The organism is Bradyrhizobium icense (genome assembly GCF_001693385.1).
Classification (GTDB): Bacteria; Pseudomonadota; Alphaproteobacteria; order Rhizobiales; family Xanthobacteraceae; genus Bradyrhizobium; species Bradyrhizobium icense.
In genome coordinates, this window is the sequence record NZ_CP016428.1 from 7,713,118 (window position 1) to 7,770,788 (window position 57,671).

At 63.2% G+C, this 57,671-nt stretch carries 45 protein-coding genes (2 of these 45 only partly in view); 17 read left to right on the forward strand and 28 right to left on the reverse strand.

Annotated elements, in window-relative coordinates; all coding sequences use genetic code 11:
• The 7 genes from LMTR13_RS35790 to LMTR13_RS35820 form a co-directional block, all read right to left on the reverse strand.
• Nucleotides 1-77, reverse strand: the beginning of a protein-coding gene (locus LMTR13_RS35790) for an ABC transporter ATP-binding protein (RefSeq protein WP_065731850.1). Its footprint begins 907 nt before the window's first position; only the first 77 of its 984 coding nucleotides appear in the window; it begins with the start codon at nt 75-77; its stop codon lies off the left edge, out of view.
• Between the two features lie 10 nt (nt 78-87).
• Entirely contained in the window at nt 88-1,500 is a 1,413-nt protein-coding gene (locus tag LMTR13_RS35795) for an Asp-tRNA(Asn)/Glu-tRNA(Gln) amidotransferase GatCAB subunit A (RefSeq protein WP_065733246.1), read from the reverse strand.
• 41 nt (nt 1,501-1,541) lie between these two features.
• A complete protein-coding gene (locus LMTR13_RS35800) occupies nt 1,542-1,739 on the reverse strand; it encodes a hypothetical protein (RefSeq protein WP_065731851.1) in 198 nt (65 codons plus the stop codon).
• Nucleotides 1,736-2,815: an ABC transporter ATP-binding protein gene (locus LMTR13_RS35805; RefSeq protein ID WP_065731852.1), complete on the reverse strand. Its 1,080-nt coding sequence runs from the start codon at nt 2,813-2,815 to the stop codon at nt 1,736-1,738. The genes LMTR13_RS35800 and LMTR13_RS35805 overlap by 4 nt, the downstream gene beginning before the upstream one ends.
• Nucleotides 2,816-2,819: 4 nt before the next feature.
• On the reverse strand, nt 2,820-3,698 hold the full coding sequence (locus tag LMTR13_RS35810; protein WP_418219821.1) for an ABC transporter permease: 879 nt from the start codon (nt 3,696-3,698) through the stop codon (nt 2,820-2,822).
• Between the two features lie 12 nt (nt 3,699-3,710).
• On the reverse strand, nt 3,711-4,664 hold the full coding sequence (locus LMTR13_RS35815) for an ABC transporter permease (protein ID WP_065731854.1): 954 nt from the start codon (nt 4,662-4,664) through the stop codon (nt 3,711-3,713).
• Nucleotides 4,665-4,882: 218 nt separating this feature from the next.
• Nucleotides 4,883-6,541 carry an ABC transporter substrate-binding protein gene (locus tag LMTR13_RS35820; RefSeq protein WP_083219362.1) on the reverse strand — a complete coding sequence of 553 codons (1,659 nt, stop codon included), beginning with the start codon at nt 6,539-6,541 and terminating at the stop codon, nt 4,883-4,885.
• Between the two features lie 204 nt (nt 6,542-6,745).
• Here LMTR13_RS35820 and LMTR13_RS35825 point away from each other — a divergent pair, with 204 nt between their 5' ends.
• Together LMTR13_RS35825 and LMTR13_RS35830 are read left to right on the forward strand one after the other, a co-directional pair.
• Nucleotides 6,746-8,359, forward strand: a complete 1,614-nt coding sequence (locus LMTR13_RS35825) for an ABC transporter substrate-binding protein (RefSeq protein ID WP_418219741.1) — start codon at nt 6,746-6,748, stop codon at nt 8,357-8,359.
• Between the two features lie 97 nt (nt 8,360-8,456).
• Nucleotides 8,457-9,758 (forward strand): IS1182 family transposase, encoded by a 1,302-nt coding sequence (locus LMTR13_RS35830; protein WP_065729675.1) that lies wholly within the window; start codon nt 8,457-8,459, stop codon nt 9,756-9,758.
• Between the two features lie 213 nt (nt 9,759-9,971).
• Here LMTR13_RS35830 and LMTR13_RS35835 read toward each other — a convergent pair whose 3' ends face one another.
• Together LMTR13_RS35835 and LMTR13_RS35840 are read right to left on the reverse strand one after the other, a co-directional pair.
• Nucleotides 9,972-12,200, reverse strand: coding sequence for a CHASE2 domain-containing protein (locus LMTR13_RS35835; RefSeq protein WP_065731856.1), 2,229 nt, complete (start codon nt 12,198-12,200; stop codon nt 9,972-9,974).
• A 91-nt stretch (nt 12,201-12,291) separates the two neighbouring features.
• A complete protein-coding gene (locus LMTR13_RS35840) occupies nt 12,292-17,160 on the reverse strand; it encodes a VCBS domain-containing protein (protein ID WP_065731857.1) in 4,869 nt (1,622 codons plus the stop codon).
• 679 nt (nt 17,161-17,839) lie between these two features.
• On the opposite strand from LMTR13_RS35840, the gene LMTR13_RS35845 reads away from it, so the two are divergent.
• Both LMTR13_RS35845 and LMTR13_RS35850 read left to right on the forward strand, forming a co-directional pair.
• Entirely contained in the window at nt 17,840-18,643 is an 804-nt protein-coding gene (locus LMTR13_RS35845) for a transglutaminase-like cysteine peptidase (RefSeq protein ID WP_065731858.1), read from the forward strand.
• 248 nt (nt 18,644-18,891) lie between these two features.
• Nucleotides 18,892-21,072, forward strand: a complete 2,181-nt coding sequence (locus LMTR13_RS35850) for a PQQ-dependent dehydrogenase, methanol/ethanol family (protein ID WP_065731859.1) — start codon at nt 18,892-18,894, stop codon at nt 21,070-21,072.
• Nucleotides 21,073-21,320: 248 nt separating this feature from the next.
• Here LMTR13_RS35850 and LMTR13_RS35855 read toward each other — a convergent pair whose 3' ends face one another.
• The 6 genes from LMTR13_RS35855 to LMTR13_RS35880 all read right to left on the reverse strand — a co-directional run bounded on the left by LMTR13_RS35855 (nt 21,321) and on the right by LMTR13_RS35880 (nt 28,179).
• Entirely contained in the window at nt 21,321-22,520 is a 1,200-nt protein-coding gene (locus LMTR13_RS35855) for an ABC transporter substrate-binding protein (protein WP_065731860.1), read from the reverse strand.
• 94 nt (nt 22,521-22,614) lie between these two features.
• Complete coding sequence (locus tag LMTR13_RS35860; RefSeq protein WP_065731861.1) at nt 22,615-24,453, reverse strand: AMP-dependent synthetase/ligase; 1,839 nt, start codon at nt 24,451-24,453, stop codon at nt 22,615-22,617.
• 154 nt (nt 24,454-24,607) lie between these two features.
• The gene (locus LMTR13_RS35865; RefSeq protein WP_065731862.1) at nt 24,608-25,387 is read right to left on the reverse strand and encodes an ABC transporter ATP-binding protein; all 780 of its coding nucleotides are present in this window, start codon (nt 25,385-25,387) and stop codon (nt 24,608-24,610) included.
• A 10-nt stretch (nt 25,388-25,397) separates the two neighbouring features.
• A complete protein-coding gene (locus LMTR13_RS35870) occupies nt 25,398-26,156 on the reverse strand; it encodes an ABC transporter ATP-binding protein (protein ID WP_065731863.1) in 759 nt (252 codons plus the stop codon).
• Nucleotides 26,153-27,304, reverse strand: a complete 1,152-nt coding sequence (locus LMTR13_RS35875; protein ID WP_065731864.1) for a branched-chain amino acid ABC transporter permease — start codon at nt 27,302-27,304, stop codon at nt 26,153-26,155. The genes LMTR13_RS35870 and LMTR13_RS35875 overlap by 4 nt, the downstream gene beginning before the upstream one ends.
• Nucleotides 27,304-28,179, reverse strand: a complete 876-nt coding sequence (locus tag LMTR13_RS35880; protein WP_065733248.1) for a branched-chain amino acid ABC transporter permease — start codon at nt 28,177-28,179, stop codon at nt 27,304-27,306. The genes LMTR13_RS35875 and LMTR13_RS35880 overlap by 1 nt, the downstream gene beginning before the upstream one ends.
• Nucleotides 28,180-28,467: 288 nt before the next feature.
• On the opposite strand from LMTR13_RS35880, the gene LMTR13_RS35885 reads away from it, so the two are divergent.
• Together LMTR13_RS35885 and LMTR13_RS35890 are read left to right on the forward strand one after the other, a co-directional pair.
• Complete coding sequence (locus LMTR13_RS35885) at nt 28,468-29,220, forward strand: ABC transporter ATP-binding protein (RefSeq protein WP_065733249.1); 753 nt, start codon at nt 28,468-28,470, stop codon at nt 29,218-29,220.
• Nucleotides 29,217-30,740, forward strand: coding sequence for a permease (locus tag LMTR13_RS35890; protein WP_065731865.1), 1,524 nt, complete (start codon nt 29,217-29,219; stop codon nt 30,738-30,740). Before LMTR13_RS35885 ends, LMTR13_RS35890 begins: the two co-directional genes overlap by 4 nt.
• 481 nt (nt 30,741-31,221) lie before the next feature.
• Here the strand turns inward: LMTR13_RS35890 and LMTR13_RS35900 are convergent, their stop codons facing one another.
• Complete coding sequence (locus LMTR13_RS35900; RefSeq protein ID WP_197521191.1) at nt 31,222-32,106, reverse strand: alpha/beta fold hydrolase; 885 nt, start codon at nt 32,104-32,106, stop codon at nt 31,222-31,224.
• Between the two features lie 212 nt (nt 32,107-32,318).
• Between LMTR13_RS35900 and LMTR13_RS35905 the strand changes: the two genes are divergently transcribed.
• Together LMTR13_RS35905 and LMTR13_RS35910 are read left to right on the forward strand one after the other, a co-directional pair.
• The gene (locus tag LMTR13_RS35905; protein WP_065733250.1) at nt 32,319-33,134 is read left to right on the forward strand and encodes an MBL fold metallo-hydrolase; all 816 of its coding nucleotides are present in this window, start codon (nt 32,319-32,321) and stop codon (nt 33,132-33,134) included.
• 83 nt (nt 33,135-33,217) lie between these two features.
• A complete protein-coding gene (locus tag LMTR13_RS35910) occupies nt 33,218-34,282 on the forward strand; it encodes an amidohydrolase family protein (RefSeq protein ID WP_065731867.1) in 1,065 nt (354 codons plus the stop codon).
• Between the two features lie 8 nt (nt 34,283-34,290).
• Here LMTR13_RS35910 and LMTR13_RS35915 read toward each other — a convergent pair whose 3' ends face one another.
• Nucleotides 34,291-35,547 (reverse strand): aminopeptidase, encoded by a 1,257-nt coding sequence (locus tag LMTR13_RS35915; protein WP_065731868.1) that lies wholly within the window; start codon nt 35,545-35,547, stop codon nt 34,291-34,293.
• A gap of 206 nt (nt 35,548-35,753) precedes the next feature.
• Here LMTR13_RS35915 and LMTR13_RS35920 point away from each other — a divergent pair, with 206 nt between their 5' ends.
• A complete protein-coding gene (locus tag LMTR13_RS35920; protein WP_065731869.1) occupies nt 35,754-36,101 on the forward strand; it encodes a hypothetical protein in 348 nt (115 codons plus the stop codon).
• Nucleotides 36,102-36,310: 209 nt separating this feature from the next.
• Here LMTR13_RS35920 and LMTR13_RS35925 read toward each other — a convergent pair whose 3' ends face one another.
• Entirely contained in the window at nt 36,311-38,182 is a 1,872-nt protein-coding gene (locus tag LMTR13_RS35925) for a DEAD/DEAH box helicase (protein ID WP_083219363.1), read from the reverse strand.
• A 311-nt stretch (nt 38,183-38,493) separates the two neighbouring features.
• Between LMTR13_RS35925 and LMTR13_RS35930 the strand changes: the two genes are divergently transcribed.
• The gene (locus tag LMTR13_RS35930) at nt 38,494-39,210 is read left to right on the forward strand and encodes a DNA-3-methyladenine glycosylase I (protein ID WP_065731871.1); all 717 of its coding nucleotides are present in this window, start codon (nt 38,494-38,496) and stop codon (nt 39,208-39,210) included.
• 50 nt (nt 39,211-39,260) lie between these two features.
• On the opposite strand, the gene LMTR13_RS35935 is transcribed toward LMTR13_RS35930, so the two are convergent.
• Nucleotides 39,261-40,493: a rhodanese-like domain-containing protein gene (locus LMTR13_RS35935; protein ID WP_065731872.1), complete on the reverse strand. Its 1,233-nt coding sequence runs from the start codon at nt 40,491-40,493 to the stop codon at nt 39,261-39,263.
• A gap of 59 nt (nt 40,494-40,552) precedes the next feature.
• Here LMTR13_RS35935 and LMTR13_RS35940 point away from each other — a divergent pair, with 59 nt between their 5' ends.
• On the forward strand, nt 40,553-41,476 hold the full coding sequence (locus LMTR13_RS35940; protein ID WP_065731873.1) for a LysR family transcriptional regulator: 924 nt from the start codon (nt 40,553-40,555) through the stop codon (nt 41,474-41,476).
• Nucleotides 41,477-41,483: 7 nt separating this feature from the next.
• Here the strand turns inward: LMTR13_RS35940 and LMTR13_RS35945 are convergent, their stop codons facing one another.
• Together LMTR13_RS35945 and LMTR13_RS35950 are read right to left on the reverse strand one after the other, a co-directional pair.
• The gene (locus tag LMTR13_RS35945; protein ID WP_065731874.1) at nt 41,484-42,083 is read right to left on the reverse strand and encodes a thiamine pyrophosphate-dependent enzyme; all 600 of its coding nucleotides are present in this window, start codon (nt 42,081-42,083) and stop codon (nt 41,484-41,486) included.
• On the reverse strand, nt 42,080-42,646 hold the full coding sequence (locus LMTR13_RS35950; RefSeq protein WP_065731875.1) for a thiamine pyrophosphate-binding protein: 567 nt from the start codon (nt 42,644-42,646) through the stop codon (nt 42,080-42,082). The genes LMTR13_RS35945 and LMTR13_RS35950 overlap by 4 nt, the downstream gene beginning before the upstream one ends.
• Before the next feature lie 240 nt (nt 42,647-42,886).
• Here LMTR13_RS35950 and LMTR13_RS35955 point away from each other — a divergent pair, with 240 nt between their 5' ends.
• From LMTR13_RS35955 to LMTR13_RS35965, 3 genes are all read left to right on the forward strand, one after another.
• Nucleotides 42,887-43,567, forward strand: coding sequence for an RNA polymerase sigma factor (locus LMTR13_RS35955; protein ID WP_065731876.1), 681 nt, complete (start codon nt 42,887-42,889; stop codon nt 43,565-43,567).
• A gap of 263 nt (nt 43,568-43,830) precedes the next feature.
• The gene (locus LMTR13_RS35960) at nt 43,831-44,352 is read left to right on the forward strand and encodes a DUF4142 domain-containing protein (RefSeq protein ID WP_065731877.1); all 522 of its coding nucleotides are present in this window, start codon (nt 43,831-43,833) and stop codon (nt 44,350-44,352) included.
• Nucleotides 44,353-44,361: 9 nt separating this feature from the next.
• Nucleotides 44,362-44,682 carry a cupredoxin domain-containing protein gene (locus LMTR13_RS35965; RefSeq protein WP_065731878.1) on the forward strand — a complete coding sequence of 107 codons (321 nt, stop codon included), beginning with the start codon at nt 44,362-44,364 and terminating at the stop codon, nt 44,680-44,682.
• 131 nt (nt 44,683-44,813) lie between these two features.
• Here LMTR13_RS35965 and LMTR13_RS35970 read toward each other — a convergent pair whose 3' ends face one another.
• From LMTR13_RS35970 to LMTR13_RS35980, 3 genes are all read right to left on the reverse strand, one after another.
• Nucleotides 44,814-46,169 (reverse strand): NRAMP family divalent metal transporter, encoded by a 1,356-nt coding sequence (locus tag LMTR13_RS35970; RefSeq protein ID WP_083219364.1) that lies wholly within the window; start codon nt 46,167-46,169, stop codon nt 44,814-44,816.
• A gap of 84 nt (nt 46,170-46,253) precedes the next feature.
• Nucleotides 46,254-47,036: an MBL fold metallo-hydrolase gene (locus tag LMTR13_RS35975; RefSeq protein WP_065731879.1), complete on the reverse strand. Its 783-nt coding sequence runs from the start codon at nt 47,034-47,036 to the stop codon at nt 46,254-46,256.
• Nucleotides 47,037-47,056: 20 nt separating this feature from the next.
• Entirely contained in the window at nt 47,057-47,971 is a 915-nt protein-coding gene (locus LMTR13_RS35980) for a DMT family transporter (protein WP_065731880.1), read from the reverse strand.
• A gap of 99 nt (nt 47,972-48,070) precedes the next feature.
• Here LMTR13_RS35980 and LMTR13_RS35985 point away from each other — a divergent pair, with 99 nt between their 5' ends.
• On the forward strand, nt 48,071-48,934 hold the full coding sequence (locus LMTR13_RS35985) for a LysR family transcriptional regulator (RefSeq protein WP_065731881.1): 864 nt from the start codon (nt 48,071-48,073) through the stop codon (nt 48,932-48,934).
• Between the two features lie 44 nt (nt 48,935-48,978).
• Here the strand turns inward: LMTR13_RS35985 and pdeM are convergent, their stop codons facing one another.
• The 4 genes from pdeM to LMTR13_RS36005 form a co-directional block, all read right to left on the reverse strand.
• Complete coding sequence (gene pdeM / locus LMTR13_RS35990; RefSeq protein ID WP_065731882.1) at nt 48,979-49,650, reverse strand: ligase-associated DNA damage response endonuclease PdeM; 672 nt, start codon at nt 49,648-49,650, stop codon at nt 48,979-48,981.
• 51 nt (nt 49,651-49,701) lie between these two features.
• Complete coding sequence (locus LMTR13_RS35995) at nt 49,702-52,407, reverse strand: ligase-associated DNA damage response DEXH box helicase (protein WP_065733251.1); 2,706 nt, start codon at nt 52,405-52,407, stop codon at nt 49,702-49,704.
• A gap of 225 nt (nt 52,408-52,632) precedes the next feature.
• The gene (locus LMTR13_RS36000; RefSeq protein ID WP_065731883.1) at nt 52,633-53,862 is read right to left on the reverse strand and encodes an ABC transporter substrate-binding protein; all 1,230 of its coding nucleotides are present in this window, start codon (nt 53,860-53,862) and stop codon (nt 52,633-52,635) included.
• A 107-nt stretch (nt 53,863-53,969) separates the two neighbouring features.
• Nucleotides 53,970-54,896 (reverse strand): class I SAM-dependent DNA methyltransferase, encoded by a 927-nt coding sequence (locus tag LMTR13_RS36005; protein WP_065731884.1) that lies wholly within the window; start codon nt 54,894-54,896, stop codon nt 53,970-53,972.
• 134 nt (nt 54,897-55,030) lie between these two features.
• Here LMTR13_RS36005 and LMTR13_RS36010 point away from each other — a divergent pair, with 134 nt between their 5' ends.
• Together LMTR13_RS36010 and LMTR13_RS36015 are read left to right on the forward strand one after the other, a co-directional pair.
• Nucleotides 55,031-56,068 (forward strand): ligase-associated DNA damage response exonuclease, encoded by a 1,038-nt coding sequence (locus LMTR13_RS36010; RefSeq protein WP_065731885.1) that lies wholly within the window; start codon nt 55,031-55,033, stop codon nt 56,066-56,068.
• On the forward strand, nt 56,065-57,671 hold the 5' portion of the coding sequence (locus LMTR13_RS36015; RefSeq protein WP_065731886.1) for an ATP-dependent DNA ligase. 250 nt of this gene lie beyond the right edge of the window; only the first 1,607 of its 1,857 coding nucleotides appear in the window; the start codon lies at nt 56,065-56,067; its stop codon lies beyond the right edge, outside the window. The genes LMTR13_RS36010 and LMTR13_RS36015 overlap by 4 nt, the downstream gene beginning before the upstream one ends.

Consider the following 57,671-nt stretch of genomic DNA (forward strand, 5'->3'; position numbering starts at 1 on the left):
ATGTCGTTGACGGCATGAACCGTGCGCTCGCCGGTGAAGCGGATATTGAGGTCGCGGATTTCGACGAGGTTGCTCATGCCGCCATACTCATGCCAACTTGGGTATCTGTTGGTGATAGTCCGTAGAACGCTGGAACGCTGCGCCGATCCGCACCAGCCCGGCCTCATCGAAGGGGCGGCCGATCAACTGCATGCCGACCGGCAGGCCCTTTTTGGTGAAGCCTGCGGGCATCGAGAGCGACGGCAAGCCGAGATAGTTGATCGGGCGGGTGAAGCGCGTGATGCGCTGGATCACAGCCTCCGCCTCCAGGCTGTTGCCGACATCGCTCTCGGTAATCGTCGCCGCCGGCATCGGCGCGACCGGCGCGATCACGGCATCTGTGCCTTCCACCGCCGCGAGGTAGGCGGCAAGCGCCGGACCGCGCCAGCGCATCGCTTCGAGATAGGTCACGGCCGGAATCGCGAGCCCGTTCTGCAGCCGCATCAACACCTGGCCGCCGTAATCCTGCGGGCGCTCGATCATCCAGCGCTTGTGGAACGCAGCCGCTTCGGTGGCTAGCACGATCTGGCAGGCAGCGGTGAGCTGGCGCTGGTCCGGCAATTCGACCTTGACGATCTCGGCGCCTTCTTTCTTGAGGGTGGCAATGGTCTCGTCGAGCACCCGCGCCACCTCGGGATCGAGGTCGTCGACATAGAAGGCGGTCGGCACGCCGATCTTCAGCCCCTTGAGCGAGGCTTTGGTGGCCGCCATGTAGTCCGGCACCGGTCGCGTCGACGCGGTCGGGTCCTCGGGATCGGCGCCCGCCATCAGTCCCACCAGCAGCGCGCAGTCTTCGACCGTTTGCGCGAGCGGCCCCACCGTATCGAGCGATTGCGACAGCGGCATTGCTCCGGCGCGGCTGATCAGGCCGACCGTGGTCTTGAAACCGGTGACGCCGCAGAAATGCGCGGGCATCCGGATCGAGCCGCCGGTATCCGATCCCAGCGCCGCAAAGGTCAGCCGCGCCGCGACGGCCGAGCCAGAGCCGGACGACGAGCCGCCGGTAATGTGATCGACGTTCCAGGGATTACGCACCGCGCCGTAATGCACGTTATGGCCGGTCGGACCATAGGCGAACTCGACCATCTGCAGCGAGCCGAGCCTGACGGAGCCGGCGTCCTTCAGGCGCTGCAGCGCGGTCGAGGTTGTCGTCGCGACGAAATCGCGCCGGATTTTAGAGCCGCAGGTGACGACCTTGCCGGCCTCGTAATACATGTCCTTGTGCGCCATCGGGACGCCGTGCAGCGGGCCCAAATTCTTGCCCTTGGCGAGCGCCGCGTCGGCGGCGTCAGCGGCAGCGAGTGCCTCCTCCGTCTCGATCGCCATAAACGCGTTGACGCGCGGCTGCCAGTGCGCGATCCGGTCGAGACAGGATTGCGTCACCTCGCGCGAGGAAAATTTCCTCTCCGCAATCGCCTTGGCGACCGACACCAGCGACATCAACGCCGGCTCGCTGCTCACTTGTGCGGCGCTCCCTGTTCGGGGGCTCGCTTGCGTGGTGCTCATTTCGACACCTTCGCATTCTGAACCAGAAGGAAAGACGCGGGCTCCAAATCGAACGGCAGCGTGCCGGCGACCGCCGCAAAGCCGTCGAAAGCCGGGCCGATGGAATTGGCGATACGCGCGGAAACTTCCGAATCCTGCGGTACGCCCGCGATTTCGGTGAGGACCTTGACCTCTTTGGGACCGGGTTTTGTCATGCTGCGTTTGCTCCCATGTCATTTTTCTTGGCAGGCGCGCGGCTGTGCCCTGAGCCCGGAATGGCCATGTAGCACGCCGCTTGATGGCCCATTGTATCTAGATCCGAGAGTTTTGGCGTCGCATTTGCGCAGAGCGGCTCCGCAAACGGACAGCGGGTGTGAAACCGGCAGCCTGACGGCGGATCGATCGGATTGGGCGGATCGCCCGAGATCGGCGGCGTCTCCGTGCGGTTGTCCGGATCGGACGACGGCATGGCCGCCAGGAGCGCCCGCGTATAGGGATGCGCTGGCGCATCCCAGACCTTGTCGACCGGGCCGAGCTCGACCACCTCGCCGAGATACATCACCAGCACGCGGTCCGAGATGTAGCGCACCACGTTAAGGTCGTGGCTGATGAACAGATAGGTCAGGCCGAATTCGCGCTTCAGATCAGCCAGCAGATTGAGCACCTGGGCTTCGACCGACTTGTCGAGCGCGGACACCGCTTCATCGAGGATCACCAGCCGCGGCGACAGTGCCAGCGCCCGAGCGATGTTGACGCGCTGGCGCTGGCCGCCGGAAATCTCGTGCGGGTAGCGGTTGGCGAAGGTTTCGGGCCGCAGGCCCACCTTGCCGAGCAGCTCGCGCGCCAGCGTGCGCGCCGCGGCATCGGCCATGCCGTGAACTTTTGGGCCGAACGCGATCGATTCCTCGATGGTCAAGCGCGGATTGAGCGAGGCGTAGCTGTCCTGAAACACCATCTGCATGCCGCGGCGTAATTCGCGCAGCGAGAGCGCGCGGCCGACCTGCATGCCGTCATAGACGATGTCGCCGGCATCGCGCTTCATCAGATGCATCAACAATCGTGCGGTGGTCGACTTTCCGCAGCCGGATTCGCCGACGATGCCGACGGTTTCGCCCTTGGCGATGGAGAAAGAAACATCATCGACCGCGCGCACGGTTTTACGAGGGCTGAACAGATCGCCCCGCACCGGGAAGTGCTTGGTGAGGCCAACGACCTGCAGCAGCGGTTGCGCCGCGCCGCCGACGTCCTCGACCTGTTCCAGATGATCGACTGACGGGCTTGTCTCATTCATCGCGTCAGTTCCTGATATCCATGGCGCTGCGCATGCCGTCGCTGAGCAGATTGAAGCAGATCGACACCGCAAAGATCATCACGCCCGGCAGCGCCGCCACCCAGGGATTGATATAGATCGCCGTGCGCAGCGTGTTCAGCATCAAGCCCCACTCCGGCTCCGGCGGCTTTGTACCCAGACCAAGGAACGACAGGCCGGCAGCGAGGATCATTGACACCGAGATCAGTCCGGTGGCGTAAACGAAGATCGGCCCGAGCACGTTGCCCAGCATGTGCACGCGCATGATGGTGAAGGGGCCGGCGCCGGAGGCGCGCGCGGCCTCGACGAAATCCATGTTGCGCACGCCGGTGGTGACGCTCTCGGCGACGCGGGTGATCTGCGGCACGAACACGATGGTCAGCGAAACGATCGAGTTGACGATGCCGGCCCCCAGCGCACCCGAGATCGCGATCGCCAGCAACACCGACGGAAAGGCGTAGAATACATCGATCGTGCGCATGATCGCGGTGTTGAGCCGGCCGCCGACATAGCCGGCAACGAGGCCGAGCGAGGTGCCGATCACGAAGGCGAAGATCACCGGCAGGATGCCGATGATCAGCGACAGCCGTCCGCCATAGATCAGCCGCGCCAGCATGTCACGGCCGAGCTCGTCAGTGCCAAGCGGATAGTTCGGCGTGCCGATGTGGCGGAGCCTGCGGATCATCGAGCCCTGGTAGGGGTCGGCGAGACCGAGCCATGGCGCGAGCAGCGCCGAGGCGAAGATCAGCACCAGCACGAAAGCGCAGGCCATGCTGACCTTATCGCGGGCGATGCGGCGGCCGACGGTAGCCCAATAGCCGCGCGCCTTGGTCGCGGGTGCAGCTTGCAGGGCGGTATCCGACATCACGGTCATAAATCAGCCCCGCTTGATGCGCGGATCGATCGCGGCTTGCGCGATATCGACCAGAAGATTGAGAGCGACGAAGAACAGCGCCAGGACCAGGATCGTGCCCTGCAACAGCGGCAGGTCGCGCTGGAAGATCGCGGAATTGAGCAGCAGGCCCGAGCCCGGCCAGGAGAATACGGTCTCGATCAGGATCGAGCCGCCGAGCATATAACCCAGTTGCAAGCCCATCACCGCGAGCGCCGTCGGCGCGGCGTTCTTGATGACATGGCGGAACACATCCAGTTCACGCAGGCCCTTGGCGCGCAACGCTTCGACGAAATCCTGGGAAAGAATGTCGCCGGTCAGCGCGCGCACCGTGCGGGTGACGATGCCCATCGGAATCACCGAGGTCGTGATCGCCGGAAGGATGAGATATTTCATGTGCTCCCAGTCCCAGCCCCAGGCGCCGGAGCCGCCGGGACCGGCGCCGACCGCGGGCAGCCAGTTGAGCTGCACCGAGAAGATGATGACCATCACCATACCGAGCCAGTAATGCGGCACCGAGACGCCGGCAATCGCGATCGAGGTCGCGACCTTGTCGATCCAGGTATCTCGAAAGTAGCCGGCGATCAGGCCGAACATCAGCCCGAGCGTGAAACCGATCAGGGCTGCGGCAATCGCGAGCGTCACGGTGTTGCCTACCGCACGCAACACTTCCGTCAGCACCGGGCGGCCGGTGGCGATCGAGCTGCCGAGATCGCCATGGAGCGCGCGCCATAGCCACAAGCCGAACTGCACGGGCAGCGGCCGGTCGAAGCCGTAGGCGGTGCGCAGTTGCGCCGCGAGTTCCTGCGACGCATCCGCCGGCAATACCGCGACCAGGGGATCGCCGGGCGTGATGTGCACGAGCAGGAAGCATACCAGCGCAACGCTGATCACGATCGGAATGACGTAGACGATACGTCGGGCAATATAGGCGAACACGAGTCACTTTCTTCTTCCCTTCTCCCCTTGTGAGAGAAGGTGGCGCGGACTTTAGTCCGCGCCGGATGAGGAGTTCCTTCCGCGGACGCAGACGTTGCAGACGAGAGAGGCATGTCCGCGGAGAGAACCCCTCACCCGTCTCGAATGAGCTCCGCTCATTCGATCCACCCTCTCCCACAAGGGGAGAGGGGGAAGCTCGCACTTTGCCTGATACTTCCTTACGGCGCCATCGACACCGGGGAGAAGTCGACGAACCAGCTCTTCGGCTGCACGAAGCCCTTCACCTTCGGGCTCATGGCGCGTGGGGAGACGTCGTGGGCGACGTAGAGGAACGCCGCATCGTCCACCGAGGCCGCATGCAGTTCAGCGAGCGCCGCGTCACGCGCGGCGGGGTCGAAGGTCTGGCGCGCCTTGGTCACCAACTCGTCGAATTTGGGGTTGTTGATGAAGCCCCAATTGTTCGAGACGGGAGGTGCCATCGACGACTGCAGGAAGCGCACCAGCGCGAAGAACGGGTCCATCGCCGCATAGGTCACGTTAGTAGCGTTGGCGCCGTTGGCCGTCGGATCCTTGGCACCGCGGCGCCAGTTGGTGAACAGCGTGTTCCACTCGATGACGTCGAGCTGGACGTCGAAGTAGCATTCCGCCAATGCCTGCTGCAGATACTCGTTCATCGGCAAGGGCTGCATCTGGCCCGATCCCGACGCGGACGTCTGGGTCTTCACCGTCAGCTTCTTGTTCGGGCCGTAGCCTGCCTCTTGCATCAGCTTCTGGGCGGCCTTCAGGTCATATTTGATCTCGAAGGTCGGTTTTCCGCGCCAGGGATGGCCGGGCTCGAAGGTGCCGGTGGCCGGCACCATCAGGCCGGCCAGCAGGCCCTCCTTGAGGCCTTCACGATCGATGCAGAGATTGGCGGCCTTGCGGACGCGGATGTCGTTCCAGGGCGAGCCCTCGATACGGGAGAACTGCCACGGCCAGACATGCGGCGATTCATTGGCCTGGAGCTGGAAGCCACGCGCCTTGATCTCCTTGACTGCGTCGGGTGCCGGGGCCTCGACCCAATCGACCTGTCCGGACAGCAATGCTGCGGTGCGGGCATTGGCTTCCGGCATCGGCAGCAGCACCATCCGGTCGACCTTGGGCACCCGGCCCTTGTCCCAATAACCTTCGTTCTTGACGAGTTCGAGCCGCTCGCGCGGCGTGAACTTCGACATCTTCCAGGGGCCGGTGCCCGACGCGTCCCTGGCGAACGCGGCCCAGGCGGCCTGCGACTTTGCCTTGGCGTCGGCGCCTTCAGCCTTGTCATAGAAGGCCTTCCACTTGGCAGGGCTCGCCATGAAAAGGTTGGTCAGGTTGATCGGCAGAAAGCTGTCCGGCTCCTTGGTGGTCAACTCCACCGTCATGTCGTCGATCTTGCGCGCCGAGGCCAAGGTCGGCATGCGCGAGGCGGTGACGCCGACCTGGCTGGCGTCGAAATGCGGCGCATCCTGCTTTAGCACTTTCTCGACGTTCCAGACCACGGCGTCGGCATTGAAGTCGCTGCCGTCATGGAATTTGACGCCGGGACGCAGCTTGAAGGTCCATTTCTTCTTGTCGGCGTCGTCAACCTTCCACTCGGTCGCGAGGCCCGGAATCATGACGCTTGCTTTGTCGCGGGACGAGAGGTCCCACATCGTCAGGCCGTCATACATGGTCAGCCCGGTGAAGCGGTTGCCCTCAAAACCCTGATCGGGCTGGCCGAGCGTGCGCGGAATATCGGCAGCCGTCATGCCGATCCGCAGCACCGTTTCGGCGCTCGCGAGTTGCGGCAGTCCGACTACCAGCGCCGTTGCCAGCAACCACGCGGTGGCCGCCTTCTTCGATCTATCGTTACGCATATGCAGCAATCCCCTTTTCAACGCCTGGTGACTAATTCTTATGCAGCCGTATGCAACGCCTGTGCCAAACGGCACGCTTCCGTCCGGGCCATGCGTTTGACCGCACAACTCCTTGTGAAGCGCGCATGCAAGTCATGTCGGATGCCCAAGCTGGCACCAAGCTTGCATTTTTAGCTCCAAACCCTGCCCGATGGAGCTTAATTCATGTGCACCCGAAATTCGATGCTTCTTGCTGCCGCAACTCTGGCCGCGGGTTTGGCTCTTGGCATCCCCACGATTTCGGCGCAGGCCGAGACCATTGTGCGCTACGGCATTTCGATGGCGGACATCCCGCTGACCACGGGCCAGCCCGACCGCGGCGCCGGCGCCTACCAGTTTTCCGCGTATACGATCTACGATCCGCTGGTGGCCTGGGAGATGGACGTGGCTGACCGGCCCGGCAAACTGGTGCCGGGGCTCGCCACCGAATGGAAGGTGGATGAGCAAGACAAGAAGAAATGGCGCTTCTCACTTCGCAAGGGCGTCAAGTTTCACGATGGCAGCGAGTTCAACGCCGACGCGGTGATCTGGAATCTCGACAAGGTGCTCAACGACAAGGCACCGCAATTCGACAAGCGCCAGAGCGCACAGGTGAAGACCCGCCTGCCCTCGGTCGCGAGCTACGCCAAGATCGACGACGCGACCATCGAGATCACGACCAAGGCGGTCGATTCCTTCTTCCCGTACCAGATGCTCTGGTTCCTGGTCTCAAGCCCCGCGCAATATGAAAAGCTCGGCAAGGACTGGGACAAGTTCGCGAGCCAGCCCTCCGGCACCGGGCCGTTCAAACTCACAAAACTGGTGCCGCGCGAACTCGCCGAACTCACGAAGAATCCCGACTACTGGAACAAGAAGCGGCTTCCGAAGGCCGACAAGATCGTGCTGATCCCGATGCCGGAAGCGCTGACGCGCACCAACGCGCTATTGGCCGGCCAGGTCGACCTGATCGAAACTCCGGCGCCGGACGCGGTGCCGCAGCTCAAATCCGCCGGCATGAAGATCGTCGACAACGTCACGCCGCACGTCTGGAATTATCATTTGAGCGTGTTGCCCGGCTCACCCTGGACCGACATCCGCCTGCGCAAGGCGCTCAACCTCGCGATCGACCGCGAGGCCGTGGTCGGGCTGATGAACGGTCTGGCGAAACCCGCCAAGGGCCAGGTCGACCCGTCGAGCCCGTGGTTCGGCAAGCCAAGCTTTGAACTAAAATACGACGTCACCGCGGCGAAGAAGCTGGTCCAGGAGGCCGGTTATTCGAAGGAAAAGCCGCTGAAGACGACCTTCGTCATCGCGCAGGGAGGCACCGGGCAGATGCTGTCGCTGCCGATGAACGAATTCCTGCAGCAGAGTTTCAAGGAAATCGGCATCGAGATCGACTTCAAGGTGGTCGAACTCGAGACACTATACACGGCGTGGCGCAAGGGCGCGGCTGACGAGATGAACGCCGGCATCACGTCGAACAACATCGCCTATGTCACCTCGGACCCGCTTTACGCGATAGTCCGCTTCTTCCACTCCGGCCAGATCGCGCCAGTCGGTGTCAACTGGGGTGGCTACAGAAGTACGAAAGTCGACGCGCTGATCGACGAGGCCAAGCAGACGTTTGACGTCGCCAAACAGGACGAGCTATTGGCGCAGGCGCACGCGCAAATTGTCGATGACGCCACGCTGGTCTGGGTGGTGCACGACACCAACCCGCACGCGCTGTCGCCCAAGGTGAAAAAATTCGTGCAGGCGCAGCACTGGTTCCAGGATTTGACGCAGATCGGGCTGGAGTGAAGGAATCTACCCGTCGTCCCTGCTTTCGAGCCTGTGAGGGAATAGGATTGAGCAGCCGGTTGCGCTGTGATTCACTGGCATCGAACGGGGTTATTCGATGACCAGTGACGCACGGTTTATTCGGGCTGATCGGACGCAGACGCAGTGGGACTTTGTGGATTTGGAAGCTCTGGTTCCGAGCGACCATCGCGCCCGTATTGTGGTGAGTTTTGTGGAGAGCTTGGACCTTTCGCGGCTTTACGAGGCGATCAAGGCCCGTGAAGGGGAACCTGGACGCCCGCCGCCGGATCCGGCGGTTCTGTTGGCGCTTTGGCTCTATGCGACGATCGAAGGAGTAGGTTCGGCTCGGCAACTTGAACGGCTTGCACGGCATGATCCGGCGTACCGCTGGATCGCCGGTGGGGTACCGCTCAACTACCACGGGCTTGCGGACTTCCGGGTTGCGCATGTGGAGGTTCTCGATCGGCTCCTGACGGAGAGCGTGACGGCGTTGATTGCCGAAGGGGTGGTGTCGCTGGCCGAGATTGCGGTGGACGGCACCAAGGTTCGAGCGAATGCCAGCCGTGAATCGTTCAAGAGCGGCAGCAGGCTTGATCGTATTGAGGCTGCCGTGGAGCGGCGGCTTGCGGCGCTCAAGGCGGAAACCGAAAGCGATCCGGAGGCGTCTTCGCGCCGCAAGCGGGCGGCGCAGGAGCGAGGGTCTCGGGAAGTGAAGGAAAGCGCTGCACGCGCGCGGGCAGCGCTTGAGCGGATGCGAGCGGAGAAGGCGAAACGAGAAAAGACCCATGCCAAGGACGAGGCGAAGAAGTCTGAGCCGAAAGTCTCGCTGAGTGATCCGCAGGCGCGCTCGATGCGCTTTCCGGACGGGGCCATTCGTCCGGCCTATAATGCACAGATCGCGGTGGTGCCCCGGCCAGGCATCATTGTCGCAGTAGAGATGACGGATCGGCGCAACGATGCCGGCTTGGCGATGCCGATGGTGGATCAGTTGGTGAAGCGCTACGGCAAAGCACCACAGACGCTTCTCATCGACACCCGTTACGCGACTGCCGAGGACATCGCCACTCTGTCGGAGCACGCCGCCGGACCGGTGAAGGTCTATACGCCGCCACCTTCAGACCGTCAGGATGTCAAACCCGAGACGCTTGTCAGGCGGACCAGAGAGCGGGCCCGCGAGCCTGACAGTGTCAAAGAGTGGCGCAGTCGGATGGCGACGCAGGCTGGCACCGACGTGTACGCACGGCGCAAGCTCATCGAGCGGATCAACGCCAACCTCAAAAACCACGGCTTCGGCTTCATTCCGGTGCGTGGCCTGATCAAGGCCGCGGCAGTGGCGCTCTGGCATGCGCTCGCCAATAACCTGCTGGCAGCGCACCGCCTGCGAGGCAGACCCACGTGACCAGAGTTCACCGGAGAGAGCCAGTGAGGTAACCGCATCAACCGATCGGCCCACCAAACGCCGCCGCGATATCGGTGGCGGCAACCATCCCCCATTAAGCTCAATTCCTTCACAGGCTCGAACGCAGGGACCCATAACCACAGGATCCAGTTGGAGAGAAGCAACTGGCTCCAGCGAAAACGGCGAGATCACGCGGTATGGGACGACAGCGGATTATTTCGTCAGCAGCGCGAAGGCGCCGTTCCAGTCCTCCGGCGGCGGATTTTCGAGATAGCCGCGGATGCGCGCTTCGTAGAGATTGTAGAGCAGCTCCAAAGAATTTGCCTCGTCGGTCTTGCGGCCGCGCGCGATGGCTGCGAGCGCGCCATCCCAGTCGCGGCTGCGGTAGCAGGCGAGCATCTCGATCGTTAGATTCCGCAGACGCTGGAAGCGGCCGGACTGCATCGTGTCCTCGCGGCCGGCGATGGCGTAGATCACCTCCGGCTCCTTCTTGCCCTTCACCATGATGAAGTCGAGCTCGAGAATGGCGAACCTGTCCTTGACCGCCAGCGCGGTCCTGGAGCCGACGATGATCGGGAAGCCGTATTCCTTGGATTGTCCTTCGAGGCGCGAGGCGAGGTTGACGCTGTCGCCGAACACCGAATAGTCGAAGCGCTGGTCGGAACCCATGTTGCCAACCACGCAGATGCCGGTGTTCAGCCCGATGCCGGCATTGAGCGGAATGAACGGGCGCCCCTCTTGCTTGGCCTCCTGCTCGCGCGCCTGGTTGAGCTCGTCGACGCGCTCCAGCATGTCGAGTGCCGCTTCGCAGGCGTTGAGCTCGTGATGCTTATCGTCCAGCGGCGCGTTCCAGAACGCCATGATGGCGTCGCCCATGTATTTGTCGATGGTGCCCTTGCGGTCGAGGATAGCGTTGGTCAACGGGGTCAGGAAGCGGTTCATCAGCGCCGTGAGCCCCTGCGGATCGTTCTTGTAGGTTTCCGAGATCGAGGTGAAGCCGCGCATGTCGGAGAACATGATGGTCATCTCGCGCTCCTCGCCGCCGAGCACCAGCTTTTCCGGCGACTGCGCGAGCTGCTCGACCAGGGCCGGCGACAGATATTGCCCGAAGGCGGAACGAATCTGCCGGCGCTGCGCCTGCTCGCGCACGAAGGCGGAAAAGATCAGCGTGAGGTAAATCGCCGTGGTCGACATCAGCGGATAGGTGAAGTCGATCAGCAGGCGGTGCTGGGCGTAGAAATACGCCGATGTTCCGACCAGCACGGATGCAAACGCTCCCCCGACAATGACCAGCGAGGCCGGACCGAACAGGGGTGCGAACGCGATCACCAGAAGCCCGAACAACATCGCTGCTGCGAATTCAACGCCGATGCCATAGTTCGGCTGCGAGATCACCGCGCCGGTCAGCGCGCTTTCGAGCACTTGGGCGTGGATTTCGACCCCGGGCATGGCGCGGGATACCGGCGTGGTCTTGATGTCGTTGAGGCCGACCGCGGAGGTCCCGATCAGCACCAGCTTGCCCGCGATCATGTCGGGGGCGACGTTTTTCTCCAGCACGTTGATCGCGGGGACATAGATTGAGGCATCGTTGCGGGCATAATGCACCCAGAGCTGGCCGTTATGGTCGGTCGGGATCTGGACGCCCTTGATGCCGAGGCTCTTGATGCCGGCCTTCTCCGCCTTGATCAGGATGGTCCCGGACCCCGTGGCCACCCGAAGCATCTCGAAGGTCAGCGAGGGCATGGTCTGGCCCTGCGCGAGCATGATCATCGGCACCCGCCGGACAATGCCGTCGCGTTCGGGCCTGATGGTGAACAGACCGCGCCCGGCGGCGGCATGCTCCAGCACCGGAACGTTGCGAAGAAGGCCGGGAAATTCGAACATGAAGCGCTGCGGCTCCTCGCCCAGCATCGCGAGCCCGGTGACCGGCAGCGTCTTGTCGAGGGCCGTGATTTCCTCCGGCAGGCCGGATTCGCCGAGCACGACACGCGACATCCGGATGGCGTCGGCGAAGATCTGGTCGTTGCTCGGCAGCGCGCGCAGCCTGGCGCGAGTTTCCTCGTCGAGATTGCGGAAAGTGTCCGCCGCCAGGGCAGGGTTGAGACGGTCGGGCTCCGGGAACACCGCGTCGAAAGCAATCACGACCGCGCCGAGCTGGGTTAGTTCGGTGATGAGGTCAGCAAGCCGGGTGCGCGGCCACGGCCACTGCCCGAGCTTCTCGAGGCTCTTGTCGTCGATGTCGACGATGGTGACCGGCCGGGCCGTCTTCTTGCGCGGATCGATGCGCTGGAAGGCGTCAAAGGTTCTGACGCGGATTTCCTCGACCGGCGCCGGATCGGCAACTCGAAGCATGGCGAACCCGATCAGCAGCACAAGGCACAGCAGCCGGGCATAGCCGATGCGCCGGTTGAACCATCTCAGTAGGGCCCGTAGTCGCTTCATGGCTTTCGATTGTTCGCCAACTGGCGGCGCCAGACAAGCCAGAAGATGGCACCGGCATCAAGGATGCTACCGCGAATGGCGAAGGGCCATACTAGTGATGCGGCGAGACGATGAAGTCGCTCGCATGCAGGCTGGTGACCGCGACCCGCTTGAGAGTGATGGTGTCGCCGTGATCGAGCGTGATCAGCGTGTCCGCGGCATCTGCCGGGCTCGCCGTCGCATGGGCGCTAAGCCACGTCTCGATATTGGACGAATCCACCTCGGAGAACGCGCGCAGATCGATATAATCTTCGCCCGGTTCGAAGTCGGTGATCTCATCGGCGCTCGGGTCGTATTGGTCTTCTGGCGCAAACACAAACTGATCGGCCTTGGCGTTGCCGGTCAGCGTGTCGTTGCCCTCAGTTGCGAAAATGACGTCCTTTTCGTCCGTGCCTACGAGCGTGGCGCCATTCCATCCGGATTGCTGGAACACGAAATTCAGGATGTCGCTGCGGCCATTGGCGTCCGTTGCGGTCACCGTGACGATGTCGTTCAGCTTGGTATCGCCGTTGTAGTCCATCGGTGTGTAAATGATGCCGTTGGCAAACTGGGCATTGATTTCCGAAACGTTGCCCGCATCCACCGAGGAAAGCGTACCGTGCAAAGCGCTCGCCGTGACCGTCACGTCCGAGTCCTGGTCGTCATCAGACAACTTGATATCAAACACGGTGGTGGTAACTGCGGCGTCGTCGTTCTCTACAACCCTGATGCTTTCGGCGCTCAGGACGGGGGCCTCATTGGCTTCGGCCTCGACTTCGACCTTGGCGGTGAAATAGGCCGAATCCTGTGCGCCATTGGCGGCGCCGCCGCCATCCTGCAGCGTGAAGGTCACGGTGCGCTCGCCGGCGACCGCGTCCGCCTTGGCGTTCGAGAACTCGATCGCCTGCGCCAGCGCGACCACGGCCGCATTGTTGGCACTGCTGTTCAGCGTCACCTTCAGGCTGTTGATGGCGTAATCCGAAAGCGTTCCGACAACCTTGGCGCTGGCGGGACCGGCCGCCCCGTCGGCGTCGTACAGGATATCGGTGCCGCTGACCGAAATGACATCGCCGTTCGCGATGGCGAGCGTGTCGCCCTGGTTTCCGCCATCCGTCACCGTCGCCGTGAACGATCCGCCGGAGTAATTGCTGCTGTCGACGTCGCTGGCCAGGACGCTGCCGGCCAGGGCGACCGCCGCGTCGCCTGCTTGGTAGGTCGGCGCGAGATCGGCGCCGGTGAATACCGGGGCGTCGTTGGTGCCGGTGATGGTGACGACAAAGGTCTGCGGCATCACGCCGCCATGGCCATCGTCGATCGCAACCGTATAGGTCAGCGTCAATTGCTCGCCGGCAGCCAGATAATCGAAAGCGGTCGAGCCGGCCGAGAACGACAGATCGACAGAGCCGGATGACGAACCTGCATCCTTGGTCACCGCACCGGGCGTTACCAGCGCGATCAGCGCGGCGGCGTCGAGTGCAAGACCCGTGGTGTCACCGGACGCCACCACGCCGGTAATAGCAGCGGTGTGCCCGACATCGGTCAGATCAACATCGGTAAAGGTGACCGGGATCGTCGCCGTCAGCGGCGCAGTATCGGTCTGCTCTGTCAGATCCCGCTGCGCAATATCGGCGATGACAGGCGCGTCGTCGGTACCGGAAACGGTGACCACGAAAGTCTTCGGCGTCACACCGCCGTCGCCGTCGTCGATCGCAACCGTATAGGTCAGAGTCAGGACTTCGCCCTTCGCCAGATAGTCGAAGGCGGTCGAGGCCGCGGAGAAGCCGAGACTCACGGATCCGGATGACGAGCCGGCAGCCTTGGTCACCGCGCCGGGCGTCACCAGAGCGATCAGCGCTGACGTGTTGAGCGCAAGGCCCGACGTGGTGCCGGACGCCACCGCGCCAGTGATGGTTGCGGTGTGGCCGACGTCCGACAGGTCGAGATCGGTGAATGTAACGGGAATCGTCGTCGTCAGCGGCGCGGTATCGGTCGGTTCGGTGAGGCTCTGCTGCTCTATATCGGCGATTTCAGGCGCGTCGTTGCTGCCATTGACGGTGACGACGATATCCTGCCAGGTGACGCCGCCATGATGGTCGTCGATCTTCACCGTGTAGGTCAGCGTGACCGCCTCGCCATTGGCGAGGTAATCGAAATGGCTGTCCGGCGCCGAGAACGACCAGCTCTTCGAGCCCTGCACGCCATCGGTGGAATCGGTCAACGGCCCCAGCGCCAGCCAACTTAGCTGGACCGTTCCGTTGGCAAGGCCGGTCATCACGCCGGAGGCGCTGACGCCGGTGATCTTGACCTCGTGGGTGTCGGTCAGGTCGGCATCGGTGAACGTGATCGCGCCGCTGGCGGTATCCAGTGTCGCTGAATTGTAGGTGTCGGCACGTTCGGCGATGGTCGCGGTCTGCGGATCGCTGGTGATATCGGCCGTATCGTTGCTGCCGGTGACGGTGACGGTGAACGGCTTTGTCACTACGCCGCCATGGCCATCATCGACCGTGGCCGTATAGGTCAGCGCCAGGATTTCGCCGTCGGCGAGGAAATCGAACGCCCCGTCGGCTGCGCTGTAACTCCAGCTTGCCGAACCGTTGTTGGTATTGCCGTTCGCCTGCACCACCGTCAGCGGCACGTCGACAGCCGCGATCACGGCGAGCTGGGCTGCAGTGAGAGATGATGTGATGTCTGTGAGAACGGCGTTCTTGTAGGTGAAAGACGTGAATGCCGCGCTCGCCACCGGACGATCTGTCAGGTCGACGTCGGTGAAATTGATCGTGCCGGATACCGTATGTAGCGCCGGGGATCCGGTCGGATTCGGCTGGCTGGGATTCACCAGCTCGGGGAACGCGGCGCTCGTCACCTCGATAGTCGGAACGTCGTTCGTCCCGGAGACGGCGACATCGGCGCCGTCGATCGAGACCGTGATCGACGTCGAAATGACGCCGCCATGGCCGTCATCGACCTGGGCGACGTAGTTGAGCACCAGCGTCTCGCCCTCGGCGATAAAGTCGAACTTGCTGTCCTCGATGCTGTAGGTCCAGGTCGCCGTGCCGTTGTTGGTGTTTCCGGCCCCCTGCACCACGCTGAGCGGCACCTCGACGGCCAGGATCGCCGCCAACTGTTCCGACGTCAGCGTCGCGGTGACGTCGTTGCCCTGTGCGTCGTAATAGCGGAACGGATCGGTGGTGGAGATCGCCACGCTGACGACGGGACGGTCGGTCAGGTCTACATCGCCGAAGGTAATGGTACCGGACACGGTATCGATCACCGTATTGCCGGTGCCGACCCGCTCCGTGATCTCGCCGCCGGTCGCAGAGATCGTTGGCTTGTCGTTGGTGCCGGTGACGACGATCGTAAACGGCACGAACGCCGTCTCGTTGTTCGGCGCGTAGTTGTTGTCGACCCGCGCCATGTACGTCAGCTTCAGCGTCTCGCCGGCGGCGAGGAAGTCGAACGCGCCGTCGGCGATGTTGTAAGTCCAGGTCGCTGTGCCGAAATTCTTGCCGTTGGGGTCTTGCACCACGACCAGCGGCACTTCGACCGCTTCGATCGCAGCCAATTGCTGCGCCGTCAGCGTGGCGGTGACGTCGGTGCCCTGCGCGTTCTGATAGACGAAGGAAGAAAACTGCGTACTGACGCTCGGAGTGTCGCCGGGATTGATGTCGATGTAGTTGACGACACCGGAGACGCTGTCGAGCGCGGAGCTCGCGGTCACATCGATCCGTTCGGTAACCGCGCCGCCGTGCGCCGCGGCCTGCGGCGGCCCCGGAATATGCACGAGCCTGGGGGGCGGCCCCGGATCCGCGGAGGGAGTAGCCCCGCTCGGGATGTTGAGTAGCTGAAGCGTCACGGGAATGAACTCCCCGCCGGCCAGCTTGACGAACAACGTTTCCGGAACGATCGAGTCGGTAAAATTGTTGGTGAGCTTGGTGTTCGGGTTGTTCAGGTCGGTAAATTTCAGCGAGAACACGTCGCTGATGATCTTCTGCGCGTCGGGCGATAGCTGCACCGACGATTGGAAGCTGACCGTGCCCTGGCCGCTGACGATCGTCTGCGTTCCCGCCTGGTTGACGGTCGCGATCGGCGTCAGCGTAGTCTTGTCGAACAGGATGTAGGAACCGGTAGTGCCGTCGGGCTCGACCAGCACCTGGAATTTCGCCGGCGGAGCACCGCCCTGGCCCGGCACCTCGAAATCGATCTCGACCAGCACTGCGGTGCCGCGGATACCCATGGTCGCGACCGGGGTATCGACCTTCATGTCGCCCTTCTTGGCGGTGGCGCCGGCGACGAACGAGATCGTGCCCTGTACCAAGCTGAGCAGCGACTTGTTGTCCGACCCGTTGGGGTCGTAAACCATTTCGTTCAGCACCATCCTGGCGTTCGACGCGAGACCGAACACGGAGCCATCGATGAAGGTGATGCCCAGCGTCGAGTCGGAGCCGGACTGGACGACGTCGCCCTTGTGGACGGTGTCGCCCTGGTTCAGGACGATCGAGACGCCGTTGCGGATCGCAGTGGCATTTCCCGTCAGCTTGGTGACATGCCCAATGATGGCCGGCGCGACGCTGGCGCTGCCATCGGCCTGCGCGAACTGGGTGTGCCCGCTCAGCGCATTGACGATGTCGCCGGTGAGATGGGCGCCGTCGGGCGAGGCCAGGGCGGCGCGCTTCTCGCCCTTGAAGTAATCGCGCAGCACGACCTCGCGGTCGCCATGGCTGAGGATCAGGTCGACGCCCGATCGCTTGAAGTCGCCGCTGAAGAGCAGATGAGCATCAGCAATAATGATGGCGTCGGACGGCGCATGTGTCGAAACCTTGTCGACATGGAACTGGCCGGGAGACGAAAGATGGCCGTGCGGTGACAGCAGAGGTCCAAGGCCAATGTCCGCGCCGGAAAAAGGGTCGAAGTTGCCCGATCCGAATTTGCCGGCGTAATTCAATGGGACACCAATTTAAATGGTTAAGAAGTATGAAATTTCCCCGCGGGTTTTCATACCACGCAGGTAGGGAACACAAAAGTACGCGCGCTGCGAACCCCCTCGATATGGGGTAAGTCTGCAACAGGACCGAAAAGGTCCGGAAAAGTGTCGGGCGAGAGTGTGGCGAGGAAAAGGCGGGAACCGGCTCGGACCGATCGAAAAATGGGCACGACCTACCCAAGCCATAAAGATAAGTAGTCATAATACGTTATCTCTGCCGCAGCGCAGCGAATGCCGCCTCCTGAGGAAAGCAACAGTCCCCTTAAGCCTGATCCCGCGCGGATACAGTCGAAGCCGTCATCCCTTTCAGGCGCCCGGGACAGATTGTAAATCGCGCACCGCGATCCCGTGGGTAAGGTTAATTCGGGGACCTGTGACCCTTTCGCAACTGTAAACTTTTGCGCCGTGTCTGCGTCCGTTTCGGATAGCCGCGCGGGCCTTGATGAGCGCCGATCTGAGTGGATCGATAAAATCCTCTGCAAACCGGCAAGGCCGCGTGCACGCTGGTTCGCAAACTTCCGATAGGCCTCCCCTCGTTTTAAACGGATCAAAAGCGCCGTTGCCCATCCTGCCCGTTCTGAAATGATCTGGGCACGAGCAGGCAGAACAAGCCCGCCGATGCCCGGACCAGGGGTGTCAGATGGGGTTGTCAGTCTACGCGCGCGCCTGGCGCGTGTGCATCGTTGCGTGCGGTCTGGCCTGGTTCGGGCCGGCCGGCCTGCGGGCCGAGACGGCGGAGCCGTCGGCGGCCACCGAGCAGGTCCAGCGATCGGCCGAGCCGTTCGGGCTCGCTGCGTCTTCCCTCGCCGGCGGCGGGCTGCACGACAAATGGCTTGGCGTACAACGCCGGCTCGACGACGAAATGGTGCAGCTTGCGCTCTGCGAAGGCGACCGCGACGGCTGCGTGTCGCCGGCCGCGCTCAAATTCCTCGACATCGTCGATACCGCGCGCTTGCGCGAAGGCCGCGCGCGGCTCGGCGAAATCAACCGCGCCATCAATCTCGCCATCCGGCCGATGAGCGACCTCGCCCAGCACGGCCAGATCGACGTTTGGACGCCGCCGCTCGCAACACTCGCGCGCGGCGGCGGCGACTGCGAGGATTATGCGATTGCGAAATTCATAGCCCTGCGCCGCGCCGGCCTCGCGCCCGGCGATCTCAGGATCGTGGTTCTGCACGATACCATCCACGGCGAGGACCATGCGGTGGCTGCCGCGCGGCTGGAGGGGCGCTGGCTGACGCTCGATAACCGCCGCATGGCGATGGTCGAGGACGTCGACGTCAGAAACTTTCGGCCGACATTCGTGATCGGCCAGCACGGCGTGATGCGATATGCCGATGCTCCGCTGCTCGCCGACGCCTCGGGCAGCACGCTTGCGGCTCAGCTTGTCGTGAGCTCTCTCGCCGCTCCGCCGACCGGTCATTCGAACGTGCCAACTGACTGACGGCGCGCAATTGTTGCGCGGCGACGGCAGACAACAATCTGCTTTCCTTACCTGATCTTCCCTGCCTCACAGGCAATGCTGCGCTGCAGCCGGTATGCCGGCTTGCATTCGTTGGGTCAAAGCCCTCGCTCAAAACATGCGACACAAATTTTCTCTTTTTTGTTTCGCGCATCGCGTTCATTGACGCGATCCTTCTCATCGGCATAGCATTCCACCAGATCCGCTAGAGATCACTGGGAGGGAATGAGATGACACGTTTGCCGCGCGTTGATTCCGCTTGCCTTTTATTTCCTGAAATTGCCGTTACTTCCCGTCGGCCGGCGCGCCTTGCGCAGGCCGCGATCGCAATCGGGCTGGGCCTGACGCTGGGCTGCAGCGCAGCCCTTGCGCAGACACCCGCCAAGGGATCGCCCGAGCACATCAAGGCGGTTACCTCGGCGGTCGACGGCGCTTCGATCAAGGCCAACACCGCGACCTCGAACGACTGGCCGACCATCGGCCTCGACTACGCCGAGACGCGCTTTTCCAAGCTCAACCAGATCAACGCCGACAACGTGAAGAAGCTCGGCCTGGTCTGGACTTATCCGCTGGAATCCTCCCGCGGCGTCGAGGCGACGCCGGTCGTTGTCGACGGCGTCATGTACCAGACCGCATCCTGGAGCGTGGTGCACGCCATCGATGCCCGCACCGGCAAGCGGCTCTGGACGTACGATCCGAAGGTCGACCGCACGAAGGGCTACAAAGGCTGCTGCGACGTCGTCAATCGCGGCGTTGCGCTCTGGAAAGGCAAGGTGTTCGTCGGCGTCTATGACGGGCGGCTGATCGCGCTCGATGCCGTAACCGGCAAGGTGGTCTGGGAAAGGAATACCGTCGACAACAAGGAATTTTCCTACACCATCACCGGCGCGCCGCGCGTGTTCAACGGCAAGGTCGTGATCGGCAATGGCGGCGCGGAATACGGCGCCCGCGGCTACATTACCGCCTACGACGCAGAGACCGGCAACCAGGCGTGGCGGTGGTACACCGTGCCCGGCGATCCCTCGAAGCCGTTCGAAGATGAATCGATGGCGCGCGCGGCCTCGACCTGGGATCCTTCCGGCAAATACTGGGTCTACGGCGGCGGCGGCACCGTCTGGGACACCATCACCTTCGATCCCGACCTGAACCTCGTTTATATCGGCACCGGCAACGGTTCGCCCTGGAATCGTCACGTCCGCAGCCCCGGCGGCGGCGACAATCTGTATCTGTCGTCGCTGGTGGCCTTGAACGCCGACACCGGACAGTATGTCTGGCACTATCAGGAAAATCCCGGCGATCATTGGGATTACACGGCCACCCAGCCGATGATCCTGGCCGACCTCACCATTGATGGCGCACCGCGTAAAGTCATCCTGCATGCGCCGAAGAACGGCTTCTTCTTCGTCGTCGACCGCACGAATGGCAAGTTTATCTCGGCGAAGAACTTCGTCGATGTGAACTGGGCGACGGGTTACGATGCCAATGGCCGCCCGATCGAAGTGCCGCAGGCGCGCGGCAAGGAGCCGTACGACAGCATCCCGGGTCCGTACGGCGCCCATAACTGGCATCCGATGTCGTTCAATCCGCAGACCGGGCTCGTCTATCTGCCGGCGCAGAACATTCCGGTGAACCTCACTCCGGAAAAGTCAGTGAAATTCAACGTGCAGGAGCCCGGCAAGTTTGCTTCCGCGGCTGGCTGGAACTTAGGCTTCATGCTCAATGCGACGCCGCCGAAGAGCCCGCCGTTCGGCCGGCTGCTAGCCTGGGATCCGGTAAAGCAGAAGGAAGCCTGGCGCGCGGAATATGTGGCGCCGTGGAACGGCGGCACGCTCACCACCGCGGGTAACCTGGTTTTCCAGGGCACCGCGGACGGCCGCTTCATCGCCTATAACGCCACGACGGGCGAAAAACTCTGGGAGACGCCGGTCGGTACCGGCGTGGTTGCGGCCGCCTCGACCTACCTGATCGACGGCAAGCAGTATGTCTCGATCGCGGTCGGCTGGGGCGGCGTGTTCGGGATTGCCGCGCGAGCCACCGAACTGCAGAGCCCCGGCACGGTCTATACCTTCGCGATCGATGGCAAAGCGCCACCGCCGGCCTTCGTGAAGTACCAGACCGAAGGTCTGCTCGCCGGCGTCAAGTACGATCCCAAGGACGTGCCCGAAGGCACTGCACTCTACGTCACCGCCTGCGCCCAGTGTCATGGCGTGCCCGGCGTCGACAAGGGCGGCAATGTCAGGAATCTCGGCTATGTCTCCAAGGAGACCATCGAGAACCTGAGGAACTTCGTGTTCAAGGGCCCGTTCCACGATCAGGGCATGCCCGATTTCACCGGCAAGCTGACCGAAGCCGATGTGGTGAAGATACAGGCCTTCATCCAGGGCACGGCGGACGCGATAAGACCGAAGTGACGAAGTCCGACCGCAAAAGTAGTGGCGATCGTCATTGCGAGCCAACGGGTCGCGCGAATGCGCGCCCGATGGCAGGCTCCGCGAGAGCAATCCATCTCGCGGCACAAAGAAAGATGGGTTGCGTCGTCGCTTCGCTCCTCGCAATGACGGCGTTCTAAATCGAGGCCATAAACACAATAAGAAGGGCTGCGCGATCTTCTCGCGCAGCCCTTTGTCGTTGAGCCATTATCGTAGGAGCGAAGCGCCCCTCAGAACATCAGGCCTTCCTTGACCAGCACCCAGCGGCCGTTCTTGATCTGCTGGACCTGGGTAATCGTGTTGGCCAGATGGTCGGTCTTGGAGAACTTGGTCGGCGGGGAGTTGAAGATGTCGCGGAACTGCTCGCCGGATTCCAGCGCATCCATCATCTTCTTGCCGGTCAGATCCTTCCCCGCCTTGTTGGCGTAGAACGCAAACGTCATCATGGCGTTGTAGCCGATGATCGCCTGTGTATTAGCGTCCGCGCCGAACATCTTCTTGTAGTTGGCGAGCCAGTCCTTGACCTTGCCCTTGGCCGTGTCCTCGTACGGGATTTCGAAACCGGACGCGGCGTACAGGCCTTCGACCGCTTCCTTGCCGAGCGCCGGCACTTCCAGCACGTTGGTCGGCGTGGCGCCGAGGAAGGTGACGTCCCAGCCGAGTTTCTTGGCTTCGCCCATCGCGCCGATGGTTTCGCGGATCACCGTGCCGAGCACGACCACATCGCAGCCGTCGGACTTCATCTTGGCGATCTGCGCGCTGAAGTCGGAAGCGCCGCGCTTGTAGCTCGTGACGGAAGCGGCCGTCAGCTTCATGGCTGCGACCTGCTGGTTGAAACCGTCAAGCACGTTCTTTCCGTACTCGTCGTCCTGATACATGATGCAGGGCTTCTTGAAGTTCTTCGCTTCGACCATGTATTTGACGGCGGCGCGCGTGCTTTCGACGTAGGGCAGCAGGTTGTTGAACTTGAGCCTTTCCTGCGGCTTCGCCGGATCGAACTTGAAGGTGAATTCTGCCGCCGTCAGCGGGAATAGCTGCAGCACGCCTGCATCGAACAGGATATCCTGCGACGCCAGCACCGTCGGCGAACCCATCGGGCCGACCATCGCGAAGACCTTGTCGCGCTCGACCATCTTCTGCGACGCCAGCACGGCGCGCTTCGGATCATAGCCGCTGTCCTCCAGGATCAGCTTGATCTTGCGGCCGTTGATGCCGCCGGCGGCATTGATCTCTTCTACCGCCATCTTCATGCCGTTGGAAACCGGCACGCCCCAGACCTTGATCGGACCGGACAGATCCTGATGGGTGCCGACGACGATCTCGGTGGCCGAGATGCCTTGATCGGTAACCTTGGTCTGGGCTGCGGCCGGCAGTTGGGTCAGCGCAAGGGCGCTCACCGCAAGGCCCAGCACCTTGAACGATTTCGACATTGCAGTCTCCTCTTCGTTTGGCCCGTGTTGAGCGAAGGGTGGGGCCTTCTCGGTCCTTCGCCGTTTTCAAATATTTTTGGTCCCAAATGTCCGCCTATGCCACCGCCTTCTCGCGATACATGGCCTCGATCTCGGCGGCGTAACGCTTGTTCACAAAACTGCGCTTCAGCTTCATGGTCGGCGTCAGCTCCTCGTCCTCCGGCGTGAGCTGACGCTCGATCAGGTAGAACTTCTTGATGGTTTCGACGCGCGCGAAGTTGACGTTGACGGCCTCGATCTCGCGCTGGATCAGGTCCTGGATTTCCTGTGCACGGCACAGGCTGGCATAGTTGGTGAACGGGATATCGTGGTCCTGGGCGTACTTTTCGACATTCTCCTGGTCGATCATGACGAGGCAGGTCAAATATGGCCGCTTGTCGCCGATCACCACGGCGTCGGAAACGTAAGGCGAGAATTTTAGCTGGTTCTCGATCTCCGACGGCGTGATGTTCTTGCCGCCCGAGGTGATGATGATGTCCTTCATCCGGTCGGTGATCCTGACGAAGCCCTCATTGTCGATCGAGCCGACATCGCCGGTGTGCAGCCATCCCTTGGCATCGATGGTTTCGGCCGTCTTCTCCGGCTGATTCAGATAGCCCATGAACAGGAAATCGCCGCGGATCAGGATTTCACCCTGCGGCGAGATCGCAACCTCGCCCCACGGCGCCGCCTTGCCGACCGAACCGAGCTTGATGCGGTCGGGCGGCATGATGGTCGCAACACCGCAATTTTCGGTCTGGCCGTAGACCTCGCGCATGTCGAGGCCGAGCGCGAGATACCACCGGATCAGATCCGGCGCGATCGGCGCTGCGCCGGTAAAGGCCAGCCGGCAACGGTCGAGCCCGAGCATGCGGCGGATGTTGCGGAACACCAGCCAATAGGCGGCGCGGTTGGCCAGCCGCAAGGACAGTGGCGGCGTATCGCCCTGCAGCTTGTACTCCGTCATCCGGTTGCCGATCGCGAGCGCGTTGCGGTACATCCAGTTCTGGAACGCGGTCGCGTCCTTCAACGCGATCGTGATTCCGGAATAGAACTTTTCCCAGATTCTCGGCACCGCGAGGAAGGCAGTCGGCTGAACCTCGCGCAGATTGTCCGGCACGGTTTCCGGGCTTTCGGCGAAATTCATCACCGACCCCAGCGCCAGCGAGATGTAGTAGCCGCCGATCCGCTCGGCGACGTGGCAGAGCGGCAGGAACACCAACCGCTCCTCGGAATCGGTCGATGGAAACAGATCGTTGGCGTGGCGCATCTGATGCGTCACGCTGCGGTTGGAATGCATGGCCCCCTTGGGCGGTCCGGTGGTGCCCGAGGTGTAGACGAGGATGGCGAGATCCTCCGCGCTGCGGCTTCCGATCATCTCCTCCCACAGCGCCTCGTTGTCCTGCTCGTGGTTGCGGCCGAGCGCCATGAACTCGGCCAGCGACAGCACCATCGGATCGATGAAACCGCTAAGACCTTCCATGTCGAACACGACGATCTTCTGCAATGTCGGACAGCGCGAACGACATGTCAGGATCTTGTCGAGCTGCTCCTCATCTTCCGCGAAGATCACTTTTGTGGAGGAATCGTTGATCAGATACTCGACCTGCGACGATGAGTCGGTCGGGTAGATGCCGGACGAAACGCCGCCGGCGCAGAGGATGCCCATGTCGGCATACACCCATTCCGGCACCGCGTTCGCAATGATCGAGGCGACGTCTCCGGGCCGGAAGCCGCTGGCATGCAGGCCGAACGCGACATCCTTTGAGATCTGCAGCCACTCGCGCCAACTGGTCGGCTGCCAGATACCGAACTTCTTTTCGCGGATCGCCGGCCGGTCGCCGCGTGTTTCCACGGACAGCAAGAAGCTCTTCGCGATCGTGTCGGCGACCGTCAGCACTGCCGGTCTGGCCATGCCTTTTTCCTCCCTGTGTCGCCTGCTTCCGGTGCCGGTATTGGACCGGTCTTGCTTTTCGAAGCAGGGCTCGAATTTAGCTCTAACGCGTTCTAAACGCCATGCTTTTGACTGAGACGGTTAACGCCAGATCTTCTAACGCCAAGCAAGTTTTCTAACGCCACGTCTTCTTCTTTTTCCAGCGCCGTTCGCCGCGGGCGCCCTCTTCCTTGGCGCCGAGATAGAATTCCTGGATGTCCTTTGAATTCATCAGCCGCTCGCAAGTGTCGTTCATCACGACCCGGCCGATCTCCAGCACATAGCCGTAATGCGCCGTCTCCAGCGCCACTTTGGCGTTCTGCTCGACCAGCAGGATCGACATGCCCTGCTCCTCGTTGACGCGCTTGATGATGGTGAAGATCTCCTTCACCAGGATCGGCGACAGGCCGAGCGAGGGCTCGTCCAAAAGTAGAAGGGTCGGCCGGTTCATCAGCGCCCGCCCGATCGCCAGCATCTGCTGCTCACCGCCGGAAAGCTGCCCGGCCGGCTGATTGATGCGCTCCTTCAGCCGCGGGAAATAGCCGTAGACGCGGTCGAGATCCTCGGCGACTCCGGCGCGATCCTTACGCGGATAGGCACCCATCATCAGGTTTTCGCGCACCGAAAGGAACGGGAACACCTCGCGTCCCTCCGGCACATGGCTTAAGCCCAGCCGGACAATCTTGTCGGCCTCCATGCGCTGGATCGGCTTGCCGAGAAATTCGATCGAACCCTTTTGCGGATCGAGAATGCCGGAGATGGTCTTGAGCACGGTGGTCTTGCCGGCGCCGTTGGCGCCCAGCAGGGTGACGATGTGGCCGCGCGGCACCTCCAGGCTGATGCCGCGGATGGCCATGATCGGTCCGTAATAGCTCTCGATATTGCTGAGCTTGAGGATGATGTCGGAAGCGCTCATGGCATCATCCTCATGCGCCGAGATAGGCAGCGACGACGTCGGGATGGCGCTGCACCTCGGACGGCGAGCCCATCGCGAGCACGCGGCCGTAGTTGAGCGCGATCACGCGGTCGGAGACGCGATTGACCAGCGTCATGTCGTGCTCGACCATCAGCACGGTGATGCCAAGCTCGGTCTTCATGTCGCGGATCCAGAACGACATGTCCTCGGTCTCCTCGACATTGAGCCCCGACGACGGTTCGTCCAGCAGGATCAGCTTCGGCTCGGAGCACAGCGCGCGCGCCAGTTCGATCACCTTGCGGACGCCGTACGGCAACCCCGAGATCAGCTTGTCGCGATAGGCTTCGAGATCGAGAAATTCGATCACCTGCTCGACGCGGCGGCGATGCATCTTTTCGCCGGCGCGCACGCTCGGCAGGAACAACAGCTCCTGCCAGAGCCGCGTGGTGGAGTGGCGGTGGCGGCCGATCAAGAGATTGCTCAGCATGGTCGCATTCTGGAACAATTCGATGTTCTGGAAGGTGCGGGCGATGCCAAGCCCTGCAATTTCGTAGGCCGGCTGCTGCGTAATATCCTGGTCCTCGAAGAAGATCTTGCCTGACGTGGGCGGGTAGATGCGCGAGATCAGGTTGAAGATCGAACTCTTGCCGGCGCCGTTCGGACCGATGATCGAGAGGATCTCGCCCTTCTCCACCGCGAAGCTGACGGAATCGACCGCCTTCAGGCCGCCGAAGTGCAGAGAGAGGTTTTCCGCACGGAAATAGCTCATCGGTTCCGCTCCGATTTGACGTAGATCTTCTGACGCTTGAAGGTGGCGCGCTTGTAGAGCGGGAAGAGCTGGAAGAAGAGCTTTATCTTCAGCCAGCGGCCGTAAAGCCCAAGCGGCTCGAACAGCACGAACAGCACGATGATCACCCCGTAAATGGCACCCTTCAGGCCGTTGGCGGAGGCAATGGCGGCGACGTTGCCGTGAATTTTCCCTGCGGTGATGCTATCGGCACCAAAGGTTGCGGCAATGCCGGCGATGATGCCGGGCAGGTCATCCTTCAGGTACGTCAGGAACGGGTCGATCATGACCAGGAAGATCGCGCCGAGCACCGCGCCGTGCAGGCTGAACGTGCCGCCGATCAGGATCACGATGATGAACTCGATCGAGAGCTGCAGCGTGAACATTTCCGGCGAGATAAAGGAGAGCTTGTGCGCGAACAGCACGCCGGCGAGCCCCGTGATCGCCGCGCTGATCGCAAACGACTTCACCTTGTAGAGCGACACGTTGACGCCCATGCTGCGCGCCGCGGTTTCGCTGTCGCGGATCGCGACGAAGGCGCGTCCTGTCGGCGAGCGCAGCAGATTGAGCGTACCGACGATGGTGAGGATCAGTATGGCAAGACAAAGATAGTAGAAGGTCGGGCCGTTTTGCGGCACCGCCTGCCCGAACAGGCTCAGCGTCTTGACCCGCATGCCCTCATTGCCATGGGTTACCGTCTCCCAGCGAGCCAGAATTTCTTCGACGATGAAGGCAAAGGAAATCGTCGCGATGACGAGATAAATGCCCGTCAGCCGCAGCGCCGGAAATCCGACCAGCGCACCGACCACGCCGGTCAACAGGCCGCCGGCCAGGAAGTAGACCGGAAACGGCACGTTGAACTGCTGCAGATAGGCCGCCGTGTAGGCGCCGATCGCCAGAAAGGCGGCGTGCCCAAGCGAGGCCTGCCCGGTGAAGCCGGTGAGAATCATCAGTCCCACGCCAACCGTCGCATAGATGCAGACGAACACCAGTTGGCTGACGAGGTAGCTGGAAAGCACGAAGGGCGCGATCAGGAGAAACGCCAGCAGGATACCGTAGGAAACGATGTAGCCGCTGTGCGGGACCAGTTTGATGTCGTCTTCGTAATCCGTCTTGAAGAGAAAACGCATTAGACCTTCTTCCGCATGTGAACACCGAACAGGCCTTCGGGCTTGAGCAGCAGCACCACCAGAAGGACGATGTAGGGCGCGACGTCCTTCCAGCCCTGCGGCAGGTAGAAGCCGGCCATGCTCTCGATCACGCCGATCAGCACGCCGCCGACCACGGCACCCGGAATCGAGCCGAAGCCGCCGAGCACGGCGGCGGGAAATGCTTTCAGGCCCAGCACCAGTCCGACATTGGAGTGAATGAAGGTGATCGGCGCGAGCAGCACGCCGGCAGCGGTCGCGACCGCTGCAGCGATTGCCCAAACGATCGAGACCACGCGCTTGACCGGAATGCCCATGTAGTAGGCAGCCAGCATGTTCTCCGAGCTGGCGCGCATCGCGGTGCCGAGCGTGGTGCGGTTGAAGAACAGATACAGCAGCGCGCAAAGGATGATGGTCGCGGCGATCACCGAGAGCTTGTCGTAGGCCAGCACCAGCGAGCCGATCCGCAATACGCCGTCGCTGAACGGCGTCTCGATCTTGAAATCGTCGGTGCCCCAAATCATGCCAACAACGGAGCGCAGGAAATATCCGAGCCCGATCGTTGCCATGATGATGGAAAACTGCGGATAACCGAGGATCGGACGCACCACGACGCGTTCAGCCAGCATGCCGAACAGCGCCATCGCCGCCACCGCGCCGGCGAACCCGAGCCAATAATTAAGACCGAGCATGCCGATGAATGTGAAGGCGAAGAATCCGCCCAGCATCATCAAATCGCCCTGGGCGAAATTGACGACCTCGGTTGCCTTGTAAATGAGCACAAAGCCGAGCGCGATCAGGCCATAGACGCAGCCGAGCGCGATGCCACTCACCAGCTGCTGAACGAAGTCCAGCATCATATCCCTCCCCGATGCCGGACGATTCTGTCGATCGCCTCTTTCGCATCTTGTGTCTACACGCTGCCAAGCATCCACAATGCCTGCAGCCGCATATGTCCCGTCGCATTGAGCCCAAAGCACCGACCGCTGTCAACAAAGCGCTGCGAGCAGCGCCGTTAACAATTGCGGACAAATGCCGCAGCCCGGGAAGTTGCGGGGGTCGGCGCGTTTTGGTCCACCAGATTCACCGCGCCGAAAGTTCTTCGGTTCATGGTCCACGACAAACAACTGGACCGTTCGGAAATCATGAACGCGGATGTATCGGCGCTCGAGGTGCGAGGGTTAACGAAGCGTTTTGACCGCCCGGCGGTCGATGCACTCGACCTCACCGTTCGCACCGGCGAGTTCTATGCCCTGCTCGGCCCCAACGGCGCCGGCAAGACCACGACCTTGCGCATGGTCGCCGGTCTGCTCAAGCCCGACGCCGGTTCGGTCTCCATATTGGGCATCGATGCGCTCGCCGATCCCGTCGCCGCCAAGCAGATCACGGCCTGGGTTTCCGACGAGCCGATGATCTACGACAAGCTGGCGCCGCTGGAATATCTCGAATTCGTCGCCGGCCTCTGGGGCATCGATCCCGCGGTTTCCGAAGTTTCCGCTCACCAGCTTTTGGCGTCGCTTGGCCTCGAGCCGCATCTGCACGAACGCTGCGAGGGATTTTCCAAGGGCATGCGCCAGAAGGTGGCGCTGGCCGGCGCACTGGTTCACGATCCCCGCCTGATCATCCTGGACGAGCCGCTGACCGGGCTAGACGCGCTGTCGGCGCGCCACGTCAAGGGATTGCTGCAAGAGCGCGTCCGCTCCGGCTGCACCGTGATCATGACGACGCATATTCTCGAAGTCGCCGAGCGGATGGCCGACCGGATCGGCGTCATCGCCGCGGGACGGCTGGTGGCCGAGGGTACGCTCAGCGAGCTGCGCCAGCAGAACGGCCGCGGCGACACCAGCCTCGAAGACATGTTTATCGCCCTCGTCGACGCCGACGCAGCGGCCGCATGAGCTCGGCCGCTGCGCTCACCTGGTTTGCCCGCCACGAAATCCGCCTGGCATGGCGCGAATGGCTGGCCATGATGACCGGCAGCCGGGGAAAACGGAAGCGCGCCATCATCGCCCTGGTCGTATTCGCGGCCATCATGCATTTGCCGGCCTATGCCGTGATCGGCCGCTTTGCGGATTTGCAGGCGCCGCTCGGCAAGCCCGAGTTGATCGTCATCACCGCGACCATCTTTCTCGCCTGGGCCTTGATGCTGTCGCAGGCGATCGAATCCGTCACGCGGGTATTCTACGCCCGCGCCGATCTCGACCTCCTGATGTCGTCGCCGGCCAACCTCGCCAACGTGTTCTCGGTGCGGATAGCAGCGATCGCGCTATCGGTCATCGGGATGGCCCTGCTGCTGTCGACACCCTTTGTCGACGTTCTCGTGATCGGGGGCGGTGCGCGCTGGCTCTCGGCGTTCGGCGTCGTCGTCGCCATCGGCCTTTCGGCTGCGGCCGTCGCAATCGCGATCACGGTGCTGCTGTTCAGGCTGATCGGCCCGAGCCGCACCCGCCTCGTCGCGCAGATCGTGGCGGCCGTCATCGGCGCCGGTTTCGTCATCGCGCTCCAGGTCGCGGCGATCCTTTCCTACGGTACGTTGTCTCGGTTCGCGGTGCTGACCTCCGACGCCGCTTCGGCCTACGCGCCTGATCTCGACAGTCCCCTGTGGTGGCCCGCGCGCGCGGCGATCGGCGACGGCATGGTGCTGTCGTGGCTTCTGGCCGGCGGGCTCCTGCTGCTCTGCGCCGTGATGGCGGTCTTTTCGCCGCGATTTGCCGATACCGTCGTCCGTGTCGCCGCAACCGCGCGCGCTGTCCGTCGCGGGCCGCGCGCGACGGCATTTCGCGGCGACTCGCGGCAACGGGCGCTGCGCACCAAGGAATTCCTGCTGCTGCGGCGCGACCCGTGGCTGTTGTCGCAAAGCCTGATGCAACTGCTGTATCTGGTGCCGCCGGCCCTGATGCTGTGGCGAAGCTTTTCCGAAAGCTCGGATGCGATCGTGCTGATCACCCCCGTGATCGTGATGGCGGCGGGCCAGCTTGCCGGCGGCCTCGCCTGGCTGACGATATCGGGAGAAGATGCCGCCGACCTGGTCGCGACCGCACCGCTGCCGCCATCGCGTGTGATCCGCGCCAAGGTCGAAGTCGTGCTGATCGCCATCGGCGCCATCTTCACGCCGCTGATCGCAGCCCTTGCGTTTGCCTCCGTGACGCAGGCAATCGTCACCGCGCTCGGCGTCATCGTCGCGACCGTCTCCGCCGCCGCGATCCAGCTCTGGTTCCGGGTGCAAGCCAAACGCAGCCAGTTCCGCCGCCGCCAGACTTCGTCGCGGCTGGCAACCTTCGCAGAAGCCTTCTGCTCGATCGGCTGGGCCGCGACGTCAGCCCTTGCCGTCACGATCCCGGTTGCCGCCGTGCTCAGCGGGGCGATCACTGCGGCCATTCTCGCTGCGACGTGGAAGATCAGCCCGCGGCGGGACTAGCAGACAACGTTGGTCGTTTGTGGTAGGTGTCTTCGGGAAACTAGAAAAGGCGTGATCGCCATGGCTACGCTTATCGTTTCGGCGGAAGGACAAATTGCGCTCGGCAAGGATTTGCTCGAGCACCTTGGCGTTCAGTGCGGTCAGCAAGTTAGTATCGAGAAGCTTTCCGACGGCCGTATCGCGATCCAGGCCCTTCAACCCAAGGGAAGCATTTCAGACGCTTTCGGTCTTCTGAGAAGGGAAGGTAGTTCCCTCCCTATCGATCGACGAGATCAACGAAGCAGCCGCTTTAGGCTGGGCAGGTCAACGTAAACCATAGGCTGCTTCACTCCTACTTCTCCAACCCCGCCCGCTCGATCACGTCCAGCGTTTGGTCTCCTTCTCAATGAACGGGATCATCTCGGCCTTCTGCAGCATCATCGTGCGGGTGCCGATCTTTTCGAAATGCGTACGCACGCGCTTGCCATGCGGCAAAGTCGACTTATCCGCGAACCAGCTCCATCACAGCCGCAGCAAAGGCTTCCGGCGCTTCCTGCGGCAGATTGTGCCCGACGCGCGGCACCACGCGATGGACGCGGCGGCCGGTGAATTTCGACGCGCTGGCGGTGCCGTCGCTCGCAGGTGCAACACCATCTGCAGCGCCGTCCAGCGTGATTGACGGCACGGTGATGGGAGGCAGCGCCGCCAGCCTGAGCTGGATGTCGGCATATTGCGGATCGCCTTCAGCCAGACCGAAGCGGTGGCGATAACTGTGGATCACCACATCGACGTAATCGGGATTGTCGTGAGCGACTGCAGTCCGCTCGAAGCAGGCATCGTCGAACGACCAGTTCGGCGACCATTGCGTCCACAATATCCTGGCGATCTCGCACCGGTCGGCGGCCAGGCCGGCGCGGCCACGCTCGAGCTGGAAGTAATATTGGTACCACAGCGCCACCTCGCGTTCGGGGCGCATTGGCACCATGGCGTTGGCAATATCCTGGATCAGATAGGAATTGACGCAGACCAGCCCGATGCAGCGCTCCGGCCATAACGCCGCGCCGACGCAGGCCGCACGGCCACCCCAGTCGTAGCCCGCAAACACCGCGCGGCTTATGTCGAGAGCATCCATCAGCGCCATCATGTCGGCGCCAACCGCGGCCTGCTCGCCCGAGCGCGGCGTTACAGCGTCGCGAAACCGGGTCGGACCATAGCCGCGCAGATAGGGAACAATGACGCGGCAGCCTTGGGCGGCCAGTTGCGGCGCGACGTCGACATAGGAGTGAATATCATAAGGAAAGCCGTGCATCAGCATCACGGCGGGGCCATCCGCCGGGCCCGCTTCGTAATAGGCGATGCTGAGAACGCCGGCATCGATCTGGCGCAATGGCTCCAGCCGCTTCGATGACGGGGCACGCTGGGCCGGGGCGGCGGTCTCTTCAGTCACGGCGAACTCCCTGGTTGTTTCTTACAATATGGCATAGCCCGTCCCCGATGAAGCAAATCCGGCGCACTGCCGTGCGCGAATGCCATCATGACGTTTCCAGAATTCGGCGATAGAGTATCGCCCGCAGCCTTCACCGGTGGATGGGTCATGCCATGTTGCGATCCCTTGCTGTTGCCCTTGCGTTCCTCGGTTCGCTGATTGTCCCGGCGACCGCCCAACAACCACTGCGCAGCGAGTGCCTCGCGATGGCAAACGCGCCGCCCCGCGCGGTGCCGGTCAGCCTGCGTCGTACCGCCGCAAAGGCCGAAGAGGTCGCTATTACTTATGTCGGGCATTCCACCTATTACATCGATACGCCCGGCGGGGTGCGGATCGCGACCGACTTCAACGGCGCCTACCGGACCGGGCGCCTTCCCGACGTCGTCACGATGAACCGCGCGCACTCGACGCACTACACGCTGTTTCCCGATCCAAAAATTCCGCACGTCCTGCATGGCTGGGGCGAGAACGGACAGGCGGCGCATATCTCAACACGCGTCGACGATGTGTATATTCGCAACGTGCCGACCGACATCCGCCGCTACTATGGCGAGGGCTCCGGCGGCGGCATGATCAAGGACGGCAACTCGATCTTCATCTTCGAAGTCGCGGGGCTCTGCATCGGCCATCTCGGCCATCTGCATCACAAGCTCGACGAGACGCATTTCGCTGCGATCGGCCGGCTCGACATCGTGATGGTGCCGATCGACGGCACCTATACGATGTCGCTCGATGGCGTGTCCGAGATCACCAAGCGGCTGCGCTCCTCGATCGTGCTGCCGATGCACCGCTTCGCCACACCGCTCGACGAATTCATGCGGCTGATCGGCCAGCAATTCCAAATCGACCAGCGGACCGAGCGGACCCTGAAGATTTCGCGCGACACGTTGCCGGGCACGCCGACGGTGATCATTCTGGAGGGGGTGTGATCCAGCGGTAGCAATGCTCACCACCGTCATTGCGAGCCAACGGGGAGCAATGACGGGCAACAACAATCAAGGGAGCGACGTCCATGGCCAGCACTGCACCCGCCTCCAGAAGCGGGCTCTATGCCGATCCCCGCGAAGACTGGCTGGCGCAACACACCGAGGAGATCATCGATCCCGCCCGTCCGATCGTCGACCCGCATCACCATCTCTGGGACCGCGGCGGCCTGCGCTACATGATCGAGGAGATGGCAGCCGATATCGCCTCCGGCCACAACATCATCGCGACAGTTTATGTCGATTGCCGCTCGATGTACCGCGCGCACGGGCCGGAAGCGTTCCGCCCCGTCGGCGAAGTCGAGTTCGCCAATGGCGTAGCGGCGATGGCGGCGAGCGGAGGTTACGGCAAGGCTGCGATCTGCGCCGGCATCGTCAGCCACGTCAACCTGCTGCTCGGCGAAGGCGCGAAGGGCGTGCTGGAAGCGGAGATCGCCGCCGGCAACGGCCGCTTCCGCGGCATCCGCCATTCCTCGGCCTGGGATGCAGATCCCAGCGTCGCCGGCATGTATGCGACACGGCCGCAGGGGCTGTTGCTCGACAATACGTTCCGCAAAGGCTTTGCCTGCCTCGCGCCATTGGGCCTGAGCTTCGACGCCTGGCTGTTTCATCCGCAGATCGGCGAACTTACCGATCTCGCCCGCGCCTTTCCCGAGACCCGGATTGTGCTGGATCACTGCGGCGGCCCGGTCGGCATCGGCCGTTTTTCCGGCAGGCGCGAGGAAGTGTTCCCGGAATGGAAGGCCTCGATCCAGGAAATCGCCAAATGTTCGAATGTCGTGGTCAAACTCGGTGGGCTTGCGATGTGCCTGCTCGGCTACGACTTTCACCTGCGCCCGAAGCCGCCGTCCTCCGAACAGGCCGCCGCCGCGTGGCGTCCCTATATCGAAACCTGCATCGAGGCCTTTGGACCCGATCGATGCATGTTCGAAAGCAATTTTCCGCCCGACAAGGGCCAGTGCAGCTATCAGGTTATCTTCAACGCCTTCAAGCGTATCGCCGCGCAACACAGCGAAAACGAGAAGACCGCGCTGTTCTCGAAGACGGCGATCGACTTCTACAAGCTCGAGCTCGACCGATCGCGACCGAGATAAACCGTTCGCTACGCCCACTCGCCCTTGCGGAATACCGGCACGCGGCTTCCGTCGGCGTGAATGCCGTCGATGTCGGTTTCGGCCGATCCGATCATCCAGTCGATATGAATGAGGCTCTTGTTGCCGCCTTGGGCCGCAATCTGCTCCGGCGTCAGCTTGTCACCGCCCACGAAGCATTTCGAGTAGCACTGCCCGAGCGCGATATGGGAGGCGGCGTTCTCGTCGAACAGCGTGTTGAAGAATAGCAGCCCGCTTTTCGAGATCGGCGAGGAATGCGGCACCAGCGCCACTTCGCCGAGGCGCGCCGCGCCCTCGTCGGTGTCGAGCACCTTCTTGAGCACCTCTTCGCCGCGTGAGGCCTTTGCCTCGACGATGCGGCCTTCCTCGAACCTGACCGCGATGTTGTCGATCAGCGTGCCCTGATAGGACAGCGGCTTGGAGGAGACGACATGGCCGCTGACGCGCCGGCAATGCGGCGTGGTGAAGACTTCCTCGGTCGGGATGTTGGCATTGCAGGTAATGCCGTTCTTCGCGGTCGAGGCGCCGCCCTCCCATTCGTGGCCATCGGCAAGACCGATCGTCAGATCGGTGCCCGGGCCGGAATATTTCAGCGCGTGGAAGCGCTGGCCGTTCAGCCATTCGGTGCGCTCGCGCAGCACGGCGTTGTGTTTTTCCCAGGCGGCGACGGCGCCATCCCGATCGACGCGGGACGCCGCAAAGATCGCATCCGCCAGTTTTGCCACCGCGATGTCCTCGGGGACGTCAGGGAAAACCTGCTTGGCCCAGGACGGACTCGGATAGGCGATGATGTTCCAGTTGGTATCGAAATTGACGATCTTCTCCAGCGCCGGCTGATAGGCGATCGAATTGGCCTTGCTGGCCCGCGCCACCTTCACCGGGTCCTCGCCCGACAGCAGCATCGGATTGTCGCCGACGATGGCCAACCGCGCGGTGTTGGCGCCGAACGCCTTCGCCATGCCCTCATAGAGCCAGTTGGCGGCACGATCGAAACCGGCCTCGTGGCCGTAGCGGTAGCGCGCCAGCGTGATCGCCTCGTCCGACAGCAATGGGGTCACCAAACCCGCGCCGGCCTTGTAGGCATGTACGGCAATCCGGCGCACCAGCGGCAGCGCGACCGAAGGCGCGGTCAGCAGCAGGTCCTGCCCCGGCTGCAGCCGCAAGCCGACCTTGACCGCGACTTCGGCGAGGCGGTCGAGCTTTACGGGATCAATCGAGACGGAAGCGTTGCGCTCAGGTGCGGTCATGATTCTTTCGGCCAATGCTGAAGGATTCTTGAGGCGTCGCAACCTTCGGCCATGATGACACAAATCAGGCCAAAGCGAGCGAAGCGCCTGACAGCAGCAATAGCACAAGAATGGTCCGGCGAAAGCCAACCTCATGATGTTCCGGAATGCAATAATGCCTCGCCGGGAACCCGCCGTGAGCGGTCGAGCATGGCGGTACCGGCGACATGGAGGACCATGACGAGGATGGAATGCCGGCGAGCGAAGCGAAGCTTGGCGGCGCTCCGTTACGCGAATCGAGTGCCGGCGCCCCGCTGCGCCTTGCGATCGGCGCGGACGGGCGCGCCATTTCCGTGGGCATTGCGGTTGCTCTTTGCGGTTTGGCAAGATTGCGGCGGGGGCTTCGCGGGACGAACCTGAGCCTGGCCGGCAATCAGACGACGGTAGCGGCGCAGCACCCGGATTGCGTCGCGGCGCCGCGAGCGATGAAGCGCTTCGAGGATACGCGCAAAGAACCCGGTATGCTTCGCTCGCTGCGTGGGCTCGTCTTCAACGGAGTGAGTATGCATCGCTGATGCCCCGCGTGCTGGTGTGTGGGTTTCGCGCGGGCAAAATGTCAGCGGGCGCGAAAAAGGCCTGTGAAATATTTCACAGGAGTTTCGTCGCGCGAGACAAATGGACGTGAGGAAGCTTGACGAAGCCTTGAGGCTCGCTTTAGGCCCGGCGCGCTGACGTCATCCGTGCGCAAGCCGCGGTGGGGCCGTCGAGGTCTGGGTCATGCCGGTCAGCCGCGAAACTTCTTCTTTTTCTTCTTATCGAATGCAGGCGCCGCGGGGGCTTCGCGTTCGCGCCGCGGTTTACCGGCGTGGGCCAACTTGTCCCGATGCGGCTTCTTCCTATCGTAATGCATTTCCTTGTCAAACCCTGCCCGGTCAGGGTTCTTTGCGTTTTTGCCGTGCGGCTTCGGTGTCCATTCCTGCTCGCGAGCTTCTTCGCGCGACGGGGTACTTTTCATCGCCTCGATGCGAATGCTGTCTTCCTTGTCGGGACGGCGGATTCGCGCAGCGAAACGGCCGGCGACGCGCGCGGAAATCTCGAACTCGGTGACGGTGTCGAGAATACGGATGGTGCCGATATCTTCCTTTTTGATACTGCCGCGGCGGCACAACATCGGCAGCAGCCAACGCGCTTCCGCGTTCTTCCGGCGTCCGATCGCGGCGCTGAACCACACGGCGTCCTCCGCCATGCGGTGGCGCGTCGAGGATTTCGTTGGCTTCACTCCCCTTCCAGCCTCGCGATCGGCCCGCTCGCGGGCGCGCTCGGCACGAGATTTGACGCGCTCCTCGCCGGGATCGACGATGTCCTCGGGAGAAGGCAATCGCGCGCGATAGAGCCGCGCCAGTGCCGCCGCAACCTCTTCCGCCGACCGTTCCGCCAGAAGCGCCTGCGCGAGCGCCAGATCGTCGGGCGTCGTCTCAGCCACGAACAGCTCGTCCCGCAGCAACCGCTCCTGATCGAGCTTGCGGATTTCATCCGGCTGCGGCGCCAGGCCCCAGGCTGCGTCGATGCCGGCCAGCTTGAGCAGCATGTCCGCACGACGCCGCCGCGCCGGCGGCACCAGCAATATACTGACACCCTTGCGACCGGCGCGCCCGGTGCGGCCGGAGCGATGCTGCATGACTTCCGGATCGTTCGGTAGATCGGCGTGGATGACGAGGTCGAGGTTCGGCAAATCGATGCCGCGCGCGGCAACGTCGGTCGCAACGCAAGCGCGGGCACGGCCGTCGCGCAAGGCTTGCAGCGCCAGCGTGCGCTCGTTCTGGGTCAACTCCCCCGACAACGCCACCACCGAGAAGCCGCGCTCCAACAGCGTTGCCTGCAGATGCCGCACGGCCTCGCGCGTATTGCAGAACACGAGCGTGCCCGGCGATTCGAAGTAACGGAGGAGATTGACGACGGCATGGTCGACATCGCCCGCGGCGATCCGGATGGCGCGGTATTCGATGTCGGCATGGCCGCCTTCGTCGCCCGCGACTTCGACACGGAAGGCATCCTGCTGATATTCCTTTGCCAGCGCGACGATGCCGGGCGGTAAGGTCGCCGAGAACAGCAGCGTGCGGCGGTCGTCCGGCGTGGCCTGCAGGATGAATTCCATGTCCTCACGGAAGCCGAGATCGAGCATCTCGTCAGCCTCGTCGAGCACGATCGCCTTCAATACCGAAACGTCGAGCCGGCCGCGCCGCAAGTGATCGCAGAGTCGCCCCGGCGTGCCGACCACGATATGGGCGCCCGCGGCCAGTTCGCGCTGCTCGCGGCGCGGATCCATGCCGCCGACGCAGGAAACCACGCGCCCGCCCGCATGCTGATAGAGCCAGCCGAGTTCGCGGTGCACCTGAAGCGCAAGCTCGCGGGTCGGCGCGACAATCAATGCAAGGGGCGCGACAGCCCGCTCGAATCGTTCGGCGCCATCCAGCAGGTTCGTTCCAATCGCCAGTCCATAGGCGACCGTTTTGCCGGAGCCGGTTTGCGCGGAAACGAGCAGGTCACGGCCATCAGCATCGTCGGCCAGCACCGCCGTCTGCACCGGCGTCAGCCGATCATAGTTGCGTTCCGCCAAAGCTCGGGCGAGCGGCGCATTTGCGGGCAGTGATGTCACGAGATGTCAGACCTTGGTTGGCACTGTCGGCCGGGAAAATGAAAAGGGCGCCTCGAACCGAAATGACTTAAAAAGCTGCGCATTGACGACGCGCAGCCGCACGGCCTGACGGATTTGAATGAGGTGGGGATGCTTTAGGCGAAATCCAGCCAGGACGCCATCCATTCTTTGCAGATCAGCCGATCACTTCTGCGACGGTTAACCTTCCACGCTGCCGGCTGGGAATTCCGGGACGATCCGCTACACTACGGCTTTCCGGGTATTTCAGCCGTGGTTTTCAACTTAGCCATCATTCGAAGGGGCCGTGCACCGTGACCGCGTTCAAGACCATCCGGGTCCGCGCCGAGAAGCGCAAGGGCGGGCCGAAGGCACTCGCCAAGCTGCTGCCGGCCAAGCCGGACCCGAAAGCGCTCGCCAAGCTCGGCGACGACCAGATTCTCGCCGAAATGACCAAGCGAGTGTTCTGCGCGGGCTTTGCCTGGAGCGTGATCGAGAGCAAATGGCCGGGATTCGAGAAGGCGTTTCTCGGCTTCAAACCTGGGCCGCTGACGCTGCAGCCGGATGATTTCTGGGACGGCCTGATGAAGGACATCCGCATCGTGCGCAACGGCGCCAAGATCATGTCGGTGCGCGCCAATGCCGGTTTCGTCCGTGACGTTGCGAAGGAGCACGGTAGCTTCGGCAAGTTCCTGGCGGATTGGCCGTCGTCGGACCAGGCCGGATTGCTGGAATTGCTGGCCAAGCGCGGCAGCCGGCTCGGCGGCAATACCGGGCAGATGATGCTGCGTTTCCTCGGCTGGGACGGATTCGTCACCTCTAGAGACGTAGTGCTGTGCCTGCGCGATGCCGGGCTCGACATTGCGGAGACAGTTACCTCCAAGCGCGATCTCGCGAAAGTGCAGGCGCAGTTCAACGAATGGGCAGAGGAGACCGGCCTTTCTTATGTACAGCTTTCGCGGATTTGCGCGCTGTCGATCGGCGAGAATTATTCGGCGGAGAAATTGGTCAGTCTCGGCGCGGATGAATGATGGGTATCGCTTCCGCCTTCGCTCTTCGAGCTGCGGCGAGACAAGTCCGCTCAAATGACGAAGAATCCGTGCGTGCCATCGCGGCGGAGCTGTTCGACGAGGCCGTATTCCCAATCGAGATAGGCTTGCATCGCGCTTTCCTTGACATCGGTGCCCTCATAGGGACGGCGATAGCGGTGTGACGGGTCCGGCTTTGGGATGGCCAGCGGCGAACCAACCTCCAGCGCGCCGTCATAACCGCCTTCGAGCACGTAAGTTTCCCAGCCCATCTGCGCGAGCCAGGACGCGGTCATGTCGGCGCGGACGCTTCTATCATCCGTCAGTACGATGCGGGCGCCGCGCACTGGGGCCGCCATGTCGATCTCCTGTACCAACTGCCCGCCGGCATAATGGCGAAAGCCCGCGAGGTGGCCGGCCGCATATTCCTCTTCGGAGCGGACGTCGAAGCGGTACAGCGTCCGATCGGGTTGCGCCTGCAGCGCCGCCGTTTCCTCAAGCCCGATGTGCCGTACGCCGGCGCGGTAGGCGACGTCGCGTGCATTGGCTTCGCCGCTCTCGATGGCGCCGATCTCGCCACGCCTGTCACTGCCGTGTTCGAGACTTTGCTTGGCCAGGGTCCAGCCGATGGTGCCGTTGCGCAGCGCCCGCACCTTGTTCGCGACGCCGGCATTGATCAGCGACTGAGTGCCGATGATCGAGCGGGTGCGGCCTGCGCAATTGACGATGATGGTGGTCTCGGGATCCGGCGCGGCGCGGCCGGCGCGCAGCACCAGTTCGGCGCCGGGCACGCTGATGGAGCCAGGAATGTTCATGGTGGCGTATTCATCGAAGCGGCGGACATCGAGAATCTGGATATTGGCGCCGCTCGCAATCAGGGCGCCGACCTCCTCGGCCGCCAGCGACGGCGTGTGCCGGCGCGACTCGACCAGTTCGCCGAAGGCCTTGGCGTAGGAATTGACGTCCTCGAACACCTCATAGCCCGCCGACTTCCAGCCCTGCAACCCGCCATCGAGCTGGCGGACATTGGTGTAGCCCAACGCTTTCAGGTGGTCCGCCGCTGCGCTGACCAGGCCTTCACTGGCGTCATAGAGCACGATCGGCACGTCCTTGCGTGGCAGCCGCACCACCGCTTCGAGCGCGATCCGGTCGGCCGCCATGTTGGCGGCAAACAGAGGATGTCCGGTGGCGAACACGGCCTCGTGCCTGACATCGAGCAGCGCGATTTCCTCGCGCAGCAGCAGCGCGGCGCGAACTTGCGAGGGGGTAACTGAGGGTACGGTCATGGACGGAGATTCCGAAAACGGCATATGATCGCTTGCAGAATAGGCACTCTGGGCACCCGATGGATCTCAAACAATTGCGGACTTTCCGGGCCGTAGCCGAACTTGGAAGCCTGAGCAAGGCCGCGGACCGGCTGCGTGCCGCGCAGCCGGCGCTGAGCCGCCACATCAAGCTGCTCGAGCATGAGCTTCGCGTCGAGCTGTTCGTCCGCAACGGGCGCGGCATGCTCTTGACCAGCGCAGGCCGGATGCTGCTCGACCGCACCACCGGCCTGATCCGCCAGATCGAGCAGGTCAGCGACGACCTCAAATCGGCGAACGGCAATCCGTCGGGCCGCGTCATCCTCGGGATGGTGCCGACGGTCAGCGCCGTTCTGTCCGGGCGGTTTGCCCGCCGCGTCCTCAACGAGTTTCCCGACGTCTCGCTGCGCATCGTGGAGAGCTATGGCGGCCATCTGGTCGAGTGGCTGCACCGGGGCGAGATGGATCTCGCGATCATCTATGGTCCTGCCGTCGATCTTCATCTTCAGGTCCAGTCGATCGGCCGCGAGGATATCGTCGCCGTCGGACCGCCAGGATCGGACCTGAACAAGCGTAAGCAGGTCGATCTCAAATGGCTGGTGAAGCAGAAGCTGATCCTGCCAAGCATCTCGCATGGCTTGCGGGCGCTCTTGGAAAAGGCGCTGACGCGCGAAAAACTGAAGTTAGAGGCCATGATCGAGGTCGATTCCTACCGCGCCCAGATCAGCCTGATGGAGGAAGGGCTCGGCTATACGCTGCTGCCGCCCTCGGCGATCCGCACCGAGGTGGCGGCGAAGCGGCTGGAGATGGCTGCCATCAGCCCCGCCGTGTCGCGCGAACTGATTCTGGCCTCGCCGATCGCCCACCCGCCGTCGATCGCAACGACCACGATCGCGACGCTGATCGTCTCGGAGATTCAACAGCTTTCCCGGGAAGGACGCTGGAAGATCAACATGACGACGTAACTGCGCTTCAGTTAAAGAGCGCCTCGTCTCCCAGCAGCGATTGCCGGAAGCGTGTCGTCAGGATCACGCCATCGGCCGGCGGCATCACGAACACCAGCGCCTCGGGATTGATCTTGATCTGCGCAAAGGCCGTTCCGCGCCCCTCATGCGCTAGGTCGCGCAGTTCGGTCACTTCGGCCATCGTGCGAATGATGCGGGAGGTGCGGATGCCGCTAGCGGTCGCGATGGCGGCGAGATCGACGCCTGAGGCAGTGTGGGTCTTCTGCATGCCGGTCTCGCCGAAGCGCTCGTTGTCGAGGACGGCGATCGTGAGATTCTTCGGCGCCTCCACCGCGATCGTGGCAAGCGAGCCGACATTCATCAGCATCTCGCCGTCGCCGGTGATGACGAGCACCTTACGCTTGGGCTGCGCCAGCGCCAGCCCGAGCCCGATCATGGACGCACCGCCCATCGCGCCCCAGAGCGGAAAATTGTTCGGATGGTCGCCGGCGGCGGAGACGTCCCAATTCGGCGCGCCGAGACCGGCGATGACGAGAAGATCGGCGCGGTCGCGCAAGAGTTCGTTGACGACGTCGCGGCGATGCAGCAGCGCGTTCGGATTGCTCATTTGCGGGCAAGCTCCTTGAAGTTCTTGGCGCCAAGCACGCGCTGGCCGATCAGGACCGCCACCGGCTTCCAGGTATTGAAGGCAAGATTCGCCGCGCCCTGCACGGTGGAGGCGACGAGATCAGGCTCGTCGACCTTGTTCACGATCACGCCCATGGCCTCCAGCGAGGGCCGCGTGCCCTGCCCCATCGGGATCTGCCACGGGTTGAACTCGCCCCAATCGCCGCGCATGGTGACGATCATCAATAGCGGCATGTGGCAGATGACCGGCAGCGACAGCATGTTGATGCAATTGCCGACGCCGCTCGACTGCAACAGCAGCACGCCGCGCTCGCCGCCGAGCCACGCGCCCGCCAGCATCGCCACGCCCTCTTCCTCCGTTGTCAACGTGACGACGCGGGTTTCGGGATCGGCCTCGAACGAACGGATCAGGCGGCTATGGCCGGCGTCCGGGACCATCGCAACCTGGCGAATGCCGACGTCCTTGAGCACGCGGTAGATCTCGTCCGGCCACGTCGGCAGCGCCGGTGCGGCCTCGGCGCGTGATTTTGCTGCTTCCGCCATCGGGCTCAATTTCCTCTGCGATTCCAAGGGTTGATTGGCTGCAGAATAGATCGCGGCGAGGGTTCGAGGAATTTGAATGTGGACATGGCTTCTATCGCAAAATTGAAAGGCTCTTGCTGGAACGGCAGCGCCCCATCTCCCATAAGTCGTCCCCGAATGTTGGGCACGCAGCCAAATATTTCGGGAACCTGCTGGCCCCTGCGGCGTCCAATCCCGATACCCCTGCTATTGGTGGACATCATGGGCCAGGCCTACATACCGAACATCGCGCCCCTCAATACCGGCGACGCCGAGCTGGTACGCCGCGCACTGGCCCGCGACGAGGCGGCGGTGCGCGCGATCATGCAGGCGAATAATCGGAGGCTGTATCGGCTCGCCCGCGGCATTCTGCGCAACGATGGGGAGGCCGAGGATGTCGTGCAGGAGGCCTATGTCCGCGCCTTCACCCATCTGGAACGCTTTCGCGGCGATTCCAGCCTGTCGACGTGGCTGTCGCGGATCGCCATGAACGAGGCGCTCGGCCGCCTGCGGCGTCAGCGCCCCACCATCGAACTGGACTCATTGCCGCAGGGCACGCTGGAAGCCCAGATCATCCAGTTTCCTCTTGCCGCCGACGATCCGGAAAAGTCCATGGCCCAGCGTGAAATTCAGCATGTCGTCGAACACGCCATCGATGAATTGCCGGAGGCGTTTCGTCTCGTCTTCATCACCCGCGTGATCGAGGGGATGAATGTGGAAGAAACCGCCGAAATTCTTGGGCTGAAGCCGGAGACGGTGAAAACCCGACTGCACCGCGCCCGCACCATGCTGCGCGACATCGTCGAGAGGAAGATCGGCCCGGTGGTGATGGAGGCGTTTCCCTTTGCCGGCCGGCGTTGCGAGCGGCTGACGGATGCCGTGCTGAAGCGGCTGGGGCATTAATACTTCCGTTTTACAGCGGGGCTCTATCCTTCGAGACACGCGCGACGCGCGCTCCTTCGGATGAGGTCTAACACCTCATGGTGAGGGGCACGGCGAAGCCGTGCGTCTCCGGACGATGCCTCGCATCGCCGGGCGAACCATGCAGGCCCGAATGCTGCAACAAGGCCGATTTTCCCGGAACCTTCGCCCGTCTCCTTCATCCAACTCCAGTGCAACCAACATGCGCCGGGTGCTCGCGCCCGGCGCCACGGGAGTGTCAGACCATGTTCATTCGATTGAGTGCGGCGATCGCCGCATTGAGCCTTCTTGGCAGCGCCGCACTGGCGCAGGGGGCAAAGCCCACCGATCCGCAGATCGCACATATCGCCTACACCGCTGGCGTAATCGACATCAACGCCGCCAAGCAGGCGATCGCGAAAGCCAGCAACAAGGACGTCAAGGCGTTCGCGCAAGACATGGTGCGCGACCATGAGGCGGTGAACAAGCAGGCGCTGGATCTTGTCAAGAAGCTGAAGGTCACGCCGGAGGACAACGACACCAGCAAGACGCTGTCGAAGCAGGCCACCGAGAAGCTCGCCGAGCTCAACAAGTTGAAGGGCGCGGAGTATGACAAGGCCTATGTCGCCCACGAGATCGCCTACCACAAGACCGTCAACGGCGCGCTGGAGACGCAGTTGATTCCATCAGCCAGCAATGCCGAGCTGAAGAGCCTGCTGCAGACCGGACTGAAGATTTTTCAGGGCCACCAGCAGCACGCCGAGCAAATCGCCACCAAGCTGAAATAGCAGTCCGCCATGCTTCCGGGACGCTGTCCGCCTTTCATCGCTGCCCTGCTCCTTGGCGCGACGGTCGTCCCGGCGTGTGCGGCGACGATTCGGATCACGATCGACGATCTGGTGTTTGCGCCGGCCGAAGTCTCGGCCAAGGTCGGCGACACCATCGAATGGATCAACAAGGACGTGTTCGCCCACACCGCGACCGCGCGCAACGGCGATTTTGATGTCACCACGCCGCCGAAAAAGACCGTGACGTCGGTGCTAAAGAAGGCCGGCAGTGTTGAATATTACTGCCGGTACCATCCGAACATGAAGGCGGTGTTGACGATCGCGCCGTAGCGTCATCGTCTGAAACAGTTTGGCTGCGACATTGAACCCTGCGGGCTGACGACGGAAGGTAGGGAAAACTGGAATCGCCGCAGCGGGCAAAGCTTGGGGCGATGTTCGGACCGCTGGGATGAAGCCTTTGCTTACTTCCCGATGAAATGTCCGATTCCCATCGCGACCACGCTGAGCAGCATCGCCGCGGTGGACAGCCATCCGAGCCAACAGAGCGGACCGTTGATGACGTAGCGGTCCATCACGTCCCTGCGCCGGGCCATGAGCATCAGCAAAACCATCACGGGCACGGCGAGCACGCCATTGATGACCGCGCTCCAGTACAGCGCCGAGATCGGGTTGATCTGCGTGAAGTTCAACGCGATGCCTATGCCAGCCGAGAGCGCCAGCGTCGCATAGAACGCGGCGGCGGCCTTGGGCTTGCGCGCGAGCCCGACCGGCCATCGCCGTCCCTCGCCAACGGCATAAGCCGCGGCGCCGCCGAGCACCGGGATCGCCAACAGGCCGGTACCGACGATGCCCAGCGCAAAGATTGCTTCCGCGAATGGGCCGGCAATCGGACGCAGCGCTTCGGCCGCGTCCGCCGAGCTCTGGATATCGGTCTTGCCTGTCGCATGCAGCGTCGCCGCGGCGGTTACGATGATCGACAATGCGATCAAGTTGGAGAACGCCATGCCAATGATGGTGTCGGCGCGGATGCGGTTGAATTCCCGCTGCGCCCCGTGGTGCTTTTCGATCAGGGGCCGCTTGGTCTTGTCGACGCGCTGATCTTCGGCTTCCTGCGAGGCCTGCCAGAAGAACAGATAGGGCGAGATCGTGGTGCCGAGGATGGCGACGATGGTGGTGAAATAATCGACGCTCCAGGTCGGGCGCGGAGCGAGAATGCCGACGAGCGCGTCATCCCACGAAACCTTCGCAAAGGCGAGCGCGGCAACATAAGCGAACAGGCTGAGCGTCAGCCATTTCAGCACCGACACGTAGCGCCCGTAATCGAGGAAGATCTGCGCCGCGACCGAGGTTACGCCGAACAGCACCACATAAACGATGCTGTGGCCGCCGATCAGCAACTTGGTCGCATCCGCCATGGCACCGAGATCGGCGCCGATGTTGATGGTGTTGGCGATGAACAGCAGCGCCACCACCACATTGAGCAACCATGGCGAATAATGCCGGCTCACATTGCCCGCGATACCATGCCCGGTGACGCGGCCGACGCGGGCGGATATCTCCTGGATCGCCGCCATCAGCGGAAACGTCAGCAGCATGGTCCAGCCGATGCCGTAGCCGAGCTGTGCGCCGGCCTGGCTGTAGGTGCCGATCCCGGACGGATCGTCGTCGGAGGCGCCAGTGATCAGGCCGGGCCCGAGCGCTTTGAGCGCGTCGCGAAGGCGAAACGAACGATGTGCCTTGGCCCGCGCTGCCGGTTTGTTGTTTCCGGCGCCCGTATGGGCGTGGTGCTTTGGATGCGACTTGTTGCGAACTGACATGCCAAGAGCCCAGCCCGGCGAACAACGAACCTGACGGGCACAGGTTCCAGACCACGAGCTTGTTCGTTGCCCCATGGAGGTCCGTCACGCAGCGCGCAGCGGCTCGATGATCGTGGCTACGCCCGGCTCCAGAATCCGCAAACGCTGTCCAAAGCCCAGCGTGTCGAAGGTTGCGCGCAGATCGTTCGCACTCTGGCGGAAATGCTTCCATCCTTCGGTATGTACGGGCACGATCACCGCATCCGGGAATGCGCGCGCGGTCTCGATCGTGTCGTTGGTGTCCATCGTGATGTGAAACGGGCCGCGGGTTTGTGCCGCGCCCGCGAACGGCAGCACCACGCCAGCCTTGAACCGCTTCGCCACTTCGGCAACGCCGTCGTACCAGACGGTGTCGCCGCTGATGTAGATCGGACGGCTGCCCGGCCTGCTCGACGAAACCACGAAGCCGATCACGTCACCCGCCAGCGGTTCGATTCCCGCCGGGCCGTGACGCGCCGGCGTCGCGGTAACGGTCAGCGAATGACCGTTCTTGCCGGCCAACTGCGTAGACGCCCATGGCGCGAAGCCTTCGGCATGGCCGCCGAGCCGCTTTGCACCAATCTCCGTCGTCAGCACGCGCCTGGCGGATTTGAGAAAATCGCGCCCCGAATGGTCGAGATTGTCCGAATGCTGGTCATGGCTGAGCAGCACGGCATCGACCTCGCCGATATCATGCGCGCTGACAGCGGGACCGACCAGCTTTTCCAGTTTCACGTGCGGCAGTTGATAGGCGCCGGGCTCGTCGAAGGTCGGATCGGTCAGCAGCCGGAAGCCGTCGACTTCGATGAGCGCGGTCGGGCCGCCGATCAGGGTGATGGTAACTGTCATTGACTTACTCCTTGCGAAGATTAACCGGCCGCCGCAGCGGGACGGGTCACCAGATAAATGCCGAGGGCAACGGGAACGATGCCAAGCAGGTCGCGCAATTCGACGTGTTCGCCGAGCACGAGGAACGCGAACAGCATGCCGAGCGGCGGCATCAGGAAGTGATAGGCACTCGCAGCCGTCGCGCCACATGCTTTCAGGAGATGAAACCAGAGCAGGTAAGCCAGGATCGAGCCCCCGAGCACGAGGAAAGCGAACGCGCCGGCGAGCCGCGCGCTCGGCACGATGTCGCCGACGCTGGAGAGCGTGAACGCGAACGGCAGCAGCACGATGCCGGCTGCGAGATTCTGCACGCCATTGCCGACCCAGAGACTTCCTTTCGGCGCCAGCACCTTGAACAGGATGGTGCCGACGACGATCGAGGCCAATGACGACAGCGTGAACAGGATGCCGTGAAAACTGTCGGTTCCGACAGACATGCGGTGCCAGACGATGAAGGCGACGCCGGAGATGCCGAGCAAAAGTCCCGCCACCTTGCGCCAGGTCAGCGCCTCGCCGAGAAACAACGCCGCAAGCACGGCAGTGAAAACCGGATTGGCGCTGACGATCAGGCCGCCGAGGCCGGCCGATACCGTCTGCAAACCGGTGTAGCCGAGGCCGAGGTAAAGCGCGTTGTTGGCAACGCCGAGAATCGCAAAAATGCCGGCATCGCGCCAGGTCAGCGAGGACCATGCCTCGCCGCGCAGCGCCGTGATGCCGAGGATCAGGATTCCCGCGAGCGAAAATCGCGCCGTGAGCAGGATCAGCGGCGGGCAGTCGGTGACGCCGACCTTGCCGGCGACGAAGGCAAAGCTCCAGAGCAGACAGAACAGGCCGATATAGAGCGGTAGCAGATTGAAGCCGGCGCGGGAGACCGCGACCGAAGGGGCGGGCGACATGGGTAGTCTCCTTACATCCCATGATCTAGGGTCGCGCCTTGATATTTGGAAATTAAATGATAAACTGATAGCCAGCGGATTTGTAAATGGAGCATTGCCATGCTCGATTTGGAGTTGCTGCGCAGTTTCGTTTCGGTCGTCGACGCCGGCGGCTTTACCCGCGCCGGCGAGCGCGTCCACCGCACGCAATCGACCGTCAGCCAGCAGATCAAGCGGCTGGAAGACGACATCGGCCAGCCGCTGTTGAACCGCAATGGCAAGGATGTGACGCCGACGGAGGCCGGCGAGCGACTGCTCTCCTATGCGCGGCGGCTGTTGTCGCTCGCCGAGGAAGCCCGCGACGTGGTGGCGCGGCCGGAAAGCGAAGGCGCGATCAAGCTCGGCATCCCCGAGGATTTCGCCGCCTATCGTCTCGCCAAATTGCTGGCGACGTTTTCGCGGTCACGGCCGGGCCTGCGGCTCGACGTGCGCGCCGACCAGAGCACGTATCTGCGGCGCGACATCGAACGGGGCGATCTCGATCTGGCGCTGCTCAAGCGCGACGCAGGCGAGAAAGGCGCGATCGCGGTGTGGCCCGAGCAGGTGCACTGGGTCACCAGCAAAACCTATCCGGTCGATATCGACGCTGGCTCGGTGCCGCTGATCGGGTTTCCCGCCGGCTGTCTCTATCGTTCGCGCGCGATCCATGCGCTGGAAAGCGCCGGGCGATCCTGGCACATGGCCTATACTTCTTCCGGCCTCGCCGGCATCCAGGCCGCGGTCGCCGCAGGATTGGGATTGAGCATTCTCTCCGACATCGCGATCCAGGCCGGCCATCGCGTGCTCACGGCGAAGGACGGCTTTGCGCCAATCGACAAGACCGAACTGGCGCTGGTGGCCTCACCCGACGCCAGCCCCGCAACGCTGCGGCTCGCCGACCGCCTCGCCGAGTTCTGCGACAGCGTCGACGCGAAGGCGGCGTAATCTCTCCAAGTGGAAAGCCGCTCCCCCTCCCCCGCCCTAAACTCTCAATAACACCTTGACGCGGCTATCGCGTGCAGCCGGTTGTCGCCGAGCACATGCGCCATCAGGCCCGGCGTTGGAAAAATCTTCGCAAACGCCGGATCGCGGATGCTGAGGCCCCCGGTATAGGCGCCGAAGGCCGGCATCACCGCGCGCTCGCCATCACTGGCAAAGCATCGCCGCTCCATCGATCGTCCCCGGGTGGCGACGCGCGCCTTGGGATGCAGATGGCCGGCGATTTCACCCGCCGCCCCCGTCGGCTCATGGCGGAACACGATCGGTCCGATCGCGACTTCGTTCGCCACCGTGCCGCCGAGGTCGGGCGGCAGGGCCGGATCGTGATTGCCCGAAATCCAGATCCAGTCGCGCCGCGCCTGTATCGCCGACAGCGCGTCGCGATCCGGCGCCGACAGCCGCTGATGCGCGTCGCGATCATGAAAACTATCGCCGAGCGCAATCACCATGCACGGGTCGTGCCGCGCAATGACGGCGGCGAGACGGCTCAGTGTCGCCACCGTGTCATAGGGCGGCAGCAGCACGCCGCGCGCGGCGAAGCTCGAGCCTTTTTCCAGATGCAGGTCGGAGACGACGAGCAGGCGCTGCTCCTGCCAGAACAGCGCGCCGGAGAGATCGGCAACGAATGTCACGTCGGCAACCATGACCTTCGAGGCGCGCATCTGCTGATCGTCTCCCGAAGACTGCGCCCCTGCCGTCACTTGCCTGCCCGCCTATCCCATCGCCTCTTTGACGAGTTCATCGGCGGCCTCCGCCAGCAACTCATCTCCCGCTTCGCCATAAACTGACTCGCGGCCGATTTCCAGCATCACCGGCACCGCCAGCGGCGAAACGTGTTCGAGTTCCCGATGGGTGATTCGCCCGTGAATACGCGAGAGCATATCACCCAGACGCTTGAGATCGAGCAGGCCTGTTGCGGCGTCGGCGCGCGCGGCGCGCAGCAGCACGTGGTCGGCCTGATGCTTGCGCAAGACGTCGTAGATCAGGTCGGTCGAGAACAGCACCTGGCGGCGGGATTTTTCCTCGCCGGTGAAGCGCCGCGCGATCAGGCCGGAGATGATGGCGCAGGTGCGGAAGGTGCGTTTCATCAGCGCGGATTCAGCGAGCCACGCCTCGAGGTCGTCGCCCAGCATGTCCGGATCGAACAGCGTGTTGAGGTCGAGCTTGCCGTGCCGGATCATGAACGACATGTCGCCGAGGCCCCATACCGCCAGCGCATATTCGTTGGCGACGAAGCCGAGCGGCCGCACCCGCGCCCGCTCCATCCGCCGTGTCAAGAGCATGCCGAGCGTCTGGTGCGCCAGCCGGCCCTCGAAGGGATAGCAGACGAGATAATGCTTGTTGCCGCGGGGAAAGGTTTCGACCAGCAGCTCGCGCACGGCCGGCACGCGGGAAAAATCCCGCTGCAGCGACAACCAGTCGCGCACCTGATCCGGCAGCGCATTCCACGCGCGCCGGTCGTCGAGCAATTTGCGGACGCGCTCGGCCAGATAAGTCGAAAGCGGAAACTTGCCGCCCATATAGGACGGCACTTTCGCGTCCTTGTCATTGGCGCGCGAGACGTAGACCACGTCCTCCGCAAGCGCCTCGTAGCGCACGACTTCACCGCCGAACACGAACGTATCGCCGATGACGAGACCTTCGATAAAGGCTTCCTCGATCTCGCCCAGCATCCGCCCGCCGCGGCCGAGCGCGCCGGTCGAGCCGGACCCGCCGCTGCGCGAGCGCACCAGGCGGACCTTCAGCATGGTCTCTTCGACGATGGTGCCGACGTTGAGGCGATAGCTCTGCCGCACTTTTGGATTGGCGACACGCCAGCGACCTTGCTTGTCCTGCTTGATGCGCGCAAAGCGTTCGTAGGTCTTCAGCGCATAGCCGCCGGTCGCGACAAAATCGACCACGTCGTCGAAATCGGTCCGCGTCAGCGAGGCATAGGGCGCAGATGTCAGCACTTCCTCATAAAGTTCGTCGGAAAAAAAAGGCTCGCCGCAGGCGCAGCCGAGCACGTGCTGCGCCAGCACATCGAGCGCGCCGGTGCGCAGCGGCGGCGTATCCTGCGCATTCGCGGCGATGGCATCGATCGCGACGCGGCATTCGAGCACCTCAAAACGGTTCGCTGGGATCAGGACCGCGCGCGAGGCCTCGTCGATGCGGTGATTGGCACGGCCGATTCTTTGCATCAGCCGCGACGACCCTTTCGGCGCACCGACATTGATGACGAGATCGACGTCGCCCCAGTCGACGCCAAGATCCAGCGACGACGTGCAGACCACGCCGCGCAGCTTTCCCGCCGCCATCGCGTCCTCGACCTTGCGGCGCTGGGCGACGTCGAGCGAGCCATGATGTAGCGCAATCGCGAGGCCATCGTCGTTCATGCGCCAAAATTCCTGGAACAGCATTTCGGCCTGGCTGCGGGTGTTGACGAAGACCAGCGTGGTCTTGTTGCGCCGGATCAGGTCATACATTTCGCCGAGCGCATGGCGCGCGGTATGGCCGGCCCACGGCAGCCGCTCCTTGGTGTCGAGCATCTCGACGATGGGCGCCGCCGCGCCGCCGGCCACGACGATATCCGCGGACACCTCTTTGCCGTCGCACTGCGGCATCAGAAACCGCGCCAGCGATTCCGGCTCGGCCACCGTCGCGGATAGTCCAATCGCGCGCATCTCCGGCGCCAACCGCCACAACCGCGCCAATCCGAGCGAGAGCAGATCGCCGCGCTTTGACGTGACCAGCGCATGCAGTTCGTCGAGCACGATGCGCTTGAGGGAGCCGAACAAGAACGGCGCATCATCGGACGACAGCAATAGCGCCAGTTGCTCCGGCGTGGTGAGCAGGATGTCCGGCGGATAGCGCCGCTGCCGTTGCCGCCGCGAAACCGGGGTATCGCCGGTGCGGGTCTCGACCTTGATCGGCAGCGCCATTTCGGCAATCGGCGTCTCCAGATTGCGCGCGATGTCGACCGCGAGTGCTTTCAGCGGCGAGATGTAGAGCGTGTGGAGACCGCCGGTGCGCTTGACGCTGCGGCCGGTCGAGATGAAGGTTTTTCTCTCGCCTTGGTGAGTATTCGCGGCAGGCTGTTCGGACTCCCTCCCCCTGAAAGGGGGAGGGTCGGGGTGGGGGTCAGCCGCTTGCTCCGTACCCGCGGCTGACCCCCACCCGTCGCGCTCAGGCGCGCAATTGCGCTGCCGAGCGCGCCGACCTCCCCCTTGGAGGTTTTCAGAGAGCTCCACCAGCGTCGGCAGAAATCCCGCCAGCGTCTTGCCGGCGCCGGTCGGCGCGATCAAGAGCGCTGAACGGTCGTCGCCGGCTTTCGCAAGCAGCGCAAGCTGATGCTCGCGCGGCAACCAGCCGCGCGAGGCGAACCAGCGCCGAAAGCGCTCAGGCAGCAACGCGGCCGTTTCAAGCGGCGTGAGGGGCAAGGGATCGGTCGACGGCACGGCAAAGAGGTAAGCCGTTGGAGCGGGTTCGTCGAGGGTAGCCGCGAAGCAATTCGGCCGCCCTCGTGTCCCGGGCGCGGTGCAGCGCGCAACGCTGCTCCGCAGAACCGGGACCGACGCCGCGACATTGTGGACCCCGGATCAGCAGCGCACCACGCCGCAAGGGCAGCGCGCTGCGCAGCATCCGGGGTACGCCACCGCCCAGCCCTACTCCGTCACCGGTTTGTCTGAGATGTCCCAATCCTTGCCGTTGAAGATCGAGATGTAGAGCGTCTTCATCGGCGTGTAGTCCTCGGGCGTGTAGCTGTAGTTGACGCCGTCGAGGAAATAGGGCGAATGAAAGCCTGCCAGCGTGGTCGCCTGCTTGAGGACGTTGGCGTGGGTGAGTTCATCGCCGCAGCGGCGCAGGATCTCCGCCATCGACGCGACCTGGCCATAGCCGGCAAAGGCGATGGTGTTGTCGGGATCGACGCTGGGGAGATATTTCTTGCGCAATTCCTCGAACGCCATCACGTCCGGGTCCTTCTCGAAGCGCGGCACGCCGACTTCCTTGGCGTAACGGATGGCGACAATGCCGGTTGCGTTCTCGAGGCCGGCGGCAGCGAGTATCGAGCGGCCGGTCGATCCCGCCGACAACAGGTGCAGCGGCTTCCAGCCGAGTTCAGCCACTTTGCGGATCGACTGCGACGACGCCTTGCCGGTCGAGATGTTGTAGAAAACGTCGGCGCCGGATTTCGAGAGGTTAATGATCTGCGAATCGATCGTCGGCTCGGTCAGATCGTAGGTCTGCTCCATGATCACCTTTGCGGTGCCGCCGGCATCCGCCAGCACCTTCTTGAAGGGGGCGAGGAAATCGCGGCCGAAATCGTCGTTCTGGTAGAGGATGCCGATCTTCGCGTTCGGCTTCACGCTCACGACATGCCGGGCGAGGATGCGTGCTTCGGTCGGATAGAGCGGCAGGCCCGCCATGGTCCATTTGAAGTTTTTTGGATCGTTCCATTTCGATGCACCGGTGTTGAGCAGGAGCTGCGGCACGCCCTTCGAGTTGAGATATTTGTGCACGGCAGTCTGCGGCGCGGTGCCGAGCGAGCCGTACAGCGCCAGCACTTCCTCCTGCTCGACCAGCCGCCGCGTCGCCTCGACGCATTTCGGCGCGCTGTAGGCGTCGTCCATGGTAAGGAATTTTACCTTGCGACCGTTGATGCCGCCCTTCTCGTTCAGCATCTGAAAATAGGCCTCGCCGACGCGGCCGAGCACGCCGTAGAGCGACCCGGGACCTGAATGCGGCACGGTCTGGCCGATCTTGATTTCGGTGTCGCTGGCGCCGGGATCGTATTTCTTCTCTGCCGCCCGGACGAAGGGCGCGGGCATGGCGGAAGCAAGGACGGTGGCCAGCGCAGTGGCGCCGAATTCGCGCCGGGTTTGTTTGTTCTTCATTGTTGTTTCTCCCTTAGGGGAGCCTTGATCCGGCATTCCCTCGCCCGTGGCAATAGCTGACATGTCATACGCAATGCCGCCATTCGCAGCGTGCGTAGCGTCTAGACTCAAGTTTTCGCGGCGACGGCGACCAGCCCAGGCACGGGAACATTGTCCTCATTGCGGGCGGAGCGATCTTCCAGCAGGGATAATTTAAGGCCCGCCCCCTCGACCGCGGCGCGCACGTTAGCGGCAGCATGGGCGTAGCGCAGCCCTTGGCCGATAATGACGCCTTCGCCGTCATGGGTCTCGGCGGTGAAAGCAAGCAGGCCACCTGGTGCAAGCACGCGCGCGCCTTCAGCCAGTACGGCTGCGAGATCGGCAACATAGACCATGGCGTCCGCAGCGAGAATGAGATCGGCGCTGGCTCCCCTCCTTGCGCGCAGGCCCTGCAACATGTCAGCGACATCAAGCTCGGCATAGACGCCCGTGGCGCGCGCCCGCTCGATCATGCGCGGCGACAGATCGATGCCAGTGAAATGGTCGACTTCCTTTGCAAACGCCGACGCTGCCAGCCCGGTACCGCAGCCGAGGTCGATGGCGCGCTTGAAGAACGCCGGCTTGCACGCGGCTGATCGCACGACCAGCACCGCCTTGAACAGCAGCGCCGGGCCGCGATAACCGAGATCGTCCACCAGCGAGGTTTCGAACCGCGGCGCGTATTGGTCGAATAGCGTTTGCACATAGGCCTGCGACATGCCGGCCAATGGTTCGGCGCCGAGCCGCATCAACCTAAGTCCGGCGCCACGGCGGTCGCCGGGATCGCTGGCCCGGGCCTGACGAAACGCCGAGATCGCCGCGTCATGCTCGCCGAGTTGCTCGCGGATATCGGCGAGCGTGAACCAGGCGGACGAGAAATTCGGCGCCAGCTCGATCGCCTGCAGCAGCAGATCGGCAGCGGCGGGCAGGTCGCCCTTCAATTGCAGATCGCGCGCGAATTCAAACCGGCGGTCGGCCATCAGATCGCCGGAGGACAGAAAAAGGCGGGCAGGCATGGGTTCCGAGACTTGTCATTGCCGGGCCTGACCCGGCAATCCATCAAAAAAGTAGACTCTTCAAAAGATGGATGCGCGGGTCAAGCCCGCGCATGACTGCTAAACATCGCAGCGGGACAGCTTATATAACCGCAATGCGTCCGCACGACATCCTGTTGCCAGTTGCCGCCGGCCTGTGCTGCAAGCCGGGGGGCTTTCATATCGACCCCGTTCGCCCGGTCGAGCGCGCCGTGATTACCCATGGCCATTCCGACCACGCCCGGCCCGGCCACGGCGCCGTGCTCGCCACGCAGGAAACGCTCGACATGATGCGGCTGCGCCATGGCGACCATTTTGCGGGCAGCACGCAGGCCATTCGCTACGGCGAGGAAGTCCGGCTCGGCGACGTCAAGATCAAGTTTCACCCGGCGGGCCACGTACTAGGGTCGGCACAGATCGCCGTGTCCTGCAAGGATATCTGTATCGTCGCTTCCGGCGACTACAAGGACGCCATCGATCCGACCTGTACGCCGTTCGAAGTCGTGCCCTGCGACGTCTTCATCACCGAGGCGACCTTCGGCCTGCCGGTGTTCCGTCATGGCGATGCGGCGGACGAAGTGAAAAAGCTGCTCGATTCCGTCGCGCTGTTTCCGGAGCGCGCGCATCTTGTCGGCGCCTATTCTCTCGGCAAGGCGCAGCGCGTAATCGCGCTGTTGCGCGAGCAGGGCTACGATGCGCCGGTCTATCTGCATGGCGCGATGGAAGGGATCACGCGCTACTATGAGAGCCGCGGCGTCGCGCTCGGCGAGCTGCGGCTGGTGAGAGGCATCAAGAAGGCCGATCTTGCCGGCACCATCACGCTAGCGCCGCCACAGGCTACCTCTGACATTTGGACACGGCGATTCCCCGATCCGGTCACGGCGTTTGCCTCGGGCTGGATGCGAGTGCGGGCGCGTGCCCGCCAGCGCGGCGTCGAACTGCCGCTGGTGATTTCCGATCACGCCGACTGGGACGGCCTGACCGCCACAATCGCGGCGACCGGCGCCGGCGAGGTCTGGGTCACGCATGGGCAGGAAGACGCGCTGGTGCATTGGTGCAGAACGCGCGGGCTCGCCGCGCGGCCGCTCGATCTCGTCGGCTACGGCGATGAGGAGGAACACGAGGCGATCGCGGCTGATGAGGCCGAGGCATGAACCGCTTCGCCGAACTGCTCGATCGAATCGCCTATGAGCCCGGCCGCAACAACAAGCTGCGGCTGATCACGGCCTATTTCCGCGATACGCCCGATCCCGACCGCGGCTACGCGCTGGCGGCGCTGACAGGCGCGCTGTCGTTCAAGCATGCCAAGCCGGGGCTGATCCGCGATCTGATTATGGATCGCGCCGATCCGGTGCTGTTCGGGCTGTCCTATGATTACGTCGGCGACTTATCCGAAACAGTCGCGCTGATGTGGCCGAAGGGGGTGGTTGCCGGCGAACAATCTTTGCTGGGCTACCCCTCTCCCCCGCCCTCCCCCGCAAGAGGGGAGGGAGCGCAGTTGAGTGCAGGGCTGTCAGCGCGGACAAAACCCAAAGCCGCAGCAAAGACTCTTTCCGTCCCCTCCCCCTTTGCGGAGGAGGGCCAGGGAGAGGGCTACCAGACGGGTGGTGTCGGTAATGACCGACGGCTCCACAACCTCCACAACAACCCGCCTGCCCCCACCCTCTCCGAAGTCGTCACCACCCTTCGCACGCTCGGCAAGACCGAACTGCCAAGACAGCTCGCGCGCTGGCTCGACGAGCTCGACGAGACCGGCCGCTGGGCGCTGTTAAAGCTGGTCACCGGCGCGATGCGGATCGGAGTTTCGGCGCGGCTAGCGAAAACGGCCGCAGCGGCTTTGGGCGACAAGGACCCGCATGAGATCGAATTGATCTGGCCGGGGCTCGCCCCGCCCTATCTCGACCTATTCGCGTGGCTGGAAGGCCGCGGCGACAAGCCGGTCAACCGCGATCCCGCGCCGTTCCGCCCGGTGATGCTGGCGCATGCGATCGAGGACACGGATTTCGGGGCGCTAGATCCGGCCGATTTCATCGCAGAATGGAAATGGGACGGCATTCGCGTGCAGGCAGTCTCGGGCCGCGACGAGCGCGGGCACATGCAGGGGCGGCTCTATTCGCGCACTGGCGAGGATATCACAAAAAGCTTCCCTGATCTCGTCCCGTCGCTGCATCTGCCCGGCGCCATCGACGGCGAGCTGTTGGTGCTGCGCGGTGGCCGCGTGCAGACCTTCAACGTGCTGCAGCAGCGGCTCAATCGAAAAGTCGTTTCGCCGAAATTGACCAAGGACTTTCCAATTCATCTGCGCGCCTACGACCTGCTCGGCGATGACGAGAACGATCTGCGCGAACTGCCTTTCGCCGAGCGCCGCGCACATCTCGAGAGGTTCGTCAGAAAGCTGGATGACCCGCGCATCGACCTGTCCCCGACGATCGCGTTCGACAGTTGGGATGCGCTGATGGCCGCGCGTGCCGATCCGGCAAGTGCCGGCGCTGGTGAAGACGCCGAGGCGGTCGAGGGCGTGATGCTGAAGCGCCGCGACGCGCCCTATCTGCCGGGCCGGCCCAAGGGGCAGTGGTGGAAGTGGAAACGCGATCCGCACATCATCGACGCCGTGCTGATGTATGCGCAGCGCGGACACGGCAAGCGCTCGTCCTATTATTCGGACTACACCTTCGGCGTCTGGACCAATGGCGAGGACGGCGAGCAACTGGTGCCGGTCGGCAAGGCCTATTTCGGCTTCACCGACGAAGAACTCTT

What these genes read in the sequence shown, in the direction of transcription:
- LMTR13_RS35800 (WP_065731851.1), bottom strand. Translation starts at nt 1,739, where the DNA reads ATGACAAAACCCGGTCCCAAAGAGGTCAAGGTCCTCACCGAAATCGCG.
- LMTR13_RS35805 (WP_065731852.1), bottom strand. Translation starts at nt 2,815, where the DNA reads ATGAATGAGACAAGCCCGTCAGTCGATCATCTGGAACAGGTCGAGGAC.
- LMTR13_RS35810 (WP_418219821.1), bottom strand. Translation starts at nt 3,698, where the DNA reads ATGTCGGATACCGCCCTGCAAGCTGCACCCGCGACCAAGGCGCGCGGC.
- LMTR13_RS35820 (WP_083219362.1), bottom strand. Translation starts at nt 6,541, where the DNA reads ATGCGTAACGATAGATCGAAGAAGGCGGCCACCGCGTGGTTGCTGGCA.
- LMTR13_RS35825 (WP_418219741.1), top strand. Translation starts at nt 6,746, where the DNA reads ATGTGCACCCGAAATTCGATGCTTCTTGCTGCCGCAACTCTGGCCGCG.
- LMTR13_RS35830 (WP_065729675.1), top strand. Translation starts at nt 8,457, where the DNA reads ATGACCAGTGACGCACGGTTTATTCGGGCTGATCGGACGCAGACGCAG.
- LMTR13_RS35835 (WP_065731856.1), bottom strand. Translation starts at nt 12,200, where the DNA reads ATGAAGCGACTACGGGCCCTACTGAGATGGTTCAACCGGCGCATCGGC.
- LMTR13_RS35845 (WP_065731858.1), top strand. Translation starts at nt 17,840, where the DNA reads ATGGGGTTGTCAGTCTACGCGCGCGCCTGGCGCGTGTGCATCGTTGCG.
- LMTR13_RS35850 (WP_065731859.1), top strand. Translation starts at nt 18,892, where the DNA reads ATGACACGTTTGCCGCGCGTTGATTCCGCTTGCCTTTTATTTCCTGAA.
- LMTR13_RS35855 (WP_065731860.1), bottom strand. Translation starts at nt 22,520, where the DNA reads ATGTCGAAATCGTTCAAGGTGCTGGGCCTTGCGGTGAGCGCCCTTGCG.
- LMTR13_RS35860 (WP_065731861.1), bottom strand. Translation starts at nt 24,453, where the DNA reads ATGGCCAGACCGGCAGTGCTGACGGTCGCCGACACGATCGCGAAGAGC.
- LMTR13_RS35865 (WP_065731862.1), bottom strand. Translation starts at nt 25,387, where the DNA reads ATGAGCGCTTCCGACATCATCCTCAAGCTCAGCAATATCGAGAGCTAT.
- LMTR13_RS35870 (WP_065731863.1), bottom strand. Translation starts at nt 26,156, where the DNA reads ATGAGCTATTTCCGTGCGGAAAACCTCTCTCTGCACTTCGGCGGCCTG.
- LMTR13_RS35875 (WP_065731864.1), bottom strand. Translation starts at nt 27,304, where the DNA reads ATGCGTTTTCTCTTCAAGACGGATTACGAAGACGACATCAAACTGGTC.
- LMTR13_RS35880 (WP_065733248.1), bottom strand. Translation starts at nt 28,179, where the DNA reads ATGCTGGACTTCGTTCAGCAGCTGGTGAGTGGCATCGCGCTCGGCTGC.
- LMTR13_RS35885 (WP_065733249.1), top strand. Translation starts at nt 28,468, where the DNA reads ATGAACGCGGATGTATCGGCGCTCGAGGTGCGAGGGTTAACGAAGCGT.
- LMTR13_RS35890 (WP_065731865.1), top strand. Translation starts at nt 29,217, where the DNA reads ATGAGCTCGGCCGCTGCGCTCACCTGGTTTGCCCGCCACGAAATCCGC.
- LMTR13_RS35905 (WP_065733250.1), top strand. Translation starts at nt 32,319, where the DNA reads ATGTTGCGATCCCTTGCTGTTGCCCTTGCGTTCCTCGGTTCGCTGATT.
- LMTR13_RS35910 (WP_065731867.1), top strand. Translation starts at nt 33,218, where the DNA reads ATGGCCAGCACTGCACCCGCCTCCAGAAGCGGGCTCTATGCCGATCCC.
- LMTR13_RS35915 (WP_065731868.1), bottom strand. Translation starts at nt 35,547, where the DNA reads ATGACCGCACCTGAGCGCAACGCTTCCGTCTCGATTGATCCCGTAAAG.
- LMTR13_RS35920 (WP_065731869.1), top strand. Translation starts at nt 35,754, where the DNA reads ATGGAGGACCATGACGAGGATGGAATGCCGGCGAGCGAAGCGAAGCTT.
- LMTR13_RS35935 (WP_065731872.1), bottom strand. Translation starts at nt 40,493, where the DNA reads ATGACCGTACCCTCAGTTACCCCCTCGCAAGTTCGCGCCGCGCTGCTG.
- LMTR13_RS35940 (WP_065731873.1), top strand. Translation starts at nt 40,553, where the DNA reads ATGGATCTCAAACAATTGCGGACTTTCCGGGCCGTAGCCGAACTTGGA.
- LMTR13_RS35945 (WP_065731874.1), bottom strand. Translation starts at nt 42,083, where the DNA reads ATGAGCAATCCGAACGCGCTGCTGCATCGCCGCGACGTCGTCAACGAA.
- LMTR13_RS35950 (WP_065731875.1), bottom strand. Translation starts at nt 42,646, where the DNA reads ATGGCGGAAGCAGCAAAATCACGCGCCGAGGCCGCACCGGCGCTGCCG.
- LMTR13_RS35955 (WP_065731876.1), top strand. Translation starts at nt 42,887, where the DNA reads ATGGGCCAGGCCTACATACCGAACATCGCGCCCCTCAATACCGGCGAC.
- LMTR13_RS35960 (WP_065731877.1), top strand. Translation starts at nt 43,831, where the DNA reads ATGTTCATTCGATTGAGTGCGGCGATCGCCGCATTGAGCCTTCTTGGC.
- LMTR13_RS35965 (WP_065731878.1), top strand. Translation starts at nt 44,362, where the DNA reads ATGCTTCCGGGACGCTGTCCGCCTTTCATCGCTGCCCTGCTCCTTGGC.
- LMTR13_RS35970 (WP_083219364.1), bottom strand. Translation starts at nt 46,169, where the DNA reads ATGTCAGTTCGCAACAAGTCGCATCCAAAGCACCACGCCCATACGGGC.
- LMTR13_RS35975 (WP_065731879.1), bottom strand. Translation starts at nt 47,036, where the DNA reads ATGACAGTTACCATCACCCTGATCGGCGGCCCGACCGCGCTCATCGAA.
- LMTR13_RS35980 (WP_065731880.1), bottom strand. Translation starts at nt 47,971, where the DNA reads ATGTCGCCCGCCCCTTCGGTCGCGGTCTCCCGCGCCGGCTTCAATCTG.
- LMTR13_RS35985 (WP_065731881.1), top strand. Translation starts at nt 48,071, where the DNA reads ATGCTCGATTTGGAGTTGCTGCGCAGTTTCGTTTCGGTCGTCGACGCC.
- pdeM (WP_065731882.1), bottom strand. Translation starts at nt 49,650, where the DNA reads ATGCGCGCCTCGAAGGTCATGGTTGCCGACGTGACATTCGTTGCCGAT.
- LMTR13_RS36000 (WP_065731883.1), bottom strand. Translation starts at nt 53,862, where the DNA reads ATGAAGAACAAACAAACCCGGCGCGAATTCGGCGCCACTGCGCTGGCC.
- LMTR13_RS36005 (WP_065731884.1), bottom strand. Translation starts at nt 54,896, where the DNA reads ATGCCTGCCCGCCTTTTTCTGTCCTCCGGCGATCTGATGGCCGACCGC.
- LMTR13_RS36010 (WP_065731885.1), top strand. Translation starts at nt 55,031, where the DNA reads ATGCGTCCGCACGACATCCTGTTGCCAGTTGCCGCCGGCCTGTGCTGC.